At 66.4% G+C, this 54,178-nt stretch carries 59 protein-coding genes and 1 other RNA gene (1 of these 60 cut by a window edge); 33 read left to right on the forward strand and 27 right to left on the reverse strand.

Annotated elements, in window-relative coordinates; translation table 11 throughout:
* Nucleotides 1-633: 633 nt before the first annotated feature.
* Nucleotides 634-1,110 (reverse strand): Lrp/AsnC family transcriptional regulator, encoded by a 477-nt coding sequence (locus HV783_RS15600; RefSeq protein ID WP_054503555.1) that lies wholly within the window; start codon nt 1,108-1,110, stop codon nt 634-636.
* A 156-nt stretch (nt 1,111-1,266) separates the two neighbouring features.
* On the opposite strand from HV783_RS15600, the gene hppD reads away from it, so the two are divergent.
* Nucleotides 1,267-2,379, forward strand: coding sequence for a 4-hydroxyphenylpyruvate dioxygenase (gene hppD, locus HV783_RS15605; RefSeq protein WP_175189442.1), 1,113 nt, complete (start codon nt 1,267-1,269; stop codon nt 2,377-2,379).
* A gap of 84 nt (nt 2,380-2,463) precedes the next feature.
* Here hppD and msrA read toward each other — a convergent pair whose 3' ends face one another.
* From msrA to ilvD, 3 genes are read right to left on the reverse strand one after another with little or no spacing between them, the layout of a single operon-like run.
* Nucleotides 2,464-3,018: a peptide-methionine (S)-S-oxide reductase MsrA gene (msrA, locus tag HV783_RS15610; protein ID WP_054432677.1), complete on the reverse strand. Its 555-nt coding sequence runs from the start codon at nt 3,016-3,018 to the stop codon at nt 2,464-2,466.
* Between the two features lie 38 nt (nt 3,019-3,056).
* Complete coding sequence (locus HV783_RS15615; RefSeq protein WP_054503554.1) at nt 3,057-3,392, reverse strand: c-type cytochrome; 336 nt, start codon at nt 3,390-3,392, stop codon at nt 3,057-3,059.
* Nucleotides 3,376-5,061: a dihydroxy-acid dehydratase gene (ilvD, locus tag HV783_RS15620; protein ID WP_054503537.1), complete on the reverse strand. Its 1,686-nt coding sequence runs from the start codon at nt 5,059-5,061 to the stop codon at nt 3,376-3,378. Before ilvD ends, HV783_RS15615 begins: the two co-directional genes overlap by 17 nt.
* 174 nt (nt 5,062-5,235) lie before the next feature.
* Here ilvD and lgt point away from each other — a divergent pair, with 174 nt between their 5' ends.
* A complete protein-coding gene (gene lgt / locus HV783_RS15625) occupies nt 5,236-6,024 on the forward strand; it encodes a prolipoprotein diacylglyceryl transferase (protein WP_049071361.1) in 789 nt (262 codons plus the stop codon).
* On the opposite strand, the gene HV783_RS15630 is transcribed toward lgt, so the two are convergent.
* The 4 genes from HV783_RS15630 to HV783_RS15645 all read right to left on the reverse strand — a co-directional run bounded on the left by HV783_RS15630 (nt 5,999) and on the right by HV783_RS15645 (nt 7,832).
* Entirely contained in the window at nt 5,999-6,769 is a 771-nt protein-coding gene (locus HV783_RS15630; RefSeq protein ID WP_175189443.1) for an SIMPL domain-containing protein, read from the reverse strand. The genes lgt and HV783_RS15630 overlap by 26 nt on opposite strands.
* Nucleotides 6,770-6,844: 75 nt before the next feature.
* Nucleotides 6,845-7,029, reverse strand: a non-coding RNA gene (gene ssrS, locus HV783_RS15635) — 6S RNA.
* Nucleotides 7,030-7,074: 45 nt separating this feature from the next.
* Nucleotides 7,075-7,386: a cell division protein ZapA gene (locus tag HV783_RS15640; protein WP_006388757.1), complete on the reverse strand. Its 312-nt coding sequence runs from the start codon at nt 7,384-7,386 to the stop codon at nt 7,075-7,077.
* Nucleotides 7,386-7,832 carry a hypothetical protein gene (locus HV783_RS15645; protein ID WP_081273659.1) on the reverse strand — a complete coding sequence of 149 codons (447 nt, stop codon included), beginning with the start codon at nt 7,830-7,832 and terminating at the stop codon, nt 7,386-7,388. Before HV783_RS15645 ends, HV783_RS15640 begins: the two co-directional genes overlap by 1 nt.
* Before the next feature lie 78 nt (nt 7,833-7,910).
* Here HV783_RS15645 and HV783_RS15650 point away from each other — a divergent pair, with 78 nt between their 5' ends.
* From HV783_RS15650 to HV783_RS15670, 5 genes are all read left to right on the forward strand, one after another.
* Nucleotides 7,911-8,297 (forward strand): hypothetical protein, encoded by a 387-nt coding sequence (locus HV783_RS15650; RefSeq protein WP_156330784.1) that lies wholly within the window; start codon nt 7,911-7,913, stop codon nt 8,295-8,297.
* Between the two features lie 17 nt (nt 8,298-8,314).
* Nucleotides 8,315-8,779, forward strand: a complete 465-nt coding sequence (locus HV783_RS15655; RefSeq protein WP_049071356.1) for a tripartite tricarboxylate transporter TctB family protein — start codon at nt 8,315-8,317, stop codon at nt 8,777-8,779.
* Nucleotides 8,780-8,792: 13 nt separating this feature from the next.
* Entirely contained in the window at nt 8,793-10,298 is a 1,506-nt protein-coding gene (locus tag HV783_RS15660; RefSeq protein WP_054503535.1) for a tripartite tricarboxylate transporter permease, read from the forward strand.
* Between the two features lie 203 nt (nt 10,299-10,501).
* On the forward strand, nt 10,502-12,106 hold the full coding sequence (locus tag HV783_RS15665) for a gamma-glutamyltransferase family protein (RefSeq protein ID WP_175143897.1): 1,605 nt from the start codon (nt 10,502-10,504) through the stop codon (nt 12,104-12,106).
* A gap of 52 nt (nt 12,107-12,158) precedes the next feature.
* Nucleotides 12,159-13,064, forward strand: a complete 906-nt coding sequence (locus tag HV783_RS15670) for an NAD(P)-dependent oxidoreductase (RefSeq protein WP_175189444.1) — start codon at nt 12,159-12,161, stop codon at nt 13,062-13,064.
* A gap of 54 nt (nt 13,065-13,118) precedes the next feature.
* On the opposite strand, the gene HV783_RS15675 is transcribed toward HV783_RS15670, so the two are convergent.
* Nucleotides 13,119-13,751, reverse strand: a complete 633-nt coding sequence (locus HV783_RS15675; RefSeq protein WP_175189445.1) for an FMN-dependent NADH-azoreductase — start codon at nt 13,749-13,751, stop codon at nt 13,119-13,121.
* A gap of 124 nt (nt 13,752-13,875) precedes the next feature.
* Between HV783_RS15675 and HV783_RS15680 the strand changes: the two genes are divergently transcribed.
* Nucleotides 13,876-14,817 (forward strand): LysR family transcriptional regulator, encoded by a 942-nt coding sequence (locus HV783_RS15680; protein ID WP_054503531.1) that lies wholly within the window; start codon nt 13,876-13,878, stop codon nt 14,815-14,817.
* On the opposite strand, the gene HV783_RS15685 is transcribed toward HV783_RS15680, so the two are convergent.
* The 6 genes from HV783_RS15685 to HV783_RS15710 form a co-directional block, all read right to left on the reverse strand.
* Nucleotides 14,811-15,740: a 2-hydroxyacid dehydrogenase gene (locus HV783_RS15685; RefSeq protein ID WP_054416337.1), complete on the reverse strand. Its 930-nt coding sequence runs from the start codon at nt 15,738-15,740 to the stop codon at nt 14,811-14,813. The two genes, HV783_RS15680 and HV783_RS15685, sit on opposite strands and share 7 nt — an antisense overlap.
* 113 nt (nt 15,741-15,853) lie before the next feature.
* Complete coding sequence (locus HV783_RS15690) at nt 15,854-17,377, reverse strand: tripartite tricarboxylate transporter permease (protein ID WP_054503529.1); 1,524 nt, start codon at nt 17,375-17,377, stop codon at nt 15,854-15,856.
* A 6-nt stretch (nt 17,378-17,383) separates the two neighbouring features.
* On the reverse strand, nt 17,384-17,863 hold the full coding sequence (locus HV783_RS15695) for a tripartite tricarboxylate transporter TctB family protein (protein WP_054503528.1): 480 nt from the start codon (nt 17,861-17,863) through the stop codon (nt 17,384-17,386).
* A gap of 213 nt (nt 17,864-18,076) precedes the next feature.
* Entirely contained in the window at nt 18,077-19,609 is a 1,533-nt protein-coding gene (locus HV783_RS15700) for a sensor histidine kinase (RefSeq protein WP_231133066.1), read from the reverse strand.
* A gap of 7 nt (nt 19,610-19,616) precedes the next feature.
* Nucleotides 19,617-20,303: a response regulator gene (locus tag HV783_RS15705; protein ID WP_020925157.1), complete on the reverse strand. Its 687-nt coding sequence runs from the start codon at nt 20,301-20,303 to the stop codon at nt 19,617-19,619.
* On the reverse strand, nt 20,284-20,856 hold the full coding sequence (locus HV783_RS15710; RefSeq protein WP_006392918.1) for an RNA pyrophosphohydrolase: 573 nt from the start codon (nt 20,854-20,856) through the stop codon (nt 20,284-20,286). Before HV783_RS15710 ends, HV783_RS15705 begins: the two co-directional genes overlap by 20 nt.
* A gap of 65 nt (nt 20,857-20,921) precedes the next feature.
* Between HV783_RS15710 and HV783_RS15715 the strand changes: the two genes are divergently transcribed.
* The 10 genes from HV783_RS15715 (at nt 20,922) to HV783_RS15760 (ending at nt 29,927) form a co-directional block, all read left to right on the forward strand.
* The gene (locus tag HV783_RS15715; RefSeq protein ID WP_054503527.1) at nt 20,922-22,652 is read left to right on the forward strand and encodes a proline--tRNA ligase; all 1,731 of its coding nucleotides are present in this window, start codon (nt 20,922-20,924) and stop codon (nt 22,650-22,652) included.
* Nucleotides 22,653-22,709: 57 nt separating this feature from the next.
* Nucleotides 22,710-23,132: a tol-pal system-associated acyl-CoA thioesterase gene (gene ybgC, locus HV783_RS15720; RefSeq protein WP_054503526.1), complete on the forward strand. Its 423-nt coding sequence runs from the start codon at nt 22,710-22,712 to the stop codon at nt 23,130-23,132.
* A 2-nt stretch (nt 23,133-23,134) separates the two neighbouring features.
* Nucleotides 23,135-23,815, forward strand: a complete 681-nt coding sequence (gene tolQ / locus HV783_RS15725) for a protein TolQ (protein ID WP_054503525.1) — start codon at nt 23,135-23,137, stop codon at nt 23,813-23,815.
* On the forward strand, nt 23,815-24,273 hold the full coding sequence (locus tag HV783_RS15730; RefSeq protein WP_054503524.1) for an ExbD/TolR family protein: 459 nt from the start codon (nt 23,815-23,817) through the stop codon (nt 24,271-24,273). Before tolQ ends, HV783_RS15730 begins: the two co-directional genes overlap by 1 nt.
* 39 nt (nt 24,274-24,312) lie before the next feature.
* The gene (gene tolA / locus HV783_RS15735) at nt 24,313-25,434 is read left to right on the forward strand and encodes a cell envelope integrity protein TolA (protein WP_054503523.1); all 1,122 of its coding nucleotides are present in this window, start codon (nt 24,313-24,315) and stop codon (nt 25,432-25,434) included.
* A gap of 16 nt (nt 25,435-25,450) precedes the next feature.
* Entirely contained in the window at nt 25,451-26,773 is a 1,323-nt protein-coding gene (gene tolB / locus HV783_RS15740; RefSeq protein WP_064526145.1) for a Tol-Pal system beta propeller repeat protein TolB, read from the forward strand.
* A gap of 31 nt (nt 26,774-26,804) precedes the next feature.
* Nucleotides 26,805-27,305, forward strand: coding sequence for a peptidoglycan-associated lipoprotein Pal (gene pal, locus HV783_RS15745; RefSeq protein WP_006388738.1), 501 nt, complete (start codon nt 26,805-26,807; stop codon nt 27,303-27,305).
* A gap of 86 nt (nt 27,306-27,391) precedes the next feature.
* Nucleotides 27,392-28,084: a tol-pal system protein YbgF gene (ybgF, locus tag HV783_RS15750; protein WP_049071329.1), complete on the forward strand. Its 693-nt coding sequence runs from the start codon at nt 27,392-27,394 to the stop codon at nt 28,082-28,084.
* A complete protein-coding gene (locus HV783_RS15755; RefSeq protein ID WP_116791544.1) occupies nt 28,084-29,127 on the forward strand; it encodes a FecCD family ABC transporter permease in 1,044 nt (347 codons plus the stop codon). Before ybgF ends, HV783_RS15755 begins: the two co-directional genes overlap by 1 nt.
* Nucleotides 29,124-29,927 carry an ABC transporter ATP-binding protein gene (locus HV783_RS15760; protein WP_054503520.1) on the forward strand — a complete coding sequence of 268 codons (804 nt, stop codon included), beginning with the start codon at nt 29,124-29,126 and terminating at the stop codon, nt 29,925-29,927. The genes HV783_RS15755 and HV783_RS15760 overlap by 4 nt, the downstream gene beginning before the upstream one ends.
* Before the next feature lie 54 nt (nt 29,928-29,981).
* Here the strand turns inward: HV783_RS15760 and HV783_RS15765 are convergent, their stop codons facing one another.
* Entirely contained in the window at nt 29,982-30,479 is a 498-nt protein-coding gene (locus tag HV783_RS15765; RefSeq protein WP_049071322.1) for a YbaK/EbsC family protein, read from the reverse strand.
* Nucleotides 30,480-30,620: 141 nt separating this feature from the next.
* Here HV783_RS15765 and HV783_RS15770 point away from each other — a divergent pair, with 141 nt between their 5' ends.
* Complete coding sequence (locus HV783_RS15770) at nt 30,621-31,430, forward strand: alpha/beta fold hydrolase (RefSeq protein ID WP_175189446.1); 810 nt, start codon at nt 30,621-30,623, stop codon at nt 31,428-31,430.
* 11 nt (nt 31,431-31,441) lie between these two features.
* Here the strand turns inward: HV783_RS15770 and HV783_RS15775 are convergent, their stop codons facing one another.
* Nucleotides 31,442-31,912 (reverse strand): Lrp/AsnC family transcriptional regulator, encoded by a 471-nt coding sequence (locus tag HV783_RS15775; RefSeq protein WP_175189447.1) that lies wholly within the window; start codon nt 31,910-31,912, stop codon nt 31,442-31,444.
* A 246-nt stretch (nt 31,913-32,158) separates the two neighbouring features.
* Between HV783_RS15775 and HV783_RS15780 the strand changes: the two genes are divergently transcribed.
* Nucleotides 32,159-33,115, forward strand: a complete 957-nt coding sequence (locus tag HV783_RS15780; RefSeq protein ID WP_240317256.1) for a DMT family transporter — start codon at nt 32,159-32,161, stop codon at nt 33,113-33,115.
* Between the two features lie 73 nt (nt 33,116-33,188).
* Here HV783_RS15780 and fusA read toward each other — a convergent pair whose 3' ends face one another.
* The 4 genes from fusA to HV783_RS15800 form a co-directional block, all read right to left on the reverse strand.
* A complete protein-coding gene (gene fusA, locus HV783_RS15785; RefSeq protein ID WP_116791542.1) occupies nt 33,189-35,300 on the reverse strand; it encodes an elongation factor G in 2,112 nt (703 codons plus the stop codon).
* Nucleotides 35,301-35,580: 280 nt separating this feature from the next.
* Nucleotides 35,581-36,045, reverse strand: coding sequence for a universal stress protein (locus HV783_RS15790; protein ID WP_006388728.1), 465 nt, complete (start codon nt 36,043-36,045; stop codon nt 35,581-35,583).
* A gap of 87 nt (nt 36,046-36,132) precedes the next feature.
* Complete coding sequence (locus HV783_RS15795) at nt 36,133-36,477, reverse strand: protein tyrosine phosphatase family protein (RefSeq protein WP_025137488.1); 345 nt, start codon at nt 36,475-36,477, stop codon at nt 36,133-36,135.
* 46 nt (nt 36,478-36,523) lie between these two features.
* The gene (locus HV783_RS15800) at nt 36,524-37,921 is read right to left on the reverse strand and encodes an aminotransferase-like domain-containing protein (protein WP_144657102.1); all 1,398 of its coding nucleotides are present in this window, start codon (nt 37,919-37,921) and stop codon (nt 36,524-36,526) included.
* A gap of 230 nt (nt 37,922-38,151) precedes the next feature.
* On the opposite strand from HV783_RS15800, the gene HV783_RS15805 reads away from it, so the two are divergent.
* Nucleotides 38,152-38,796 (forward strand): LysE family translocator, encoded by a 645-nt coding sequence (locus HV783_RS15805; RefSeq protein WP_054503515.1) that lies wholly within the window; start codon nt 38,152-38,154, stop codon nt 38,794-38,796.
* Between the two features lie 10 nt (nt 38,797-38,806).
* Here the strand turns inward: HV783_RS15805 and HV783_RS15810 are convergent, their stop codons facing one another.
* Entirely contained in the window at nt 38,807-39,499 is a 693-nt protein-coding gene (locus HV783_RS15810) for an LrgB family protein (RefSeq protein ID WP_175143903.1), read from the reverse strand.
* Nucleotides 39,489-39,893, reverse strand: a complete 405-nt coding sequence (locus tag HV783_RS15815; protein WP_175143904.1) for a CidA/LrgA family protein — start codon at nt 39,891-39,893, stop codon at nt 39,489-39,491. The genes HV783_RS15810 and HV783_RS15815 overlap by 11 nt, the downstream gene beginning before the upstream one ends.
* 95 nt (nt 39,894-39,988) lie before the next feature.
* Here HV783_RS15815 and HV783_RS15820 point away from each other — a divergent pair, with 95 nt between their 5' ends.
* The 9 genes from HV783_RS15820 to HV783_RS15860 all read left to right on the forward strand — a co-directional run bounded on the left by HV783_RS15820 (nt 39,989) and on the right by HV783_RS15860 (nt 48,487).
* A complete protein-coding gene (locus HV783_RS15820) occupies nt 39,989-40,876 on the forward strand; it encodes a LysR family transcriptional regulator (protein WP_064526155.1) in 888 nt (295 codons plus the stop codon).
* A 71-nt stretch (nt 40,877-40,947) separates the two neighbouring features.
* A complete protein-coding gene (locus tag HV783_RS15825) occupies nt 40,948-41,835 on the forward strand; it encodes an alpha/beta hydrolase (protein WP_064526156.1) in 888 nt (295 codons plus the stop codon).
* A gap of 272 nt (nt 41,836-42,107) precedes the next feature.
* Complete coding sequence (locus tag HV783_RS15830; RefSeq protein ID WP_064526157.1) at nt 42,108-43,019, forward strand: dihydrodipicolinate synthase family protein; 912 nt, start codon at nt 42,108-42,110, stop codon at nt 43,017-43,019.
* A 76-nt stretch (nt 43,020-43,095) separates the two neighbouring features.
* A complete protein-coding gene (locus tag HV783_RS15835; RefSeq protein WP_175189448.1) occupies nt 43,096-43,851 on the forward strand; it encodes an ABC transporter ATP-binding protein in 756 nt (251 codons plus the stop codon).
* Nucleotides 43,844-44,563 carry an ABC transporter ATP-binding protein gene (locus HV783_RS15840; RefSeq protein ID WP_054503508.1) on the forward strand — a complete coding sequence of 240 codons (720 nt, stop codon included), beginning with the start codon at nt 43,844-43,846 and terminating at the stop codon, nt 44,561-44,563. Before HV783_RS15835 ends, HV783_RS15840 begins: the two co-directional genes overlap by 8 nt.
* Before the next feature lie 86 nt (nt 44,564-44,649).
* Complete coding sequence (locus HV783_RS15845) at nt 44,650-45,855, forward strand: ABC transporter substrate-binding protein (protein ID WP_175168067.1); 1,206 nt, start codon at nt 44,650-44,652, stop codon at nt 45,853-45,855.
* Nucleotides 45,856-45,967: 112 nt separating this feature from the next.
* A complete protein-coding gene (locus HV783_RS15850; protein WP_006388713.1) occupies nt 45,968-46,870 on the forward strand; it encodes a branched-chain amino acid ABC transporter permease in 903 nt (300 codons plus the stop codon).
* Nucleotide 46,871: 1 nt separating this feature from the next.
* Nucleotides 46,872-47,837 (forward strand): branched-chain amino acid ABC transporter permease, encoded by a 966-nt coding sequence (locus tag HV783_RS15855; protein ID WP_049071298.1) that lies wholly within the window; start codon nt 46,872-46,874, stop codon nt 47,835-47,837.
* Entirely contained in the window at nt 47,837-48,487 is a 651-nt protein-coding gene (locus HV783_RS15860) for a GntR family transcriptional regulator (protein WP_054432716.1), read from the forward strand. Before HV783_RS15855 ends, HV783_RS15860 begins: the two co-directional genes overlap by 1 nt.
* Here the strand turns inward: HV783_RS15860 and HV783_RS15865 are convergent.
* The gene (locus HV783_RS15865; RefSeq protein WP_054489606.1) at nt 48,462-48,953 is read right to left on the reverse strand and encodes a multidrug/biocide efflux PACE transporter; all 492 of its coding nucleotides are present in this window, start codon (nt 48,951-48,953) and stop codon (nt 48,462-48,464) included. The genes HV783_RS15860 and HV783_RS15865 overlap by 26 nt on opposite strands.
* A 105-nt stretch (nt 48,954-49,058) precedes the next feature.
* Between HV783_RS15865 and HV783_RS15870 the strand changes: the two genes are divergently transcribed.
* Nucleotides 49,059-49,922, forward strand: a complete 864-nt coding sequence (locus tag HV783_RS15870) for a LysR family transcriptional regulator (protein WP_054503506.1) — start codon at nt 49,059-49,061, stop codon at nt 49,920-49,922.
* 36 nt (nt 49,923-49,958) lie between these two features.
* Here HV783_RS15870 and HV783_RS15875 read toward each other — a convergent pair whose 3' ends face one another.
* The gene (locus tag HV783_RS15875; RefSeq protein ID WP_054503551.1) at nt 49,959-50,777 is read right to left on the reverse strand and encodes a ChbG/HpnK family deacetylase; all 819 of its coding nucleotides are present in this window, start codon (nt 50,775-50,777) and stop codon (nt 49,959-49,961) included.
* Nucleotides 50,778-50,813: 36 nt separating this feature from the next.
* On the opposite strand from HV783_RS15875, the gene HV783_RS15880 reads away from it, so the two are divergent.
* Nucleotides 50,814-51,209, forward strand: coding sequence for a GtrA family protein (locus HV783_RS15880; RefSeq protein ID WP_081273537.1), 396 nt, complete (start codon nt 50,814-50,816; stop codon nt 51,207-51,209).
* Here the strand turns inward: HV783_RS15880 and HV783_RS15885 are convergent.
* Complete coding sequence (locus HV783_RS15885) at nt 51,166-52,755, reverse strand: glycosyltransferase family 39 protein (protein ID WP_054503505.1); 1,590 nt, start codon at nt 52,753-52,755, stop codon at nt 51,166-51,168. The genes HV783_RS15880 and HV783_RS15885 overlap by 44 nt on opposite strands.
* A complete protein-coding gene (locus HV783_RS15890; RefSeq protein ID WP_064526266.1) occupies nt 52,755-53,747 on the reverse strand; it encodes a glycosyltransferase family 2 protein in 993 nt (330 codons plus the stop codon). The genes HV783_RS15885 and HV783_RS15890 overlap by 1 nt, the downstream gene beginning before the upstream one ends.
* 315 nt (nt 53,748-54,062) lie before the next feature.
* Here HV783_RS15890 and HV783_RS15895 point away from each other — a divergent pair, with 315 nt between their 5' ends.
* Nucleotides 54,063-54,178: the 5' end (the start) of a GNAT family N-acetyltransferase gene (locus tag HV783_RS15895; RefSeq protein ID WP_175189449.1), read on the forward strand. 382 nt of this gene lie beyond the right edge of the window; 116 of the gene's 498 nt are visible here — the first part of the coding sequence; the start codon lies at nt 54,063-54,065; the stop codon falls past the right edge of the window.

The raw sequence follows: 54,178 nt of genomic DNA on the forward strand, positions 1-54,178 counted from the left end.
GCAACTGGCTTCTGCCTGATTTGCACCGACTTACGCAAAATTCGCTGACCGCCGGTTCGAGAGAATCATCGCTGACTCACCGCCTTGCTGCCCTGCGGCAGATTCGTCGCCATAGCGTCAAATCCGTTGCACTTGCCTGGCTTCGCGGCTCACAAAACTGCGTGAACTGCGAAGGAGCGAGACTATAGCACAGAAATTTGGGCTGTCACGCCGGCATGACAGCCATTTTGCAGAAAGATGATGATTTCCGGGGACGCACCCCGCATTTGCCATGGGAAAGCCATCCGTTCTGCGCCATCTGCTCTACATGGAATGCGTATCACCAGGCCCGAGCCCTGCGCGAAGCACCCCGCGGCTGACGGCACCCCTGTAGCGCGCCGAGATGGATATACATCTCCACTCTATATAGAGGCGTCTCGGTTCTCCATAGGGCCATATCCGTTTTCGCCCCTACGCCCAGGTGCAGTGGACCTGGCCGAGGGTTTCGCCTGATCGCGGCCTATATAAGGAGGCGCCGTGGGCGGGGAACATCCGCCCACGGCCACGCGCTCTGGTCTCTCTATATATAGACATCCTATATGGAGGGGCCGATATAGAAGGCCTGATAGACACGAACGGACGCATCCCGCTCCGCTACAGCCGCAACTCTGTCGTTTCCTTGATCTGCTGCAGCGCGAAGAACGAGCGCATGTCGACCACCGCCGGATGGCGCATCAGGGTGTCCATGGCGAACTTGGAGAAGTGCGCGAGGTCCGCGACCTGGATGCGCAGCAGGTAGTCCATGTCGCCGGACATGGCGTAGCACTCGACCACTTCCGGCCAGAGCTGAACGTCGCGGGCGAAATCGCTCATGGGTGCGTGGCTGGAGCCGCTGTGCTTGTTCAGGCGGATGTTGACGTAGGCCAGCAGGCCCAGTCCGACCTTCTCGGCGTCGATCAGCGCCACGTACTTCTTGATGAAGCCCTTCTCTTCCAGCCGCCGCACCCGCCGCAGGCAGGGACTTGGGGACAGCGAGACGCGATCGGCCAGCTCTTGGTTGCTCAGGCGGCCATCCCGTTGCAATTCGGCCAGGATCCTTATATCTGTCCTATCAAGCTCCATGTCAGACATTTTCAGCCCCATATTTTTTATCCTGGGCAATATTATTGCTCAACCTTGCCCCTTTCGCGACATGTTTGCAATTGTCTGCCTGCCTTTCCTCCCTACAATCTTCATCCTAGACTTGAACGACAAGTCGCCTCTACAACGACTCAAGGGAGCAGACTCATGAGCAGCGCTTTCCAACCCTGGGACAACCCGATGGGCACCGCCGGGCTCGAATTCATCGAATATGCCGCGCCGGACCCCGCCGCGCTGCGCAAGGTGTTCGAACTGCTGGGCTTCAAGGCAATCGCCAAGCACCGCCACAAGGACGTGACGCTGTACCGCCAGGGCGGCGTGAACTTCCTGATCAACGCCGAACCCGATTCCTTCGCGCAGCGCTTCGCCCGCCTGCACGGCCCGTCGATCTGTGCGATCGGTTTCCGCGTGCAGGACGCGGCCGCCGCGTACAAGCGCGCGCTGGAACTGGGCGCGTGGGGTTTCGACTCGCACAGCGGCCCGATGGAACTGAACATTCCCGCCATCAAGGGCATCGGCGATTCGCTGATCTACCTGGTGGACCGCTGGAATGGCAAGGAAGGCCATGGCGGCATCGGCGACATCAGCATCTATGACGTCGACTTCGTGCCGGTGGATCCGCAGAACGCGCAGGCCGACCTGAACCACCGCGGCGCCGGGCTGACGCTGGTGGACCACCTGACGCACAACGTGCACAAGGGCCGCATGGCCGAGTGGTCGGAGTTCTACGAGCGCCTGTTCAATTTCCGCGAGGTGCGCTACTTCGACATCGAGGGCAAGGTGACGGGAGTGAAGTCCAAGGCCATGACCTCGCCGTGCGGCAACATCCGCATTCCCATCAACGAGGAAGGCACCGAGGAGAAGGGCCAGATCCAGGAATACCTGGACCTGTACCGCGGCGAAGGCATCCAGCACATCGCCATGGCCACCGAGGACATCTACGGCACGATCGAGGCGCTGCGCGCCAACGGCGTGGTGTTCCTGGATACGCCGGAAACCTACTACGAGCTGCTGGATCGCCGCCTGCCCAACCATGGCGAGGACGTGGCGCGCCTGCAGAAGAACCGCATCCTGCTGGATGGCGCCCCCGACGGCGGCCTGCTGCTGCAGATCTTCACCGAGAACCAGATCGGCCCGATCTTCTTCGAGATCATCCAGCGCAAGGGCAACGACGGTTTCGGCGAAGGCAATTTCAAGGCGCTGTTCGAGTCCATCGAGCTGGACCAGATGCGCCGCGGCGTGGTGAAAGCCGTCGACTGACCGCTTCCCCCGCCAGCGCCGGTACCCACGTACCTGGCGCCGGCCTTGAAACCTCGCCTTGCGCGAGGTTTTTTTTCGCCTGCCTTATTTCTTCAGGCGATCCTGGAACTGCTTGCGGAACTTGGCGACCTTGGGCGCGATCACGAACTGGCAATAGCCCTGCTCGGGATGCAGCGCGAAATAATCGCGGTGATAGTCCTCGGCCTGCCAGAAGCGCGCGGGCGCCAGCAGCTTGGTCACGATGGGCGCGTCGTAGACCTTCTGCGCCTCGACCTCCGCGATGACGGCCTCGGCCTGCTCGCGCTGGGTGTCGTTCTGCCAGAAGATGGCCGATTCGTACTGCGGGCCGATGTCGTTGCCCTGGCGCCCCGGAGTGGTCGGGTCGTGGGTGGCGAAGAAGACGCGCAGCAGGTCGCTGTACGACAGCTCGGCGGGATCGAATTCGACGCGCGCCACTTCGATGTGGCCGGTGTCCTTGCCGCAGACCTGCTCGTAGCTGGGGTTGTCGACGTGTCCGCCGCTGTAGCCGGGCAGTACGCTCTTGACGCCGCGCAGGTCGGTGAAGACCGCCTCGACGCACCAGAAACAGCCGCCGCCCAGAACGGCGACTTCATTGCCCGGGGAGGGTTGTTCAGCCATGACGATTCCTTTCCTGAAACTTTCCAGAGACGATACGACTACTTCTTGGCCGGCGCCAGCGTCAGGATCCATTCGGCCAGCAGGCGGGCGTCTTCCTGGCTGACGTGGGTTTGCGCCGGCATCGGCACGGCGCCCCAGGCGCCGCGGCCGCCTCCGCGGATCTTGCCCGCCAGGTAATCCACCATGGCATCTCCCTGCCCGGCGTAGCGCTCGGCCACGCTGGCCAGCGGCGGTCCGACGCGCTTGACGTCGACCTGGTGACAGGCCATGCAGGCCTTGCTCTTGGCCAGATCCAGGCCGGTGGTTTGCCCCTGGGCCGCGCCGGCGGCCAGCAGGCCGGCGGCGACCGCCAACAGACTACGTATCAAATGCATCGGTTACCGCCCCACGGCTCGCGGTGCTGGCGAGCTTGCCGAACTTGGCAAGCACACCGCGTGTATAACGCGGCTTGGGCTGGACCCAGGCCTGGCGACGAGCCGCCATTTCTTCGTCGCTGATATTGAGCTGCAACAGCAGCTTGTGGGCATCGATGGTAACCGAATCGCCCTCGCGGATCAGCGCGATCGGGCCGCCGACGAAGGCCTCGGGTGCCACGTGGCCCACCACCATGCCCCACGTGCCTCCCGAAAAGCGGCCGTCGGTGATGAGGCCGACGGTCTCTCCCAGGCCCTGTCCCACCAGCGCGGAAGTCGGCGCCAGCATTTCACGCATGCCGGGTCCGCCCTTCGGCCCTTCGTAGCGGATCACCACCACGTCGCCGTCACGGATCTGGCGCGCCATGATGGCGGCCATGGCGTCATCCTCGGAATCGAAGACCCGCGCCGGTCCGGTGATGACCGGGTTCTTCAGGCCGGTGATCTTGGCCACGCAGCCTTCCGGCGACAGGTTGCCCTTGAGGATGGCCAGGTGGCCCTGGGGATAGAGGGCGCGGTCCAGCGGCATGATCACGTCCTGATCGGCGCGCGGCGTATCGGGCACGTCGGCCAGCGATTGCGCCACGGTCTGGCCGGTGATGGTGATGCAGTCGCCGTGCAGCAGGCCGGCGTTGAGCAGCAGCTTCATGACCTGCGGAATGCCGCCGGCGCGATGCAGGTCGGTCGCCACGTATTTGCCGGACGGCTTGAGGTCGCACAGCACTGGCACGCGCTGGCGGATGCGTTCGAAGTCGTCGATGGTCCAGGGCACCTCGGCGGCGTGGGCGATGGCCAGGAAATGCAGCACGGCATTGGTCGAGCCGCCCGTTGCCATGATGACGGAAACGGCGTTCTCGATGGACTCGCGCGTGATGATGTCGCGCGGACGCAGGCCGCGGCGGACGGCCTCGACCAATACCCGGGCGGACTCGGCCGCCGAGACGACTTTCTCTTCGTCCTCGTTGGCCATGGTGCTGGAATACGGCAGGCTCATGCCCATGGCTTCGAAGGCAGAGCTCATGGTGTTGGCGGTGTACATGCCGCCACAGGAACCCGAGCCGGGGATGGCGCATTTCTCGATCTGCTTGAAGTCGGCCTCGTCCATGCGCCCCATGGTGTATTCGCCGACCGCTTCGAACACCGAGACGATGGTCAGGTCCTTGCCCTGATAGCGGCCCGGCTTGATGGTGCCGCCATAGACGTAGATGCCCGGCACGTTCATGCGCGCCAGGGCGATCATGCCGCCCGGCATGTTCTTGTCGCAGCCGCCGATGACCACCACGCCGTCCATCCACTGGCCCTGCGCGGCGGTCTCGATACAGTCGGCGATGACTTCGCGCGACACCAGGGAGTACTTCATGCCCTCGGTGCCCATGGACATGCCATCGGAAATGGTGGGCGTGCCGAACACCTGCGGATTGGCTTTGGCGCCGCGGATGGCCTCGATGGCGGCATCGGCCAGGCGCTGCAGGCCGCTGTTGCACGGCGTGATGGTCGAATGGCCATTGGCCACGCCAATCATGGGATTGTCGAAGTCGGCTTCCTGGTAGCCCAGCGCGTAATACATGGCGCGGTTGGGCGCGCGGGCGACGCCGTGCGTGATGTGGCGGGAACGTTCGTTGTGCGACATGGTCTGTTGTCTCCTGTCGGCCGTCAGGGCGCGGACATGGCGATCGCGCCCGGGTGGGTAGCCAGCTCGCTCGCGGGCGAGTCTCGGGATACACCGGCATGCCTGGGCTTGCATGCCGATCTACCGCGGGGCTCGCCGGTTATTATCATTCAACTTCATTGTGTCGGGCGGAACATGCTGCAATATCCAAAATTCGACCCCGTTGCCCTGCAGATCGGGCCCCTGTCCATCCATTGGTACGGGCTGATGTACCTGGTGGGCTTCGCGCTGGTATACGTCCTGGGCCGGCGCCGCATCACGCGCGGCCATACCACCTCGCTGAACGTGCGCGACCTGGAGGACCTGATCTTCTACAGCGTGCTGGGCGTGGTGCTGGGCGGGCGGCTGGGCTATGTGCTGTTCTACAAGCCGAGCTATTACCTGGCGCATCCGCTGGAAGTGGCCTACCTGTGGGAAGGCGGCATGTCTTTCCACGGCGGGTTGATCGGCGTGATCCTGGTGATGCTGCTGTTCGCCCGCAAGAAGGGCCTGCCCTTCTTCGCCGTCAGCGATTTCATCGCGCCGCTGATCCCGCTGGGGCTGGGCTTTGGCCGACTGGGCAATTTCATCAATGGCGAGTTGTGGGGCCGCCCCACCGACGTGCCGTGGGCGATGGTGTTCCCGAGCAGCGGCGACGGCATCGCGCGCCATCCGTCCCAACTGTATGAACTGGGGCTGGAAGGCATCGTGCTGTTCGCGCTGATGTGGTGGTTTTCGAGCAAACCGCGCCCCCTGGGCCAGGTGAGCGCGGTATTCCTGATGGGCTACGGAACGTTCCGTTTCCTGGTGGAATTCACCCGCGAGCCGGACAACTTCCTGGGCCTGCTCGCGGGTGGGTTGAGCATGGGACAGTGGCTGTCCCTGCCAATGGTCGCCCTGGGCGCCATCATGTTCGTGCTTACTGCAAAACGATCGTCCCGTTGACCGAAATGCTGACCGTGACGTCCCCCGCTTCCAGGGGGACGTCCGCGCTATAGCCGGCGCCGCCGGAGGCGTCCTTGGCCATGGCGCCCATCATGCGCGGCATCGGCGTGACACCGCCGGCGCCGCCGAGTTCGAGCTTGCTCAGGCGGTAGCCCGAGAAGCCGAAGGCGTTGGCCGCGGCCAGCGCGCGATCCTTGAAGGCCTGCGCGGCCTCCTTGAGCAGCTTGCGCTCCTCGGCCTCGCGCACTTCGCGCGACAGCGAGAAGCTGATGTTGGAAATGGCGGTCTTGTCGGACAGCTTCGAGGCCAGCGCGGCGGCGGCCGCAAAATCCTTCGATTCGAGAATGATCTCGCCCTGGCCGCGCCAGGTCGTGCTGGTCTTGCCCTTGCTGCTGCTGGTGGAATTGGGCCAGACGTTGAAGCTGCCGGTGCGCACGTCGACGCCCTTGGTGTCGCGCGCGCGCTTGGCCACGTCGTCAAGCATCTCGGTCAGCTTCTTGCCGGCGGTGGGCTGATCCGCCGCTTCGGTCTCGGCCGACAGCGAGATGCGCACCGTGTCCTGCTTGACCTCGGACGAGGCGGTGGCCTGCAACGTCAGTTCCGGCGACCGGTTGGCGGCGGATTCCGCCGTGGCGGGAGCCGTCGCCGGTGCCTGCGCAAAAACAGGCTGCGCCAGCGAGAGAGCGGCCACGGCCGCGCACGCCGCGCCAAGTTTGGTCAGCGAAAAAACGGGGGATTTCGACATGGACTGGTCCTATGAGGGAGGACGATGGGGGAGGTGCCCGGCGCGGACCTGCGCTCATGGCAGGTCCGCTGGGATAGATGCCCCGCCTGTGCCGTCAAGGCCGGCATCTCGAACCCTGAGGTTCAAGGTGGTCGCGTTCCGAAGAGCGTCGGGTTCGTCTACGAGAGACAATCGCTCCAGCTCTGCACTCCCGCAACCAATATGCCATAAGACATAGGTTCAGAGAATGTATGGCCAGGTCACGGACACGGCAGGGACAAACTGAAAAACTTGAAAAAAAACTGAGTGAAAACCGCTTATGAACGTCAGAGCAGCTTTTCTTGCCCTGACAGCGCGTCGTCCAGGACTGCGTTCATGTCCTCGATTCTACGCTTGAAGTCGCCGACCGCCAAACCACCCAGCGGACCATCCGGCGCTTTCATGGCGAGCAGCTCGCCAGCGACCTGCAGCGCAGCCATGACGGCGATGCGTTCGTTGCTGGAGACCTTGCCGGTGCCCTGGATGCGCAGCATGAGCTGGTCGACGTGGCGCACGGCGGCCAACAGCGTGGGCTTTTCCTCGGCCGAACACGCCAGCGAATAATCACGCCCGAGGATTGTTACGTCTACGCGTTCCATCAGTGTTGCTCTCCGGACGGCGCACCCGGCAGACGGGCCAGGACGGCGTCGATGCGCTCGCGGGCCGCGGCGGCGGCCACACGCAGGCGCTGTAGTTCGGTGTCGCGGCTCTGCAGGGTGCCCTGCATTTCGGTTTCCCGGGCCGCGAAGCGCGCCTCGAGCGACTGGCGCTCGGCGGTTTCGCGAGCGAGCTGTTCGCGCAGGGCCACTTCGGCCTTCTGCGCCTGCTCCAGCATCGCGGTGACGGCGCCGTCGTTGTCTTGCAGCTTGCCCTGCAGCACGGCGATGTCGGCCTCACGCTCGGCGGCGCGCTGCTTGAGCACACGCTGCTCGGCTTCGGTTTCATTCAGGCGCATACGCAATGCGTCACGCTCGGCATGCAGTTGCCGGGTGCGTTGCACCAGTTGCCCAATACGGGCGGCGAGTTGGTCTAGGTCTTGCAGCATGGGCGCTATCGTAAACCATCCAGTGGGGAATCGGGCCGCTTCACGCAAGGTGAGAAACACGGCAATATTCAGTAGGAAATGCAGGCGGCATTGCCGGCGGCGGGCAACATACCCGATCAGGCACAACTAGAAAAGTCCCTCGCGCCCGGCAAGCGGCAGATCAAGCGACCCCGCTTTCGCATTTCTTTCTATCAACTTTCACTTAGCTTTCAAACAACCCTCAATCTGCCCGCCCCGTTACATCTGGGGATCGGGAGTTCCCCAATTTTAGGGAAAACCCCAGGCTTTCACCTAGCTTACAGGGTTTGCATCGTTGCGGGCGTCCATTACCATTCGCCCTTTCAAGAAGCCGCGCCGAAGCTTTCAGAAGAACACCGGGCACCGAGTCGTGCCTTTTTTGTGCCTGTCACATGGCTTTCTGCCAGTGCGGCGGACCACAAACCTCTTTTTATCTACATGCTGTAAACAGGAGCCAACCAATCATGCAGCTACGCAATCGACAGGACTTCTGGTCGGGGGTGATGTTCATCGCCCTTGGACTGGGATTCGCCTGGCAAGCCAGCAGCTACCAAATGGGTACTGCCGCCCGGATGGGCCCCGGGTATTTTCCTTTCTGGCTGGGCATTGTTCTCGCATTGCTGGGTGCCATCGTGCTGCTTGGCTCGATGTCGAAGAAGGCCCAGGAAACCCACGTCGACAAGTTCGACTGGCGCATCGTGTTCCTCGTGGTCGGATCCGTGGTCGTCTATGGCCTGGTCCTGAAACTGCTGGGCATCTATATCTCGGTGTTCCTGCTGGTGGTACTCAGCAGCCTGGCCAGCCACGAGTTCAGCCTCAAGGTCGCCGTCGCCAACGGCATCTTCCTGGTGGTGTTCTCGTATCTGGCGTTCGTCAAGGGGCTGGGGCTGATTTTCCCGCTGTGGCCGTCGTTTCTGGGCATGAACTGAGGAGCAACCGGTCATGGAATTGTTTGACAACCTGATGTTGGGTTTCTCGGTGGCGTTCACGCCCGAGAACCTGTTGTACGCGCTGCTGGGCTGCGTCCTGGGTACGCTGATCGGCGTGCTGCCGGGCATCGGCCCGGTCCCGACCATTGCGATGCTGCTGCCGATCACGTACGTGCTGCCGCCGGTGGCCGGCCTGATCATGCTGGCGGGTATCTATTACGGCGCCCAGTACGGTGGTTCGACCACGGCCATCCTGGTGGCATTGCCAGGGGAAACGTCCGCGGTGGTGACCGTGCTGGACGGTCACCAGATGGCCCGCAACGGCCGTGCTGGCGCCGCGCTGGCCATCGCCGCCCTGGGTTCGTTCTTCGCCGGTTGCGTGGCCACGCTGCTGCTGGCCGCCTTCGCGCCCCCGCTGGCTGAAGTCGCCTTCAAGTTCGGCCCCGCCGAGTACTTCTCGCTGATGTGCCTGGGCCTGGTCGGCGCCGTGGTGCTGGCCTCGGGCTCGCTGCCCAAGGCGATCGCGATGATCATCCTGGGTCTGCTGCTGGGCATGGTCGGCACCGACGTCAACTCGGGCGTGGCCCGCTTCGACTTCGGCGTGCCGGAACTGCAGGACGGCATCGACTTCGCCATCGTGGCCATGGGCGTGTTCGGCTTCGCCGAAATCATGACCAACCTCGAGCAGAAGGAAAACCGCGTCGACATCACCGACAAGATCGGCACCCTGTACCCGAACAAGCAGGAATTCAAGGAATCCGCGCCCGCCGTGCTGCGTGGCACGGCCCTGGGTTCGGCCCTGGGCATCCTGCCGGGCGGCGGCGCGGTGCTGTCGTCGTTCGCGTCGTACACGCTGGAAAAGAAGATCTCGAAGAATCCGGAACGCTTCGGCAAGGGCCATCCGGCCGGCCTGGCGGGCCCGGAATCGGCCAACAACGCGGCCGCGCAGACCTCGTTCATCCCGCTGCTGACCCTGGGTATCCCGGGCAACGCCGTGATGGCGCTGATGGTCGGCGCGATGACGATCCACAACATCCAGCCCGGCCCACAAGTGATGACGAGCCACCCCGAGCTGTTCTGGGGCCTGATCGCCTCGATGTGGATCGGCAACCTGATGCTGGTGGTGCTGAACCTGCCGCTGATCGGCCTGTGGGTCAAGCTGCTCAAGGTGCCCTACCGCATCCTGTTCCCCGCGATCCTGGTGTTCTGCACCATCGGTGTGTACTCGCTCAACTACAACTCGTTCGACATCTTCACGACGGCCATGTTCGGTATCGTGGGCTATGTCTGGTCGAAGCTGAAGTGCGAAGGCGCGCCGCTGCTGCTGGGCCTGGTGCTCGGCCCCATGATGGAAGAGAACTTCCGACGCGCCCTGCTGCTGTCGCGCGGCGACTTCAGCACCTTCGTGACGCGTCCGCTGTCGGCCTCGCTGCTGGCCGTGGCGGTGTTCCTGGTGATCCTGGTGGCCCTGCCGGCGATCCGCAAGAAGCGCGAAGAGACCTTCGTCGAAGAAGATTGAGGACGGCGCCGCCGCATTGCGCGGCGGTTTCGCTCCCCACCCGAACCCCCGGCTTGCCGGGGGTTTTTATTTGGGTTCGCGGTTGCGCCGGCGCCAACCGTACGCGTTATAAGAAACTAATTGCTACAACGCAATACAGAGTGTGGATGCAAACGCCGGCATCTACGTTAAGCTACGGGTTTACCCCCACGCGATGATTCGAGATGAATTTCGACTGGAACAACCCCTATCCCACAACGCGTACGCCGGTCTTCGCCCGCAACATCGTGGCCACTTCGCAGCCGCTGGCGGCGCAGGCCGGGCTGCGCGTATTGGCCGGCGGCGGCAACGCGGTGGATGCGGCCATCGCCGCGGCCGCGACGCTGACGCTGACCGAACCCGTCAGCAATGGCCTGGGATCGGATTGCTTCGCCATCGTCTGGGACGGCTCCAAGCTGCATGGCCTGAACGCCTCGGGCCCGGCGCCGACAGCCTGGAGCCCCGACTATTTCCGCCGCCGGCACCAGGGCATGATCCCGACCCGCGGTTGGGACAGCGTCACGGTGCCGGGCTGCGTGGCCGGCTGGGCCGCGCTGCATGAAAAACTGGGCCGCGTGTCGTTCGCCGACGTGCTGGCGCCCGCCATCGACTATGCCGAGCGCGGCTTCGCCGTCAGCCCCATGGTGCACCAGAAGTGGGCCGCACAAGCCGACGTGCTGCAGCCGCAACCCGGTTTCGCCGAACACTTCCTGCCGCGGGGCCGGGCGCCGCACATCGGCGAGCACTTCACGCTGAAAGGCGCCGCGGCGACGCTCAAGCGCATCGCCGCCAGCGGCGGCCGTGATTTCTACGAAGGCGAAACGGCCCACAAGCTGGTGGCCCATGCGCAGGCCCACGAGGCCGCCATGACGCTGGCCGACCTGCGCGACTACGCGCCGGAATGGGTGACGCCCGTCAGCCAGGCGTATCGCGGCCATACGCTGCACCAGATTCCGCCCAACGGCCAGGGCATCGCCGCCCTCATCGCGCTCGGGATCCTGCAGAACTTCGACCTGGCGGCGCGGCCGATCGATCATCCCGACACCCAGCATCTGTTGCTCGAGGCCATGAAGCTGGCGTTCGCCGATGTCTATGCGCACGTCGCGGACGCGCGCCACATGCGCGTGACGCCCGAACAGATGCTGCGCGCCGACTACCTGGCCGAACGCGCGCGGCTGATCGATCCGAATGTCGCCCAGGCATTCGCCTGCGGTCATGCGCCGCAGGGCGGCACGGTCTACCTGACCGCCGCCGACCGCAGCGGCATGATGGTCAGCTTCATCCAATCGAACTACATGGGGTTCGGTTCGGGCGTGGTGGTGCCGGGCACCGGCGTCAGCCTGCAGAACCGTGGCCATTGCTTCAGCACCGAAGCCGACCACCCCAACGCGGTGGCGGGTGGCAAGCGCCCCTTCCACACCATCATCCCGGGCTTCCTGATGCGCGACGGCGCGCCGGTCATGAGCTTCGGCGTGATGGGCGGCAACATGCAGCCGCAAGGCCAGGTACAGACGCTGGTGCGCATGCTCGACTACGGCCAGCAGCCGCAGGCCGCTTGCGACGCGCCGCGCTGGAAATGGAACCAGGGGCTGGCGGTGGATGTGGAGTCCTCGATGTCCGCCGCCGTGGCGCAAGGCCTGCGCGCCCGCGGCCACGTGCTCGAGGGCATCGATGACCCGTACATGGATTTCGGTTCCGGCCAGTTCATCTGGCGCCTGGGCGACCCGGCAGTGGATGGCTACGTCAGCGCCAGCGACAGCCGTCGCGACGGACTCGCCGCCGGCTTTTGATTGCGTTAAGGTTACTGCCTCAGGTTTTCCTTTCCAACGCGGAGTTCCCTGCATGGCATCGATCGGTACCAAGAGCTACGACGCAGTCGTGGCCCAGAAAGTCGCATTCCTCGGATTGGGCGTGATGGGCCTGCCCATGGCCGGCCATCTGGCCCGCGCCGGGCACGACGTCACCGTCTACAACCGCACGCCGTCCAAGGCGCAGGCCTGGGCCAGCGAATTTGGCGGCCACAGCGCGATGACGCCGCGCGAAGCCGTGGCGGGCGCACAGATCGTGTTTGCCTGCGTCGGCAATGACGACGACCTGCGCAGCGTCACCCTCGGGCCGGATGGCGCATTCGCCGGCATGGCGCCGGGCGCGGTGTTCGTGGACCACACCACCGCCTCGGCGGACGTGGCGCGCGAGCTGTACGCGCAAGCCAAGGACCTGGGCCTGAATTTCATCGATGCGCCAGTGTCCGGCGGCCAGGCCGGCGCCGTCAACGACGTGCTGACGGTCATGTGCGGCGGCGAACAGGCGGTGTTCGATGCCATCAAGCCCGTGGCGCAGGCGTTCGGCCGCGCGGTGACGCGCGTGGGCCCCCCGGGAGCCGGACAACTGGCCAAGATGGTCAACCAGATCTGTATCGCCGGCATCGTGCAAGGTCTGTCGGAAGCCGTGGCGTTCGGCCAGGCCGCCGACCTGGACATGAAACTGGTGCTGGATGTCATCAGCAAGGGCGCCGCGCAAAGCTGGCAGATGGAGAACCGTGGCGGCACCATGGTCGACGACAAGTTCGACTTCGGCTTCGCGGTCGACTGGATGCGCAAGGATCTCGGCCTGGTGCTGGCCGAGGCGCGCCACAACGGCGCCCGGCTGCCACTGACGGCGCTGGTGGACCAGTTCTACGGCGATGTGCAGAAAATGGGCGGCGGCCGCTGGGATACGTCCAGCCTGATCAAGCGCCTGCGCGATTGACCTCCCGCTCGACGTGAAAAAAAGCGGCCCCGCGGGGCCGCTTTTTTCATTGCATCAAGCCGCCTGCAGCGCGCCTCGCGCCGGGGCCAGGTCGAGGGCGTCGATGCGCTGGCGCGCCAGCGCCACGCCTTCGAGCGCCGCGACTTCGCCCATCGCCATGCCTTCGGCGGCGATGAACGTGACCTCGTTCATGCCCAGGAAGCCCAGCATCTGCCGCAGGTACGGCGTCATGGTGTCGTTGGGCGTGCCTTCGGCCTTGCCGCCACGCGCCGTCAGCACGAACACCTGCTTACCCTTCACCAAGCCCTCGGGAACGCCTTCCGGCGTATAACGGAACGTGACGCCGGCACGGGCGACATGGTCCAGGTAGGTCTTGAACTGCGCCGGCAGGTTGAAGTTGTAGACCGGCACGGCGAACACGATGCGGTCCGCCCGCATCAGCTCGGCCACCAGCGCGTCGCTGCGTTCGACGATGCGCTGCTGCTCGACGCTGCGGACGTCGGCCGGCGTGAACAGGGCGCCGGCGGTCGCGCCGTCGAAATAGGGCAGCGGCTCGGCGCCGATATCGCGCACGGTGACGACGGCGGCCGGATCGGCCTGCTTGGCGCGGGCAACCATATGGTCGGCCAATTGCTTGCTGTGCGAGCGCTCGCCCAGAATCGAGGACAGGATGACAAGGGTTTTCATAACGTGATCTCCAGTGCGGACCGCGAAAAGCGCGCGTCCTGAATGCATGACGTCACTGTAGATCGCTTAATTATTCACATAAACCCATGTATGATGAACTATTCGTTCCAGGTATAGAACAATCATGCAAGACCTAAACGACCTCTACTACTTTTCCCAAGTCGTCGAGCAGGGCGGTTTCAGCGCCGCGGCGCGGGCGCTGGATATCCCCAAATCGCGCCTGTCGCGCCGCATTTCGCACCTGGAAGAAAGCCTGGGGGTAAGGCTTTTGCAGCGCACCACCCGACGCCTGCGCCTGACCGCAGCCGGCGAGCGCTACCTGCATTACTGCCGGGAAATGGCCGCCTCGGCCCGCGCGGCCGACGATGCCATGCGCCAGTTGCAGTCCCAGCCCGCAGGGCCGGTGGTGGTCAGTTGCCCGGTGTCGATCGCGCAAGACGTGCTGGCGCCGCTGCTGCCGGAATTCCTCGATGCCTGGCCGGCAATCTCGGTACAACTGCTGGTGACCAACCGCCGGGTCGACCTGATCCGCGAAGGCGTGGACCTGGCCTTGCGCGTGAGGACCAAGCTCGATACCGATGCCGAACTGGTGGTACGCCACCTGGGCACCGCGCGCGGCACGCTGGTGGCCAGCCCCGGCTACCTGCAGCGCCACGGTGCGCCCGACACCCCGCAGGACCTGGCCTCGCACACGACGTTGAGCTTCAGCGATCCGCAGAATGAGGTGCGTTGGCCGCTGCGGAACGACAAGGGCGAAGAGGTGCATATCGAACTCAAGCCGCAGTTGTCGTGCAACGACTTCATCGTGCTGGTGGAGGCCGCCGTGCGCGGCCGCGGCATCGCGCTGCTGCCGTCGATCGCGACCCAGGAGGAACTGCGCCGCGGCCAACTGGTGCCGGTCCTGCCGCAGTGGCAGTCGCCGGAAGGCATCGTCCACTGCATCTATCCGTCGCGGCGCGGCATGATGCCGGCGGTGCGCACCTTGCTGGATTTTCTGTCGCAGCGCCTGCCCCCCACCTACCAGCGGCTGGAGAAGCAAGGCGCCACGGCGCCTGCCGCTCAGTAGCCGCGCTCGCGCTCGACCACGCCGGTGATGGGCTCGCCGCGCATCAGCCGGGCGACCTTGCCAGCAATCTGCTCGATGCTTTCGTCGCGCAGCGTGCGGGCGGCGATGTGCGGCGTGACATGCACGCGCGGATCGCGCCAGAACGGATGGTCCTTGGGCAGCGGCTCGGTATGGAACACGTCGAGCGTCGCGCCGGCGATCTCGCCCTCTTCCAGCATCCGCACCAGGTCTTCCTCGACCAGGTGTTCACCACGGCCGACGTTGACCAGATGCGCCTCGGGCAGCAGTTGGCCGAGCGTGTCGCGGTTGAGGATGCCACGGGTGTCGGGCGTGAGCGGCAGCACGTTCACCAGGAAGCGAGTGCGCGCCAGGAAGGCCGGCAACGCGTCCTGCCCGGAGAAGGACTCCACGCCGGGGATCTCGCGCGGCGTGCGCGACCAGCCCGCCACCGGATAACCGAACTCGGCCAGCGTCTGCGCCACGCGCGCGCCCACCTGGCCCAGGCCCAGCACGCCCACCGGCCAATCGGCCTGGCGCGTGCCTTCGCGGGTATCCCAGTGCTGGCGCGCCTGTGATTCGTCGAAGGCCTGGAAGTCGCGCGACACGCGCAGCAGCGCGTACAGGGCGTACTCGGCCATCTGCACCGACATGCCCGCGTCCTCGAGGCGGACGATGCGCACGTGCGGCGGGATTTCCTTCATCTTGAGCAAGGCATCCACGCCCGCGCCCAGATTGAACAACGTCTCGATGCGGGTCTCGTGCCGGAACAGTTCCACAGGAGGTTTCCACACCAGGGCGACCTCGGCGCCGGAGGGCGGGCCATCGGGATTCCAGACGGAAATGCGACAGCCGGGCATGGCGGCTTGCAGGCGCGGGACCCAGACGTCGGGGTCGTGCAGGGGGCAGGCGAAAAGGATATGCATGGCGTAGATCCGGACAGGCTCGGGAAATCGCAAGCATGGGGGAAGACGGCGCACAAATCAAACGGCCCGGCGTGAACGCCGGGCCGTGTCTGAAACGCGGAACGCGGAGCCGGTCAGGCGGCCTGGGTGACCTGCGGCTTGTTCTTGTTCTTGCCGCGGCGCAGGAAGGCCCACACCTGCAGCAGGATGAGCAGCGCGCTGGCGCCGATGAACCAGGCGCTGATCGGACGTTCGATGAACACCGCCAGGTCACCGCGCGACAACAGCAAGGCGCGGCGGAAGTTCTCTTCGACCATGGGCCCCAGCACGAAGCCGAGCAGGATCGGCGCGACCGAGAATTCCAGCGTCATCAGGACGGCGCCGATCACGCCAAAAGCCAGCACTTCCCAGATCTGGAAGAGACTGTTCTGGGTGCTGAACACGCCCACCGCGATGAAGAACAGCGCCGACGGGAACAGGTAGCGGTAAGGCACCTGCAGCAGCTTGACCCAGACGCCGATCAGCGGCACGTTGAGCACCATGAGCAGCACGTTGCCAACCCAGAAGCTGGCGATCAGGCCCCAGAAGATGTCCGGATGCTCGGTGATCAGTTGCGGGCCGGGCTGGATGCCCTGGATCAGCAGCGCGCCCAGGATCAGCGCCATCACCGCGTCGCCGGGGATGCCCAGGCTCATCGTGGGGATGAAGTCGACCTGCGTCTTCGAGTGCGACGAGGCTTCGGGCGAGGCCACGCCGGCGATCATGCCGGTGCCGAACTTCTCGGGCGTCTTGGAGATCTTGCGTTCCAGCGCGTAGGCCACGAAGGTGGTGATGGTCGGGCCGGTGCCGGGCATGGCGCCGAACAGCGTGCCCACGGCGGTGCCGCGCACCATCGGCCAGAAGGCCGTCTTCAGTTCCTGCTTGCTGGGACGCATGTCGCGCAGGCGCAGCTTGGCGCCGCTGCCGATGATGGTCATGCGGTTGACGCTCATCAGGAAGTCGGCCACGCCGAACAGGCCCATCGAGATCGCCACCAGTTCCAGGCCGTCGGACAGGTCGAGCAGGCCGAACGAGAAGCGGATGGTGCCGGTGTTCACGTCGGTGCCGACCACGCCGCACATCAGGCCGAACAGCGTCATGGCCACGCCCTTGAGCGGCGAACCGCGCGACATGGTGGCGCCGGCCAGCAGGCCCAGCAGCATGATCGAGAAAATCTCGGTCGGGCCGAACTTGAAGGCGACTTCGACCAGCAGCGGCGAGGCGAAGATCATGACGATGATGCCGACCGAGGCCGCGAAGAACGAGCAGATCATCGTGATGCCGAGCGCCGTTCCTCCCTTGCCCTGTTTGGTCAATGGATACCCGTCAAGGCACGTCACCGCGTGCGGCGGGTGCGAAGGCAGGTTGAGCAGGATCGCGCCGATGGCGCCGCCGTACTGCGAACCGTAGAAGATGCCGGCCAGCATCAGGATGGCAGGCACCGGCTGCATCACGTAAGTCAGCGGCAGCAGGATCGAGATGGCCGACAGCGCGCCCATGCCGGGCAGCACGCCGATGAGGTTACCCACCAGCACGCCGAAGAACGACCACATCAGGTTGTGGAGCTGGAAGGCGACGCCGAAGCCGTACCAGAGGTCGGTCAAAGCTTGAGAAATCATGACGCATCAACCCCAGCGAAACAGCGGCAGCTGCAGTTGCAGCGCCCACCAGAAAACCACCACCGCGATCACGGACATGCCGAGCGACAGTACGAACGCCTGCTTGACCGTGTTCTTGCGGTCGCCCAGGGCGGAGATGAAGACGATAGCGAAGGTCGCTGGCAGCAGGCCGCCATAGTGGCCCAGCAGCAGGAACGCCAGCGTGCCCAGCAGGATGCAGGCGCTGCCGCGGAAATCCGGCAGGCCATGCGCGTGGCCGTCGCCCGGCGCCGGAGGCGTGGCCTCGCCGGAGCGTGCCGAGATGGCGATCAGGATCCCCGTCAATGCGAGCAGGCCGCCCAATGCCGCGGGAAAGAACCCGGGGCCCATGTGGCTGAGCGTTCCAATGTGATAGTCCGTACCACCGTAGATCGCCCCCAATCCGACTAGGACCATCAGGGCGCCGCCGTAATAGTCCTTTCTATTAATTGTTTTTTGCACTTCCATCCTCCTGAAGCAGGGCCGTGCGGGCCCCTGGGATGCCGCCCGGAACGAGCGCCACCCGGCCTTTTCAACAACAGGCCGGTTCGCAGGTTAAGGATGGAACCTGCTAATTCGCTTTCTATGCGCTGTCGAGTCCCTGAATTCGGGGGTTATCCCTGATGGGAATCCACGAGCGGCGCTATGAAGGCCAGGGAGAAAGATTGAAAGCTTTGGCGATTACTGGTCGCCGGTGAAGGGCACTTCGGCAGGCCGGGGATATTGCGACACGGTGGTGGCCAGGGGCAGCCACACGACGGAGGCCAGGCCGACGCCGCCCTGCGCGTTGGGTTCGCCGTCGCGCAGATCGATGTCGCCATCGTTGCGGCGGGCGTAGGCGCGCGCGATCGCCAATCCGAGGCCGGAACCGGAGGATGTGACCGGTTTGTCCGTGCCGACCCGCTCGAAGCGGGCGAAAGCCCGCGCGCGCAGGTCCGGATCGAGCCCCGGGCCGTTGTCGGACACGGCCACTTCGGCGCGATCGCCGTGGCGGCCGACCGAGACCGTGATGCGCGCCCCCACGGGCGCGTAGTGGATGGCGTTGTGCACCAGGTTGGAAAGGGCCTCGTGCAGCTCGGCCTCGTTGCCGGAGACCGGGACCTCGACCTCGTGGCCCTGCTCGTTGGTGGCCTGCACCCACCCCAGGTCCTGCTGTTTCTCGTGCGCCAGCGGCAGGTACTGCAGCACCACCTCGCGCGAGACAGCGTTCAGGTCGAGCAGTTGGCGGGGCACCTGGTCGGCCTGGTTGGCATGCGCCAGCGACAGCAACTGCTCGGTCAGGCGGCGGGTGCGCCCCAACTGGTCGACGATGGCGCGCAACCCTTCCTGGGCCCGGGCCGGGTCGCGCTCTCGCAGGGCGTACTGGGCCTGGGTCAGCATGATGGCCAGCGGCGTGCGCAGTTGGTGCGAGGCGTCGGCCAAGAAGTGCGACTGCTCGTCCAGCACGCGGCGGTAGCGGGCGATGTGGTGGTTGACGGCGTCGACCAGCGGCGCCACTTCGCTCGGCACGCGCGAGGCGTCGAGCGGGGTCAGGTCTTCGGGCCGGCGGTTGCGGATGTCGGCGCGCAGCCGCCGCAACGGCTTCAGGGCCCAGGACACGCCCCACCAGACCAACAGCACGACCAGCGCCAGCATGCGGGCGTCGCGCAGGATTTCCTGGCGGCGGGCGCTGTCTTCGGCCTCGATGCGCTTGCCCGTGCTTTCGGCCACCAGCACCAGCACCTGGCGGTGGACGCCCTGGTAGTACAGATCGCGCACCAGCGACACCACCCGTACCGGATCGTTGCGGTAGACCCCGTCGTAGAACACCGGCAGGCCGTTGGAGCGCGGCCAGGTGGGCGGCCGCGGCAGTTCCGGCATGCCCAACAGGGTCTTGCCCTGTTCGGCCGGCACCGGCGACTCATCCGGCAGGGGCGGGTCGATCTGCTCGATGCGGAAATACTTGCGCAGGCCGGCCCGCGATTCCAGCATGACCTGGGCGTACAGCGGCGTGGCCACTTGCAGCGAACCGTCGGGCGCGAACTCCAGGCTGCTCTCGAGCACGCGGGCGGGTTCGAGCAGGGCGCTATCGTAGGCCTCGTTGGTGATCTCGGACAGGGTACGGTAGTCGTTCAGGCTGTCGATGACCAGCAGCGCCACCACGCCGGGCAGCAGCAGGATGATCAGCAGCGCGCGGATGCCGACTCGCGGCAGCCCTGGAATCCGGAGGCTCACGAGCGAGTCAGGAGTCGGCGGCTTCGCTGGCCACGCTTTCCAGCATGTAGCCCAGTCCGCGGACGGTCACGATGCGCACGTCGCTGCCGGCCAGCTTCTTGCGCAGGCGGTGCAGCACCACCTCGATGGCGTCGGGGTTGGCTTCGCTGTCGTGGGTGAAGACCTTGCCGAACAACTGCGATTTGTCCACGGGATAGCCGCTGCGCGTCAGCAGCGCCGCCAGGGCGGCGTGCTCGCGCGGGGTCAGGAACAGCAGGGAGCCGTCGAGCGTGAAGGCGCGGCTTTCGCTGTCGTAGGACAGCGAGCCACATTGCAGGCGCGGATGCTGGCGGCCGCGGCTGCGACGCACCAGCGCGGTCAGGCGGGCTTCAAGTTCTTCGAGGGCGAACGGCTTGGTCAGGAAGTCGTCGGCGCCCAGGTTGAGGCCGCGCACGCGGTCCTGCAGCGCGCCCTGGGCGGTCAGCAGCAGCACCGGGGTGCGGTCGTCGCGGTTGCGCATCTCGCGCAGCACCACCAGGCCGTGCTTGTCGGGCAGGCGCAGGTCCATGACGATGGCGTCGTACTCGGTGCCCGCCATGAACGCTTCGGCCGTGCGGGCGTCGGCCGCGTGGTCCGGCACGAATCCGCTCTGCGCGAGCGCGCGCATCAGCCAGGACGCCATGTCCCGTTCATCTTCAACCAATAATATGCGCATGACCGTCCGTTCCTTCGGGCAAGTTCTCTGCCGCCCGCTGCCCATGCACGCGCTGACGCAGGTAGCGGGTTTCGTGGTGACGCCGAAAGAGGATTGCCGACAACTCGTTCAACGCCTGGGTATAGACGTCCCGCTTGAACTCGATCACGGCATCCAGCGGCACCCAGTACTGGCTCCAGCGCCAGGCGTCGAATTCCGGATGCTGCGTCGCGCGCAGGCATACGTCGCTGTCACGTCCCACCAGGCGCAACAAGAACCAAATCTGCTTTTGTCCTTTATAGTGGCCGCGCCACTCACGCCGGACGAAGTGATCGGGCACGTTATAACGTAACCAATCGCGTGTACGCCCCAAAATACGGACATGCTCGGGCTTCAGGCCCACCTCTTCATGGAGCTCGCGATACATGGCCTGCACCGGGCTTTCGCCGTACTTGATGCCGCCCTGCGGGAACTGCCAGGCATGTTCCCTGATACGCTTGCCCCAAAAGACCTCGTTTCTGCTATTGACGAGAATGATGCCGACATTGGGGCGGTAGCCTTCGCGGTCAAGCATGGGCCACCCCCACCGAATTCAATACAATTACAGTCGATTATACGTATCTGCTGCCACCTTTAAACATGCGCGCATCCAACTACCACATCAACACCCTCAAAGAAGCCCCTTCCGAAGCGGAAGTCGCCAGCCACCAGCTCATGACCCGGGCCGGGATGATCCGCAAGCTGGCGGGCGGCATCTACACATACATGCCCCTCGGCCTGAAGGTCATCCGCAAGGTCGAGGCCATCATCCGCGAGGAAATGAACGCCGCCGGCGCGATCGAGCTGCTGATGCCGGTGGTCCAGCCCGCCGAACTCTGGATGGAATCCGGCCGCTGGGAACAGTACGGCGCGGAACTGCTGCGCATCAAGGACCGGCACCAGCGCGATTTCGTGCTGCAGCCCACCTCGGAAGAGGTGATCACCGACATCGCCCGCAACGAGATCCACAGCTACCGCCAACTGCCGGTGAACTTCTATCACATCCAGACCAAGTTCCGGGACGAGCGCCGTCCCCGCTTCGGCCTGATGCGCGGCCGTGAATTCACCATGAAGGACGCCTACTCCTTCGACCGCGACGAAGCCGGCGCCCAGAAGAGCTACGACACCATGTATGCCGCGTACATGCGCATTTTCGGCCGCCTGGGCCTGGAATTCCGCGCGGTGGCGGCCGACACCGGCTCCATCGGCGGCACCCGCAGCCATGAATTCCAGGTAATCGCCGACACCGGCGAGGACCTGCTGGTCTACAACGCCGACTCCGACTACGCCGCCAACATCGAGCTGGCCGAAGCGCCCAGCCTGTACCCCACGCGCGGCGCGGCCACCCAGGCGATGGCCGACGTGGCCACCCCGGGCGCCGCCAAGTGCGAGGACGTGGCCCGCCTGCTGGGCCTGCCGCTGGAGCAGACGGTCAAGTCGATCGTCCTGGCCACCGACGGCGACAAGGGCAAGGTCGACATCTGGCTGCTGCTGCTGCGCGGTGACCACGAGCTGAACGAAATCAAGGCCGGCAAGCTGCCGGGCCTGGCCGGCTTCCGTTTCGCGACCGAGACCGAGATCGTCGAACACTTCGGCTGCAAGCCGGGCTACCTGGGCCCGGTGCGCACTGCGCGCCCGGTGCACGTCATCGCCGACCGCACCGTGGCGAACATGGCCGACTTCGTCTGCGGCGCCAACCGCGAAGACTTCCACATCCAGGGCGTGAACTGGGGCCGCGACCTGCCCGAGCCCGAACTGGTGGCCGACCTGCGCAACGTGGTCGCCGGCGACCCCTCGCCGGACGGCAAGGGCACGCTGTCGATCCAGCGCGGCATCGAGGTGGGACACGTTTTTTATCTGGGTAAAAAATACTCCGAAGCCCTCAAGGCGACCTTCCTGGACGAGACCGGCAAGCCAGCCGTCCTGGAGATGGGCTGCTACGGTATCGGCGTGACCCGCATCGTCGGCGCCGCCATCGAACAGAACCACGACGCACGCGGCATCATCTGGCCGCGCGCCCTGGCACCGTTCGAAGTGGTGATCTGCCCGGTCGGCTGGGGCAAAAGCGAAACCGTGCGTAACACCTCCCTGAAACTGTACGAATCGCTGCTGGCGCGCGGCGTGGACGTCATCCTGGACGACCGCGATGCCCGCCCCGGCGTGATGTTTGCCGAGTGGGAATTGATCGGCGCGCCGCTCCGTGTAACAGTTGGAGAACGCGGCCTGAACGACGGTGTGGTGGAATTGCAGGCCCGTCGGGAAACCGAAGCGGCCAAGATTCCGGTAGAGTCCGCGCTTGAAGCCGTGCTGACGAAACTCGACACGCTGTAAACCTTATAGCAACTACGGACTTTTCGCGTCCCGACCCGCATCATCGAAGCCCGCATCGTGACCGTTCCGAAGTCCGCCGAATCCCGCCTGCAGGTCCGCGTCTACTATGAAGACACGGACGCGGGCGGGGTGGTTTTCTACGCCAACTACCTAAAATTCCTGGAGCGCGCCCGCACCGAGTGGCTGCGCGACCTGGGGGTCAACCAGTCCGGCCTGGCCGCCAGCGAGCAACGGCTGTTCGTCGTCCGCTCGCTGGACATGTCGTACCGCAAGCCGGCCAGACTGGACGATTTGCTTACCATACGCAGCCGGGTCACACGACTGGGCCGCGCTTCGATACACTTCGCGCAGCGCGCAGAACGGGACGGGGAACTGCTTGCCGAAGGCAATATCCAAGTCTGCTGCGTCGATGCCGTCAACATGCGGCCGGTGGAACTGCCGGCCGACGTCCGCGCCAAACTGGAATCAATTCAGGAATAACCATGCAAGCCACCAACGACATGTCGTTGCTTTCGTTGATTTCGCACGCCAGCGTGCCGGTGCAACTGATCATGCTGATGCTCCTGGGCATCTCGATCATGTCCTGGACCTATATTTTCGCCAAGCGGCTGGCCATCAAGCGTGCCCATGCCCAGACCCGCCGCTTCGAGGATGACTTCTGGTCCGGTGGCGACCTGTCGATGCTGCAGCAGGCCGTGGCCTCGCGCCGCGACGAACAAGGCGCCCTGGCCCGCATCTTCGACGCCGGCATGACCGAATTCCTCAAGGCCCGCCGCGGCAACGCCAGCACCGACGCCACCGCCCTGCTCGACGGCCCCCGCCGCGCCATGCGCGCCGCCTACCAGCGCGAAATGGACGCCCTGGAGTCGCACCTGAACTTCCTGGCCTCGGCCGGTTCGGTCTCGCCCTACATCGGCCTGCTGGGCACGGTCTGGGGCATCATGCACGCCTTCATCGGCCTGTCGAACATGCAGCAGGCCACGCTGGCGTCGGTGGCTCCCGGCATCGCCGAAGCGCTGATCGCCACCGCCATCGGCCTGTTCGCCGCCATCCCCGCGGTGGTCGCCTACAACCGTTTCACCAACGACATCGACCGCATCTCGATCCGCTTCGACAGCTTCGTCGATGAATTCCTGAACATTCTGCAACGGCAGGTGCGCTAATGCCCTCGGTAAGCTCGCGCGGCAGATCCGGCCGCCGCATGAAGGCCGACATCAATGTGGTGCCGTACATCGACGTGATGCTGGTGCTGCTGGTCATCTTCATGGTGACCGCGCCGCTGATCACGCCGGGCCTGATCCAGTTGCCCTCGGTGGGCGCGGCATCCGATGTCCCGGTCAAGCCGCTGGAAGTCCAGATTTCGGAAGACGGCAAGATCGCGCTGCGCATGCGCGAGCCTGGCGCCACGCTGCAGGACATCGCCCGCCCCGAACTGGTGGCGCAGGTGCGCTCGCGCATCACCGCGGAAACGCCGGTGGTGATCGCGGCCGACGGCAAGGTGCCGTACGAGACGGTCGTGAAGGTCATGGACGAACTGCGTACCAATGGCATCACCCGCCTGGGCCTGCTGGTGGACCAATCCGCCGGCGGCAACCAGCCCGCTACCGCGAAGAAACGCTAACGCGACGTCCTCCGCCGGCGCCGCCGGCTTGCAACGCTCATGACGCCACCCATCATTCGACACCACAGCGGCCCCCCGGCCACGCCGCCCAACAACGACAACCGGATCGCCCTGGTCCTGGCGTTGCTGGTGCACGCGCTGCTGCTGGCCGTGTTGATCTTCAACCTGAACTGGCGCACCGAAAACCCGGGGCCGGTGGAAGTGCAGTTGTGGGCCGACGGCAATTCGCCCGTCTCGCCCCCGCCGCAGCCACAGCCCGAACCGCCCAAGCCCCAGCCCAAGCCGCAACCCCAGCCGGAACCGGAAAAGACGCCGGAGCCGCCGCCTCCCCCTCCGCCGCCCAAGCCGGAACCGCAAGCCCAGCCCAAGCCTGACGAGGTGGATCCGGAAATCGCGCTGCAGGAAGCCAAGAAAAAGAAGGAGCAGGAAGAGCGGGCACGGCAGGCCGCCGAGGCCGCCAAGGAAAAGGCGCGCCTGGAGGAAGAGCGCAAGCAGGCCGAGCTGAAGGAAAAGAAGCGCCTGGAACAGGAACGCCAGGCCGCCGAGAAGGCCGCTGCGGACAAGGCCGCCGCCGAAAAGGCCGCTGCCGAAAAGGCCGCTGCCGAGAAGGCTGCCGCCGAAAAGAAGGCCAAGGACGACGCCGCCAAGAAGGCGGCCGAGAAAGCCGCCGCCGAAAAGGCCGCAGCGGAGAAGGCCGCTGCCGAGAAAGCCGCGGCTGACAAGGCCGCCGCCGAAAAGGCCGCCGCCGAGAAGAAGGCCAAGGAAGAAGCCGCCAAGAAGGCCGCCGCCGACAAGGCCCTGAAGGACGCGTTCCGCAACGACGCCCTGGGCGCGGCCGGCATTCCCGGCGGCACCGCCGACCGCAACCAGGCCGGTGGCGGGCGCGATAGCGGCTACGGCGCCAAGGTGCGCGCCTGCGTGCAGCCCGGCGTGGCCTACCCGCCGCCGCCGCGCAGCGGATCGGACAATCCGACGGCCCAATACCGGGTACAGTTAGGTTCTGACGGGAAGGTTAACGGGGTCACGCTGACCAGTTCCTCCGGCAACCCGGGCTTCGACCGCGCTGTCGAGACCGGCATCCGCCGTTGCAACCCCTTCCCCAAGCCTTCGACCGGCCGCTACGAGCCCATCATTGACGTTGTGTACAGAATGTATGATTGACAGGAGATTGCTGATTATGACTCCCGCCCATAGCCGACGAGCTTCCCCCCTCGTTCTCTGGCGATCGTATGGATTCGGCCTGTTGCTGCTGGCGCTTGCCTGCCTGATGGCCATCAGGCCCGCCCAGGCGCAGTTGCGTGTCGATATCTCCGGCACCGGCGCCACCCAATATCCCGTCGCCATCGCCGATTTCGCGGTGGATGATGCCCACGGCCGCGCCCTGGCCGAAGTGATCCGCGCCGACCTGACCCGCACCGGCCAGTTCCGCCTCATCAACGCGGCCGGTTCGGGCCTGAACGTCGATTCGCCCATCGCCCATGACGACTGGCGCGCCAAGGGCGCCGACTTCATCGCCTATGGCAGCATCGTGCGCGGCAACGACGGCCGCTACGACGTCCGCTACCGCCTGGCCGACACGGTCAAGAAGGGCCAGTTGGATGGCGTCGCGTTCTCCGGCACCGAGCAGGAACTGCGCCGCGTCGCCCACCAGATCGCCGACCGCATCTATGAAAAGATCACCGGCGTGCGCGGCGTGTTCTCGACCCGCATCGCCTACGTGCTCAAGCAAGGCGCCACCTATGAACTGCAGGTGGCGGACGCCGATGGCCAGAATCCGCAGGTCGCCCTGCGTTCGCGCGAGCCGATCATCTCGCCGTCCTGGTCGCCCGATGGCTCCAAGCTGGCGTACGTGAGCTTCGAATCCGGCAAGCCGGTGGTGTACGTGCACACCCTGGCCACCAGCGCCCGCGTGCCGGTCGCCAACTTCAAGGGCAACAACAGCGCCCCCGGCTGGTCGCCCGACGGCACCCAGCTTGCCGTGGCCCTGACGCGTGACGGTCTGTCGCAAATTTACATCGTTAGCGCGGCCGGCGGCTCGAATATGAAGCGAGTTACGCGTTCTCCCGGGATTGACACCGAGCCGAGCTTTACGCCGGACGGCCGTTCCATTATCTTTACCAGTGACCGCAGCGGCGGGCCGCAAATCTATCAAACCGGCCTGGACGGTGGCGATGCTCGCCGCCTCACGTTTAATGGTGGTTACAACATCTCACCCCGAATTTCCCCAGATGGATCGACGCTGCTGTACGTTGCCAGACGCGACGGCGCGTTCCGGATCGCATCGTTGAACCTGTCCTCCGGCTCGGAGAACTTGTTGACCGATGGTCGTGACGATCAGTCGCCAAGCTTCGCGCCGAACGGCATGCAAGTCCTCTACGCCGCGATTCAAAACGGCCGTAGCGTGCTTGCGGGCGTTTCGAGCGATGGCCGCGTACGGCAGACGCTTTCGGTACTGAATGGGGAAATACGTGAACCGACTTGGGGCCCATTTACCCGATAACACGTGTGACTCTCTTTGCAAAGGAACTATCATGAAGTCGCGCATTGCCAAAAGCCTAACCATCGCCGCTCTGGCCGCCACCCTGGCAGCTTGCAGCTCCGTCCCTCTCGACGATAAAGCGGGTCAGGGCGGAGGCGCTGGCCAAGGATCCTCGGCCTCCGGCCAGATCCTTGATCCCTTCAACCCCCAAAGCATCCTGGCGCAACAGCGCTCGGTGTACTTTGACTTCGACAGCTACACGGTGTCCGACCAGTACCGCGGCTTGGTGGAAACCCACGCCCGCTACCTGGCTTCGCACCAGCAGCAGAAAATCAAGATCGAAGGCAACACCGACGAACGCGGCGGCGCCGAATACAACCTGGCCCTGGGCCAGCGCCGTGCCGACGCAGTGCGTCGCATGATGACCCTGCTGGGCGTCAGCGACAACCAGATCGAAACCATCAGCTTCGGTAAAGAAAAGCCGAAGGCGACTGGCTCGTCGGAAGCCGACTTTGCGGAAAACCGCCGCGCCGATATCGTTTATCAGCGTTAAGCTTTTCGTATAGTTAAGTGCCCCACCACGCGTCGGGACGGTCAACCGGCCGTCCCGACGTTTGTTTTTATCCCCCGGGAATTTTCATGCGCGATAACGTTCTGTCCCTGCGTCCCCTGATGGCGGCCACTGGCCTGGTGCTGGCAGCCCTGACGGCGCCCGCCCACGCTTTCTCCGATGATGAGGCCCGCAAGGCCATCCTGGATTTGCGCCAGCAGGTGCAGCAACAGAACGAGCAGAGCCAACGGGCCAAACTGCAATTGGCCGACCAGATCCAGGCGCTGCAGCAGGAAATCGCCCAATTGCGCGACCAGCTCGAACTGGTGTCGCGCCAGCAGCCCAGCGCCAATAAGCCGGGCGGCGCGCCAGGCGGCGCCAACCCGCCGGGCGCCACGGCCGGCGACCCGCAGGAGCAGGCCGCCTACGACGGCGCCATCGACCTGTTCCGCAAGGGCCAGTACAAGGAGGCGTCCGAATCGCTGGCCGCCTTCACCGCGCTCTACCCCGCCAGCCAGCTCGCGCCCAGCGCCCAGTTCTACCTGGGCAGCAGCCGCTACGCGCTGAAGGATTTCAAGGGCGCCATCGAGCAATTGAACGCCATGGTGCAGAAGGCCCCCGACAACGCCCGCGCCCCCGACGCCCTGCTGGTGATCGCCGGCAGCCAGATCGAGATGAACAACCGCGCCGGCGCCAAGACCACGCTGCAGCGCATCGTCCGCGACTACCCGACCACGCCGGCCGCCAACACGGCCAAGAGCCGCCTGCAACTGCTGCAGTAATGGCGCAAGCCGCTTCAGCGGTCGCCGCCTACCGGCACATCCTGCGCCGCCGCGCGGGGCTCATCGCCCTGCTGCTGGCGGCGATTTGCATTGGGCTGCTGCTCGACTTCACACTCGGCCCCTCGGGCCTGGGCTGGGGCGAACTGTGGCGCACACTGAGCGCGCCGGCGTCGGCCGATCCGACGCTGCGCGTGATCGTGTGGGATATCCGGCTACCTTACGCCCTCATGGCCGCGCTGGTCGGCATGGCGCTGGGCCTGGCGGGCGCGGAAATGCAGACCATCCTGAACAATCCCCTGGCGAGCCCATTCACGTTGGGCGTGTCGTCGGCGGCCGCCTTCGGCGCGTCGCTGGCCATCGTGCTGCACCTGGGCGTGCCCGGCATCCCCGACGGCTGGCTGATCGCCGGCAATGCCTTCCTGTTCGCCATGCTGGCGGCCCTGCTGCTGGACGGCGTGGCACGCCGGGGCGGCATCAACACCTCGGGCGTGGTGTTGTTCGGCATCGCCATGGTGTTCACCTTCAACGCGCTGGTGTCGCTGGTGCAGTTCACCGCCAGCGCCGAGGCGCTGCAGAGCCTGGTGTTCTGGACCATGGGCAGCCTGGCGCGCTCGAGCTGGACCACGGTCGCCGCGCTGGGATTGGCGTTCGCGCTGGCGCTGCCGCTGGCCATGCGCCAGTCCTGGAAACTGACCGCGCTGCGGCTGGGCGAGGAACGCGCCGCCAGTTTCGGCGTGGACGTGCGCCGCGTGCGCGTGACGGCGCTGGCGCGCGTCAGCCTGCTGTCGGCGCTGGCGGTGGCGTTCGTCGGCACCATCGGGTTCATCGGCCTGATCGCGCCCCATATCGCCCGCCGGCTGGTGGGCGAGGATCACCGCTTTTTCCTGCCGGGCAGCGCGCTGGTGGGCGGCGTCATCCTGTCGCTGGCCTCGGTGGCGTCCAAGAACCTCGCGCCCGGCGTCATCGTGCCGGTCGGGATCGTAACCTCGCTGATCGGCATTCCATTCTTCGTCGCGGTGGTGCTGCGCCGGAGGCTGCCATGACGGGCGCCACGCGTGCGCCGGCGCTGGCGATCGACGGCATCAGCGCCGGCTATGGCGGCACGGACGTGCTGCACGACCTGTCCTTGCCGCGCCTGGGTGCTGGCGAGGTCACGGCCCTGCTGGGCCCCAATGGCAGCGGCAAATCGACGCTGCTCAAGGCGCTGGCGGGACTGGTGAAGGTGCGCGCCGGACGGGCGCGACTAAACGACCTGGAGCTGGCGCGGATGGATTTCGCCACCCGCGCGCGCCATCTGGTCTATCTGCCGCAAAGCCTGCCGGCCGCCGTGCACCTGCGCGTGTTCGAATCGGTGCTGGTGGCGGCCCGCGCCAGTGAGGCCGAGGGTCCGCCGACGGACCTGCACGGGATCGACCGGCTGCTGGAAAGGCTGGGCATCGGCCATCTGGCGCTGTCCTACCTGGACGCGCTGTCCGGCGGCCAGAAGCAACTGGTGGGGCTGGCGCAGGCGCTGGTGCGGCGGCCGCGCGTGCTGCTGCTGGACGAACCGCTGTCGGCGCTGGACCTGAATTACCAGTTCCATGTGATGCGGCTGCTGAAACAGGAAACCGCCGACCACGGGCTGATCACGGTGATCGTTCTGCATGACCTGAACGTGGCGCTGCAGCACGCCGACCGGGCGGTGATGATCCATGGCGGCAGGCTGGTTGCCGCGGGCGCGCCGGCCGACGTCATCACGCCGGCCGCGCTGGCCGCCGTGTATGGCGTGCGGGGCCGGGTCGAGGCCTGCTCGCGGGGACGGCTGCAGGTGCTGATCGACGATCTGGAGGCCGATCCGCACTGACCCCGCGGCGGCTTTCGTCTGCCCGCGCCAGGGCGCGGGGCTTTCCAGGCTGCGCTAGGCGCGCTGCGCCACGTCCGCGACCGGCGCGCCGGTCATGGCGGCCAATTGCCGCGGCGTCAGGTTGAAGACCGCGTGCGGGTGCCCCGCCGCCGCCCACAGGCTGTCGTACTGGAACAGGTCCTGGTCGAGCAGCATCACGGGCTTGACCGCGTGACCGATCGGGCAGACGCCGCCGATGGCGTAACCGGTCATCTCGCGCACGAACTTGGCGTCCGCCTTGGCCAGCGCGCCGACCTGCTCCGCGACCTTGGACTCATCGACGCGGTTGATACCGCTGGCGATGACCAGCACCGGCGCGTCGTCGGCGGCCCGGCGGAAGATGATCGACTTGGCGATCTGTGCCACCTCGCACCCCAGCCCCGCCGCCGCCTCGGCCGAGGTCTTGCCCGTCTGCGGTAGCACCACCACCGGCTTGTCATGGCCCATCTCGGCCAGCAGGCGGGCGACGCGTTGGGCGGACTCGGGAAGATCGGCGGGGGTGGCGAGGGACATCTGGCGAACTCCGTTCAAGACAAAAAGATCGGGAATCGAGTTTATCAGCCCGGCGAATGCCCCCGCCGCGGGCGCGGGCGTGCCGCTGCCGAGGGAGTGAAACGGCTAGAATGCGCGGCTGGCCTTCCCGACCCCGACCCGATGCGTTCCGAACCCGTCCTGCCCCTGCAAAGCGCCGATATCGGCGGCTATGCCATGTCCTACACCGAATACGGCGAAGGGGCGCCCCTGGTGCTGGTGCACGGCTCGTTGTCGGACTGTCGCTACTGGAAATCGCAGATGGCGCCGCTGGGCCGTTCGTTCCGGGTGCTGGCGGTGAGCCTGCGCCGCTATTGGCCCGAAAGCTGGGATGGCGAAGGCGACGGTTTCTCGGTGGCGCAGCACGGCGCCGACGTGCTGGCGTTCATCGACAAGGTGGCGGGCGGTCCCGCCCATCTGGTGGGCCATTCGCGCGGCGGCCGCGTGGCCCTGGAAGCCGCGCTGGCCCGCCCCGACGCACTGCGCAGCCTGACGCTGGCCGACCCCGGCCTGCCGCTGCCTGGCGGCGACGACGCCCGGGGCGGTTTTCGCCAGCGGGCGCTCGAACTGATCCGCGACGGCGCCGTGGAAGAAGGCCTGGCGCTGTTCGTGGACACGGTGACCGGGCCGGACACCTGGCAACGCATGGTGCCCTGGTTCAAGGAAATGGTGCGCGACAACGCCGGCACGCTGTTCGGCCAGGCCCGCGAGACGCCGGCCTCGCTGAGTCCGCAGGAGATTGCCTCGCTGACGCTGCCGACGCTGCTCATCGGCGGCGCGTTGAGCCCCGATCCCTACCCCGCCGTGCTCGACGCGCTGGAGAGCTGGCTGCCGCAATCGCGGCGGGTGGACATTGCCGGCTCGTCGCATGGCATGAACCTGGGCAACCCGCGCGCCTTCAACGGCGCCATCGAATCGTTCCTGCGCGGCTGAGCGGCGCGCCGTCAGGGCTCGACCGACGGCGTGTGCTTGAGGCGCTTGAGCACGAAGGTCGAGCGGCTGTGCCGCACGCCGGGCAGCTTGTAGAGCCGCTTGCGCAGGAACTCTTCATAACCCTCGGTGCCGGCCACCGCGACCTTGATCAGGTAGTCGTATTCGCCCGTCACCAGGAACGCTTCCACCACTTGCGGCAGGCGGGTGATCGCCTCGCCGAAGCGCGCCAGCGTGTGATCGTCGTGGTGCTCGAGCGTGACCTCGATCATGACCGTGTCGGGCAGGCCCAGCGCCTTCTGGTTCAACAGGGCCGCATAGCCCTCGATCACGCCCGCGTCCTCCAGCGCCTTGACCCGGTTCCAGCAGGGCGTGGGCGACAGGCCGACCTGCTCGGCCAGCTTCAGGTTGGTGAGGCGGCCGTCGGTGCGCAGCGCGCGCAGGATCTTGCGGTCGGTTTCGTCGATTTTGGGTGGCGTGGACACGGGGCGGAAAATCCGTAGAAGAGACTATCCCTGCAAAAGCTGATTCTAGAGGATATATATTCCTTCAATACCGCCAAATTGGCGGGAATCAGGAAACCTATTTTCCCGACCCGGCCGTAGACTTTCCGTCAAGACGGGCATTACCCCGCCCGTCGGATCCAGCGCCCGCGCCGTGGCACAACCCGGCGCCGACGCCGGTGTAGTCCACCGCAGTGTGCCGCGCGCCGATCCGCGCGGCGGGAAATCATGTCTCACGCAGCAGCAGTCCCCGCAAGAACCGGCCTGGGCCTGTCCGGCACCGCCATGCTCCTGGCCGCGCCGGCGCTCTTCGCCTCCAACATGGTGGCCGCCCGCTGGGCCCACGACGCCGCCCTTCCCCCCGTGTTCCTGGCTTTCGGCCGCTGGCTGATCGCCTTCCTGATCCTGTTGCCGCTGGCCGCGCCGGCCTTGCTGCGGCATCGCCAGGCGCTGTGGCGCGGCCTGCCCACGCTGCTGCCGCTGGCGGTGCTGGGCATGGGCGTGGCGGTGGCGCCGCAGTACATCGGCGCCCAAAGCACCAGCGCCACCAATATCGCGCTGATCTTCTCGTGCAGCCCGATCCTGGTGGCGCTGCTGGAAGCGGTCATCTGGCGCAAGCCTCTCTCGCCCCTGCGCGCCGCCGGGCTGGCGCTGGCGCTGGGCGGCGTGCTGGTGGTGCTGACGCGCGGCGACGCCTGGGCGCTGGCGCGGCTGGCGTTCGGCCAGGGCGACCTGTGGGTGCTGCTGGCCGCCACCGGCTGGGCGCTCTATACGGTGCTGCAGAAGCGCCTGGCGCAGCCGGCGGTGCCGGATGGCGCGCGGCTGGCGGCGATGATGCTGGGCGGCGCGATCGCGCTGGCGCCGTTCGCCGGCATCGAGGCCGCCACCGGCGCCATCCCGCCCTGGAGCGATCCACGGCTGGCGGCGGTCCTGCTGTTCCTGGCGGTCGTGCCGAGCCTGGGCGCGTATTACGTCTACGGCCGGCTGATCAGCCGCGCCGGCCCCGCCACCGCGGGCCTGTCGATGTTTTTGGTGCCGGTGTATGCCGCGCTGCTGGCCTGGCCACTGCTGGGCGAGGCGCCGCAACTGTTCCATGCTTATGGCTTCGTGATGATCCTGCTGGGCGTGAAGCTGGCGTCCTCGCGCATGCGGACGGCGACGGCCGGCGCCGCCGCGCCGGCCTGACGTGCCAGCCTGAAGCGCGAGAAAGAAAAAAGGGCCACCGCGCGGGTGGCCCTTGTTACGAGCGATTCCGGATTCAGCGGCCCGTGCCCTGGGCCGCGATCACTTCCTGCGCCACCTGGCGCGGCGCTTCGGCGTAGTGCTTGAACTCCATCGTGTAGGTGGCGCGGCCCTGCGTCAGCGAGCGCAGCGAGGTGGAGTAGCCGAACATCTCGGCCAGCGGCACCTCGGCCCGCACCACCTTGCCGCCGCCCCCGGCGATGTCTTCCATGCCCTGGACCATGCCACGACGGGACGACAGGTCGCCCATGACGTTGCCGGTGAAGTCCTCGGGCGTTTCCACCTCGACCTGCATCATCGGCTCCAGCAGCACCGGGTCGGCGCGCCGCATACCTTCCTTGAAGGCCATCGAACCGGCCATCTTGAAGGCGTTCTCGTTCGAGTCCACGTCGTGGTACGAACCGAAGAACAGCGTCACCTTCACATCGACCACCGGATAGCCCGCCAGCACGCCGGCGTTGAGCGCCTCGCGGATGCCCTTGTCCACCGCCGGGATGAACTCGCGCGGCACCACGCCGCCCTTGATGGCATCGACGAACTCGTAGCCCTTGCCAGGCTCCTGCGGCTCGAGCTTGAGCACCACGTGGCCGTACTGGCCGCGTCCGCCCGACTGCTTGACGAACTTGCCTTCGACTTCGTCACAGGTCTTGCGGATGGTCTCGCGATAGGCCACCTGCGGCTTGCCCACCGTGGCCTCGACGCCGAACTCGCGCTTCATGCGGTCGACCAGGATCTCCAGGTGCAGCTCGCCCATGCCGGAAATGATGGTCTGGCCGGACTCCTCGTCGGTGCGCACGCGGAACGAGGGATCTTCCTGCGCCAGCCGGCCCAGGGCGATGCCCATCTTTTCCTGGTCGGCCTTGGTCTTAGGCTCGACCGCCTGCGAGATGACCGGCTCGGGGAACACCATGCGTTCGAGCACGATGACGTGCGCCGGATCGGTCAGCGTATCGCCCGTGGTGACGTCCTTGACGCCTACCGCGGCGGCGATGTCGCCGGCATAGACCTCGGTGATCTCGCGCCGCTCGTTGGCGTGCATCTGCAGGATGCGGCCCAGGCGTTCCTTCTTTTCCTTGACCGGGTTGTAGACCGAGTCGCCGGACTTGACCACGCCGGAGTAGACGCGGAAGAACACCAACTGGCCGACGAACGGGTCGGTCATGATCTTGAAGGCCAGCGCCGAGAACGGTTCCTTGTCGGTGGGATGGCGTTCGATTTCGTGGTCGCGCTCGTCGTGGCCCTTGATGGCGGGCACGTCGACCGGCGACGGCAGGTAGTCGATGACGGCATCCAGCATGGCCTGCACGCCCTTGTTCTTGAAGGCGCTGCCGCACAGCATCGGCACGATCTCGTTGGCGACCGTGCGCTGGCGCAGGCCCTGCTTGATCTCGGCCTCGGTCAGCGCCTCGCCGCCCAGGTATTTCTCCAGCAGCGTTTCATTGGCCTCGGCGGCCTTCTCGACCATCTTGTCGTGCCATTCCTGCGCCTGCGCCTGCAGCGCCGGTGGAATGTCACGGTACTCGAAACGCACGCCCTGGCTGGCGTCGTCCCAGATGATGGCTTTCATCTTGACAAGGTCGATGACGCCCTCGAAGCCGTCCTCGGCGCCCACCGGCAGTTGCACCGGCACGGCGTCGCCCTTGAGACGTTCGCTGATCTGGCGCTGCACGCGCAGGAAGTCCGCGCCGACGCGGTCCATCTTGTTGACGAAGGCCAGCCGCGGCACGCGGTACTTGTTGGCCTGGCGCCAGACGGTCTCGGATTGCGGCTGCACGCCGCCGACCGCGTCATAGACCATGACCGCGCCATCCAGCACGCGCATGGAGCGCTCGACCTCGATGGTGAAGTCGACGTGGCCCGGCGTGTCGATGATGTTGATGCGGTGTTCGGGATAATTGCCGCCCATGCCCTTCCAGAAGGCGGTGGTGGCGGCGGACGTGATGGTGATGCCGCGTTCCTGTTCCTGCTCCATCCAGTCCATCACGGCGGCGCCGTTGTGCACTTCGCCGATCTTGTGGGTGATACCGGTATAGAAGAGGATGCGCTCGGTGGTCGTCGTCTTGCCCGCGTCGATGTGGGCGCTGATGCCGATGTTCCGGTATAGCTCGATAGGCGTCTTGCGAGTCATGGCCTCGTTCCTTGCAGTAATCACCAGGAGTAGGCGGCAGGTCCGACCGGATACTGCCGCGGCGGGCGCCATGCCGCGTTGAGAGGTGTGCTCGGGTGTTGCGAAACCGCGCCCGCACTTATCCGTAAATATTACGCGCCGCGGGCCGGTTTACAAGCTTTAGCCATATGGGTCATAGGGAATGGCGCGGACAAGAAAAAGCCCCTCGCCAGGAGGGGCCGGGCCCGGCATCGGCGCCGGGAGGCCTGACAGCGGCCTGACACGGGCAACGAGGCCGGATTTACTTCTTTTCTTCCTTGACGCGGTACACCAGCACGGCGGTGCTGGCCAGCGACAGCACCTTGGCGGTGACGCTGCCCAGCAGCAGGCGCGACAGGCCGCTGCGGCCGTGGCTGCCGATGAAGATCAGGTCGCAACCGGCGTCGGCGGCGGCCTGGACGATGCCGTCGGCCACGTTGAAGTTGGACACGGCGCGCGCCTCGGACTTCACGCCGGCGGTGTCGGCGCGGTCGGTGATCTGCTTGAGGTACTTGTCGGCCTGCTCGGCCGAGGCCTTTTCGTAGTCTTCGTCGGTGATGGCGTAGGCCGCGGCCATGCCGTCGAAACCGATGGTGGCGGCGAACGGCTGCGTCACGTAGAGGGCGACGACGTCAGCGCCCACCGAGCGCGCGAAGGAAATGCCGGCGTTGGCGGCTTGGGCCGACAGCGGCGAGCCGTCGGTGGGAATCAGGATCTTCTTGAACATCTTGCCTGCTCCTGTTTGAGAGGAAGCTCCATGCTACCGGAAACCCGCCAGGTTCACATCAAGCGAACCCGGGGTCCTTGATGCGCGTCAACCCAGTTGCTGGGCGGCGGCGAACAGATTGGTGCAGCGGGTGCCGGTGCGGCAGTACGCCAGCACCGGGCCCGGCAGGGTGCGCAGCAATTCGGCGAAGCGGACCACATCGGCGGCGGTCATGGCGCTGCCGACGACCGGCTGGTATTCGATTTTCAGGCCGGCGGCGGCGGCGGCCTTGGACACGTCGGCGGCGGTCGGCTGGTCGGGGCCGCCCTCGAAGTCGGGACGGTTGATGATGACGCTCTTGTAGCCGGCGGCGGCCACGTCGGCCATGTCGTCGGGGCCCAGTTGCGGGGCGACGGCGAAATTCTCGGTGAGGGGTTTGATGGGTGCGGACATGGCGATTCCTTGATGGGGGTGACTGCGTATTATTGTAGGAGCCGTTTCAGGCGAAAAGCTTTTCCAGCATATTCCACACGCCCCGGTCATCGACCATCGGCACCGAGAACCGCAACATGGTCGACGGCCCCTGGGATGGCGAGAACAGCGTGCCGGGCGCCAGCAGCATGCCCTGGTCGGCGGCGGCGCGAGCCAGCACCTCGCTGTCGCGCCCGCAATCGGCCCACACGAACATGCCTGCCTGCGGCTCGTGCCGGATCGTCAGGCCGAGCTTCTGCAGGCCCTTCAGGCAGCGCTGGCGGGCCTCGTCCACCCGCAGCCGCACGCGCTCGATATGGCGCCGGTACTGTCCTTCCATCAGCACCCGGTGCACCACCCGTTCGCCCAGCTCGGGCGAAGTCAGCCCGGCCAGCATCTTCAGGTCGGCCAGCTTCTGCAGGATGTCGGGATTGGCGGCCAGATAGCCCACGCGCAGGCTGGCCGCCAGCATCTTGGAATAGCCGCTGACCAGGATCACGCGATTGAGCCGGTCCAGCACCGCCAGCTTCATGGCGCCGCCCGGATGCAGCTCGCCGTAGGTGTCGTCTTCCACCACCATGAAATCGTGACGCTCGGCGATGCGCAGGATGTCGTAGGCGGCGCCCGCCGACAAAGTGTGGCCGGTGGGGTTGTGGACCGCGCTGTTGATGATGAACAGCTTCGGCTTGTGCTGCGCCGCCAGTTGCTCCAGCAAGGCGGTGTCGGGACCGTCGGGACCGCGCGGCACGCCGATCAGCCGGGCGCCGAAGGCGGCCAGGCGGCCAAAGATGACGAACCAGGCCGGATCCTCGACCAGCACGGTGTCGCCGGGCTGCACCAACAGGCGGGCGATCAGGTCCAGGGCATGGGTGACGCCATTGGTGGTGAGCAGATTGCGTTCGGGATGAGCGGGCACGCCGTCGCTCTGCAGCGAGGCGGCGATCTGCTGGCGCAGCGGCGAAAACCCCTGCGGATGGCCGTAGGAAACGAGATGGCCGCGCACCGAGCGGCCCACCGCACGCACCGCGCCCGCCACCATTTCGGGATCGAGCCAGTCGGCCGGCAGCAAGCCGGCGCCGCCCGGCATGCCTGGCCCGCCGCCCTCGCGGAACATGCTACGCAGCAGCCAGGCGATATCGACCCGCGCCGGCGGCGTGAAATTCTGCGTGGAAGCGGGCACGGCGACCGGGGCCAGCGGCCCGCTGCGCGCGCGCACGAAAAAGCCGGCGCCGCGCCGCGATTGGACCAGACCGCGCGCCACCAGCCGGTCGTAGGCTTCCACCACCGTGAAACGGCTGACGCCGGACTGCTCGGCCATCTTGCGGATGGACGGCAGGCGCGTCCCCGGCCGCAAGCCTTGCTCGTCGATGCGCCGGGCCAGGCCGTCGGCCAATTGCGCCACCAGCGTGGCGTCGGCCTGGCGCACCGGCTGCCAGGGCATGGAAGGCGAAGTAACTGTCATGGGGATTTCACCAGGCCAGCGGTTGAAGTGACATGTATAAGTGTACCGGTACTGTACCGATAACTATGCGTAGAGTGACAGCAATGGCATCAGCCCGCAAGCCCCGCGGACCGCTCCGCCGCATCGCCATGGCAAGGCTGCGGCCAGGGCTGCCACGGGGACCGGCCGCAGCCCTGTTTCATTGGAGTCAAGAAATGACGTTGTTCCCCGCCAGCCTGGCCGACGTGCCGCTCGCTTCCCTGTCCTTGCTGGGTCCCCTGGCAATGTTCGCCCTGGTCAGTTCGATCACGCCGGGGCCGAACAACGTCATGCTGGCCGCGTCCGGCCTGAACTTCGGCTTTCGCCGCAGCATGCCGCACCTGCTGGGCGTGAACCTCGGCTTCACGCTGATGATTTTCCTGGTGGGCGTGGGGCTGGGATCAGTGTTCCAACAGGTGCCGCAGCTTTACACGGTGCTCAAATACGTGGGCGCAGCCTACCTGCTGTACCTGGCCTGGAAGATCGCCAACTCGGGCGGCATGGAGGATGGCGCCGTCAGCGGCAAGCCGATGACCTTCCTGCAGGCCGCCGCCTTCCAGTGGGTCAACCCCAAGGCCTGGGTGATGGCCGTCGGCGTGATCGCCACCTATACGCCGCAGGCCGGCTTCTTCGCCAACCTGGTCATCGCCACGGTGGTGTGCGGCATCGTCAACCTGCCGAGCATCGGCATCTGGGTCACCTTCGGCACCGCACTGCGGCGCGTGCTGCACAAGCCGTGGGCGATCCGCGCCTTCAACGTCAGCATGGCGCTGCTGCTGGTGGCCTCGCTGTATCCGGTGGCGCTGGAAGCCTTCCACTGACGCGGCCGGATCAGGCCCGCAGCGCCACCACCACGGCGGGCGTGACCAGCACGTTGAACAGCCCTGCCATCACCATCACCAGGCCGGCCACCGCGCCCTCTTCCGCCGCCAGTTCGCGCGCCTTGGCCGTGCCGGCGCCGTGGGCGCCCATGCCGAACAGGGCGCCCCGAGCCAGGGCTGAACGCAGGGGCAGCCAGCGGCGCATGAGCTGGCCGATAGCCGCGCCGAAGACGCCGGTGACGATGACGAACACCGCGGTCAGGTCGGGTGCGCCGCCGACGTGCGACGACACCGCCACCGCGAACGGCGTGGCCACCGAGCGCGGCAACAGGCTCAGCCGCAGATCCGGCGGCAGGTCCAGCAGGCTGCCCAGCAACCAGGCGCTGAGTCCGGCGATGGCGCTGCCGACCACCACCCCCGCCGCCAGCACCGGCCAGTAGCGGCGGATAAGCGCGCGCTGCTCGTACAGCGGCAGCGCGAAGGCAACGATCACCGGCCCCAGCATCAGCATCAGCCAGTGCGAGCCCGACATGTAGTCGCGATAGCCGGTATGCAGGAGCAACGCCAGCATCAGCAACAGGGCCGGCGCCACCACCAGCGTCGACGTCCACCAGTACGCATAGCGGCGATAGAACAGGCGTGCGCAGGCATAGGCCAACACGGTGGCCAGCGGCCAGAACAGCAGGTTGAATTCAGCCCGCATGGCGGTTCATCCATCGGTAGCCGAGGTCGATCGTCAGCGCTGTGCCCGCCATGACCAGCGCTGTGCCCAGCAGGATCACGGCCAACAGCTTGGCGCCCAGCACGCCCAGGAATTCGCGGTGGTCCAGCAACGACATCACCGCGGGCACGAAGAACAGCAGCATCTCGCCCAGCAACCAGCTCGCGCCCCGGTGCACGTTGCGAACGCGCAGCAGGCCCGAAGCCAGCAACGCCAGCACCAGCGCCATGCCGATGACGCCGCCCGGCACCGGCAGGCCGGCGGCATTGGCCAGCATCTGGCCCAACAGGGAAAACAGGGTGATGAGGACGATCTGCAGCAAGCGGCTGCGGCGCAGCAGGCTGCGCAGGAGAACGGGATAGCGTGGGCGAGACATGGGTGAAATTCCTTGGGATGGAAACGTTTTACGCCTGGCCAGGGCATAGATAAAATGAATTTGATGAATTCAACCCATTCCAATCAGGCATAGTTATGGATCTGCGCCCCTTGCGCGCCTTGGTGGAGGTGGTCCGCCAGGGCGGTTTTTCCCAGGCGGCCAAGGTCGTGTTCGCCACCCAGCCCACGGTCAGCAAGGCCGTGCGGCAACTGGAGGATGAAATCGGCATGCCCTTGCTCGACCGCCAGGCGCAGCCGCCGCGGCTGACCGAGGCAGGCGAGATCGTCTACCGGCGCGCGGTCAAGATGTTGGCCGAACGCGACGATCTCTACGCCGAGCTGGACGAGCTGCGCGGCCTGAAACGCGGCGTGTTGCGGCTGGGCCTGCCGCCACTGGGCAGCAACGCGCTGTTCGCGCCGATGTTCGCGCGCTTTCGCAGCCGCTATCCGCAGATCGAGATCAGCCTGCTGGAACATGGCGGCCATCGGCTCGAGGAAATGGTGATGGCCGGCGAAATCGAGCTGGCCGCGTCGCTGCGCCCGGAATCCGGCGAACTCGATTGGCAGCCGGTGGCGCGCGAGCCGTTGATCGCGCTGTTGCCCGCCGACCATGCTGGTGCGCGCGCCGCCGCTATCGACCTGGAACAACTGCGCGACTCGCCCTTCATCCTGTTCGAGACCGGCTTCGCGCTGAACCGCGTCATCCTCGATGCCTGCCAGCGGGCCGGCTTCACCCCGGCGATTGCCGCCCGCAGCGGCCAGACCGACTTCATCGCGGCGCTGGTCATGGCCGGCCTGGGGGTCGCCTTCCTGCCGCGCCTGAAGGCCAACGAGGAGCGGCATGCGGGCGTGGCGCGGGTGCCGTTGCGCGATCCCGGCACGGACTGGGAAATGGGCCTGGTGTGGCGACGCGGCGGCTATCTTTCGCACGCCGCCCAGGCCTGGCTGGCACTGGCGCGCGAGATGCATCCGGATACCGCTTGACGCGAGCCGTCAACAACCGCCGTTGTATGCTGGCGGCGGAACCGTGCCCGTCGGCGCGGGTCATATCCTCCATGCCCGCCCTGCCCCGCCTCACCCTGCGCCGCCTGATCGGCGCCGCCGTGCTCGCCGCCGCCAGCGTGGTCGGCTGCTCGCAGCTCGACTCCTGGCAGCGCCAGACCATCTTCTCGCCGCAATCCGAGCCGCAGACATGGTGGCGCGAGCCGGCCAAGGGCACGCAGGTCTACGACCTGGCGCTGGCCAACGGCGACAAGGTTCGGGCCTGGTACTGGCAAAGCCCGCAGGCCGACGCGCCCACCGTGCTGTATCTGCATGGCGCGCGCTGGAACCTGAACGGCAGCGCCTTCCGCATCGACGGCTGGACCCGCAAGGGCTATTCGATCCTGGCCATCGACTACCGCGGTTTCGGCGCGTCGACGCCGCGCCTGCCGTCCGAGGCCAGCGCGCTGGAAGATGCCATGGCCGGCTTGAAGGAATTGGCCCGCCTGCAACCGGACCCGGCGCGCCGCTTCGTCTATGGCCACAGCCTGGGCGGCGCCATTGCGATCAACCTGGCGGCGCGCCCGGAGCAACCGGACTTCGCCGGGCTGATCGTCGAATCCAGTTTCACCAGCATCAGCGCGATGCTGTCCACCATGAAGTGGGGCCGCGTGCCCGGCGCCAGCCTGCTGGTCACGCAACCGTTCGACTCGGTGCAGACGCTGGCGCAGCTCCACACGCCGATGCTGTTCATGCATGGCACCGCCGATCGCGTAGTGCCGCACACCATGAGCGACGAGCTTTACGCCGCCGCCCGGGGAGTGGCGCCCGAACTGAAGCGGCTGGTCAAGATCGAGGGCGCGACGCATTCGGGCGCGTTCCGCAGCGGCGAGCAATACGACGACGCCGTGAAGACCTTCATGCGCGACGCCAGCCGCGCCTATCAACGCAAGGCCGGCTGACCCGCGCGCCGCGCCACCACGGGCCGAGCCATCCGTCGCGCCCGCGGGATCGGGCGTGCACGCCGGATCCCGCGGGCGGGCGCGGCATTCCGCTGGCTCCCCTTCCCGCCCATTCCCCTGCGCCTTCGGGCGCCCACACCGTCCTCCCCGGGGAAACCCGCTCTCGGGAAACTCCCATATCAAAATATCTTCTAAATATATTTAACGGATATTAGACTTTCTCCCACCCGCCGCCCTTCCTTCGCGGCGCCGGCCATCCGAGGAGAATCCAGTTGAGTAACGTGCGTTGGCAGGGCGTCTTTCCTGCCGTAACCAGTAAGTTCCATGCCGACGAAACCCTCGACTTCGAAGCGATGCGCAAGCACTTCGGCTTCCTGATCGACAACGGCGTGCATGGCCTCGTCACCTGCGGTTCGCTCGGCGAAGCCAGCACCCTGACGCTGGAGGAAAAGCTGGCGGTGACGCGTTGCGCCGTGGAAGTCAGCGGCGGCCGCATCCCCGTGCTGGCCAACGTGTCGGAAACCAGCACCCGCGAGGCGCTGCGCTTCATCAAGGCGGCGGTGGACCTGGGCGTGGACGGCTTCATGCTGATGCCGTCGCTCATCTACGTGGCCGATGCGCGCGAGGCGATGCAGAGCATCCGCACCATGGCCGAGGCCGCCGCCAAGCCCTGCATGATCTACAACAACCCGGTCGCCTACCGCGTCGACCTCAAGCCCGAGCACATGGCCGAGCTGGCCGATTGCCAATGGCTGGTGGCGATCAAGGAAAGCAGCGACGACATCCGCCGCGTGACCGACCTGCGCAACAAGCTGGGCGACCGCTATCAACTGTTCATCGGCGTCGACGACCTGTCGTTCGAAGCCCTGGCGCTGGGCGCCGACGGCCTGCTGGCCGGCCTGGTGACCGCCTTCCCGCGCGAGACCGTGGCGCTGTACGACCTGATGAAGGCCGGCAAGTGGCAGGAAGCGCTGGCGCTGTACCAGTGGTTCACGCCGCTGCTGCACCTGGATGTGTCGACCAAGCTGGTGCAGAACATCAAGCTGGCCGAGACCCTGGCCGGCGTCGGCAACGAGCACGTGCGTCGTCCGCGCCTGCCGCTGGTGGGCGCCGAGCGCGAGCGCTGCGCCGGCATCATCGAAGCGGCGCTGGCCAAGCGGCCGCGGCAATACCAGTCGAAGTAAACGACCCAGCCCGAAGCAGGACCGGCGCGCCCGCAGGGCCGGGGCGCGCCATCCTCCCGCCAGCCTCTCGGACACCATGCACAGCGACATCATCCTTCAGACCCGGGGCCTCACCAAGGAATTCCGCGGCTTCGTGGCGGTCAACGACGTCAACCTGAGCGTCAGGCGCGGCGCGATCCATGCGCTGATCGGTCCCAACGGGGCCGGCAAGACCACGGTCTTCAACCTGCTCACCAAGTTCCACATCCCCACGCGCGGTGAGATCGTCTACGACGGCGTCGACATCACCGGCGAACGGCCGGCGCAGACGGCGCGGCGCGGCATCGTGCGCTCGTTCCAGATCTCGGCGGTGTTCCCGCAATTGTCGGTGCGCGAGAACGTGCGCGTGGCCTTGCAGCGCAAGCTGGGCGTGGACTATTGCTTCTGGCGTTCGGAGCGCTCGCTGGAGCGGCTGCATGCGCGGGTCGAGGAACTGGTCGACCAGGTCGGCCTGCGCGGGCAACTGGACGTGGCCGCCGGCGACCTGCCCTACGGCCGCAAGCGCACGCTGGAGATCGCCACCACGCTGGCGCTGGAGCCGGAACTGCTGTTGCTGGATGAGCCGACGCAAGGCATGGGCCACGAGGACGTGGACCGCGTCAAGCACCTGATCAAGCAGGTCTCGGCCGGCCGCAGCATCCTGATGGTGGAACACAACATGAAGGTGGTGGCCGACATCTGCGACACCATCACCGTCCTGCAACGCGGCGAGATCCTGGCCGAGGGTCCGTACGCCGAGGTGTCCGCGAACCCCGCGGTGCGCGAAGCGTACATGGGAGCGGAAGATGAATGACAAGACCCCGGCGCGGTCCATGCTGGAGATCCGCGATCTGCACGCCTGGTATGGCGAATCGCACATCCTGCACGGCATCGACCTGGACGTGAAGGCGGGCGAGTGCATCACGCTGCTGGGCCGCAATGGCGCGGGCCGCAGCTCGACCCTGAAGTCGGTGCTGGGCCTGGTGGGCCGGCGCAGCGGCTCCATCAAGGTGCAAGGCCAGGAAACCATCGGCCTGCCGCCGCACAAGATCGCGCGCCGGGGCATCGGCTATTGCCCCGAAGAGCGCGGCATCTACGCCTCGCTGACCGCCGAGGAGAACCTCATGCTGCTGCCCTCGGTAGGACCGGACGGCATGTCGGTGGAAGAGATCTACACGATGTTCCCCAACCTGAAGGAACGCGCCCACAGCCCCGGAACGCGGCTGTCGGGCGGCGAGCAGCAGATGCTGGCGATGGCGCGCATCCTGCGCACCGGCGCCCGCCTGCTGCTGCTCGATGAAATCACCGAAGGCCTGGCGCCCGTCATCGTGCAGGCGCTGGGCCGGGTGATCCGGCAATTGCAGGAGCGCGGCTACACCACCGTGCTGGTCGAGCAGAACTTCCGCTTCGCCCGGCACCTGGCGGACCGCCATTACGTCATCGAACATGGCCAGGTGGCCGCCGTGATCGAGCGGGCCGAGGTCGAGCGGTCGCAGGACCGGCTCAACACCCTGCTCGGCATCTGAAGGCCGTCGCGCGCAGTTCCCCGTCATTGCAGTTCCCGTGTTGCTTCCGACCGCAGTCCCCCCATTCCCCTACGGAGCGTAGTCAGATGAAATTGAATCGAATTGCAGCGGCGCTGTGCGCCATCGGCTTGGCGGGCGCCGCCCACGCCGAGACCGGCATCAGCGACGGCATCGTCAAGGTCGGCGTGCTGACCGACCTGTCCGGCGTCTATTCCGACCTGGCCGGCAACGGCTCGGTGATCGCGGCGCGCATGGCGGCCGAGGAGATGGGCAACAAGGTGCTGGGCAAGCCGGTCGAGGTGGTGGCCGCCGACCATCAGAACAAGCCCGACGTCGCCGCCAACCTGGCGCGCGAATGGTTCGACCAGGGCAAGGTCGACATGATCACCGACTTCCCCACCGCGTCGACCGCGCTGGCCGTGATGGAGATCGCGCGCCAGAAGAACCGCGTGACCATGCCGTCCGCGGGCCTGTCGACGGCGATCCTGGGCGAGAAGTGCTCGCCGCTGAACGCGCAATGGACCACCAACACCTACGCGCTGGCGGCCGGCACGGCGCGCGCGCTGGTCAAGGAAGGCAAGAAGAGCTGGTACTTCATCACCGCCGACTACACCTTCGGCCATTCGCTGGAGAAGGACGCCACCGAAGTCATCCAGGAGAACGGCGGCAGCGTCGTCGGCGTGTCGCGCCACCCCTTCCCCGGCAACGATTTCTCGTCGTTCCTGCTGAAGGCGCAGGCCTCCAAGGCCGACGTGATCGCCCTGGCCAACGCCGGCAACGACACCGTCAACGCGGTCAAGCAGGCCAACGAATTCGGCATCACCAAGAAGCAGATCGTGGCGCCGCTGCTCACCTACATTTCGGACGTGCACAGCATGGGCCTGGCCAAGGCACAGGGCATGTACCTGACCGAGGCGTTCTACTGGGACTACGACGACGCCTCGCGCGCCTGGGCCAGGAAGTTCTTCGAGAAGGCCAAGAAGATGCCGACGGCCTCGCAGGCCGGCGTCTACTCGGCCACGCTGTCGTACCTGAAGGCGATCGAGGCGGCCGGCACCGACGAGGCGCCGGCGGTCATGGCCAAGCTGCGCGAGATGACCATCAACGACGCCGTGATCCGCAACGGCAAGCTGCGCGCGGATGGCGCGCTGGTGCACGACATGCTGCTGTTGCAGGTGAAGGCGCCGGCCGAGTCCAAGGCGCCTTGGGACTACTACCACGTGAAGTCGGTGCTCAAGGGCGACGAGGTCTTTCCCAAGCCGCAGGCCGCCTGCGCGCTGAACAAGTCCTGACGCCCGCTGGCGCCGGGCGGCTTGCGCCCGGCGCCGGTTCGATCCGCCCGCGGCGCGCGGCAACGCGCGCCTCCCGCAAACCGACGCGTCCCGTGTCCGATCGCCGCCCACTATGTTCGACATCTCGCTTCCCGCCCTGCTCGCCCAACTGCTGGTGGGGCTGATCAACGGCTGCTTCTACGCCATCCTCAGCATGGGGCTGGCCATCATCTTCGGCCTGCTCAACATCGTCAATTTCACCCACGGCGCCCAGTTCATGATGGCGGCGTTCCTGGCGTGGATCGGCTTCACCCAGCTTCCGCAACTGCTGGGCCCGGGCGCGCAGATCAACTTCTGGGCGGCCCTGGTGCTGGCGCCGCTGATTGTCGGCGCGGTCGGAGTGGTCATCGAGAAGACGCTGCTCAAGCGGCTCTACCACCTGGACCACCTGTACGGCCTGCTGCTGACCTTCGGCATCGCGCTGATGATGGAAGGCGGGTTCCGCTACTTCTACGGCATATCCGGCGTGGGCTACGAGCCGCCCGAGATCCTGCAGGGCGGCTTCGACCTGGGCTTCATGTTCCTGCCGGCGTACCGCGCCTTCGTGGTGGTGGCGTCGCTGCTGCTGTGCCTGCTGACCTGGTACCTGTTCGAGCGCACCCGCCTGGGCGCGCTGCTGCGCGCCGGCACCGAGAACGCCCGGCTGCTGCAGGCCTTCGGCGTCAACGTGCCGGTGATGATCACGCTGACCTACGGCTTCGGCGTGGCGCTGGCCGGCGTGGCGGGCGTGCTGGCCGCGCCCGTCATGCAGATCAACCCGCTGATGGGCTCCAACCTGCTCAATATCGTGTTCGCGGTGGTGGTGATCGGCGGCCTCGGCTCGATCATGGGCGCCATCGTCACCGGCCTGGCGCTGGGCCTGCTGGAGGGCCTGGCCAAGGTGTTCTACCCCGAAGCGTCCACCGTGGTCGTGTTCATCGTGATGGCGGTGGTGCTGCTGACGCGCCCCGCGGGCCTGTTCGGCAAGGAGAAATAAGGTGTCGCGCTTTCCTCTTTCCCTCCGCATCCTGGCGCTGCTGCTGGTGCCGGCGCTGCTGGTTCCGTGGTTCCCGCAAGTGGTCTATCCGGTATTCGTGATGAAGGTGCTGTGCTTCGCGCTGTTCGCGCTGGCCTTCAATCTGCTGACCGGCTTCACCGGCCTGGTGTCGTTCGGCCATGCCGCCTTCTTCGGCTGGGCCGGCTATGCCGCGGGCGAAATGATGATCCTGTACGGCGCGGCCGGCCTGCCGCCCGAGCTGGCGATGCTGTGCGGCGTGGCCATGGCCGCCGCCATCGGCTATGCCATCGGCTGGCTGGCGATCCGCCGCACCGGCATCTATTTCGCCATGATCACGCTGGCGCTGTCGCAGGTGGCCTATTTCATGGCGGTGCAGGTGCGCTGGACGCGCGGCGAGGACGGCATGCAGGGCATTCCGCGCGGCAAGTTCCTGGGCCTGGTCGACCTGAGCGCCGACACCAACATGTATTACTTCACGCTGGGCGTGTTCGTGCTGGGGTTCCTGTTCGTCTACCGGGTCATCCATTCGCCCTTCGGACAGGTGCTCAAGACCATCCGCGACAACGCGCCGCGGGCGATTTCGCTGGGGTACGATACGGATCGGTGCAAGCTGCTGGCGTTCGTGCTGTCGGCCTCGGTGGCCGGCCTGGCGGGTTCGCTCAAGGCGCTGGTGCTGCAGCTGGTGGCGCTCAACGACGTGTCGCTGGCCACCTCCACCGAGGTCCTGCTGATGACGCTGCTGGGCGGGATCGGCACCGTGTGGGGCCCCGTGGTGGGCGCCACGCTGGTCGTCAGCCTGCAGAACTACCTGGCCACCCTGGGCGATGTCGTCACCATCGTCATCGGGTTGATTTTCGTGTTGTGCGTGTCGTTCTTCCGGCGCGGGTTCGTCGGCGAATGGCTGGCCTACACGCAGTGGCGCAAAACGAAGGAAAACAACCGTTGATGGCAGGAGCAGAACCCAAACGGCGCGCCGCCGACGTCGCCTACGACCAGATCGAAAGCATGATCGCCACCCTGCAATTGCAGCCGGGCAGCGCGGTCGTGGAAGCCGATCTGGTCGAAAAGACCGGCCTGGGCCGCACCCCGCTGCGCGAAGCCTTGCTGCGCATGGTGGCGGCCGGCCTGATCCGCCAGGAACCGCGGCGCGGCCTGCGGGTCTCGATGATCCAGCTGGCCGACCACATGGACCTGATCCAGACCCGCCGGGCGCTGGAGCAGCTGATCGCCGCCAGCGCCGCGCGCCGCGCCACGCCGGCGCAGCGCGGCCAGATCGTCGAATGCGCGACGCAGATGGTGCGCGCGGCCGAGGGCGGCAACCTGGACGACTACATGCAGGCCGACCAGTTGCTCGACCACGTCTGTCACAGCGCCTGTCGCAACGTGTCGGCGGTGAATGCGGTGGAACCGCTGATCATCCAGTGCCGCCGCTTCTGGTACGCCTACCAGCACGAGGGCGACATCGCCGAAGGCGCGCGCCGCCACATGGCCATGGCCGCCGGCATCGCCACGGGCGACGAAGCGGCGGCCATCCAGGGCGCGGATTCGCTGATGGACTACCTGGAGATGTTTACGCGCAAGGTGATTGACGCGTAGCGCTCGCGGCCGGGGCGGCGGCGTCCTTGGCGCCGCGCGCCAGCCAGGCCAGGACGCGCGGGCGGGCGCGGTCGTAGCCCAGGTTGTAGAAGAAGGCGTACGGCAGGTAGAACAGCACCAGCGCGATGTCCAGCACGAAGGCCTGCCACAGGCTGATGTTCAGCCACCAGGCGGCCAGCGGGATCACGATCAGGATCAGCCCGAGCTCGAAGCCGAACGCGTGGATCACGCGCACGCGCAGGTTGCGGGTGATGCCCAGGCGGTTCTCCAGGCGGTCGAAGCCGGCGTTGTAGATCATGTTCCAGACCAGCGCGACCCAGGCGATCACGGCGGTCAGCACGCCCATTTCGAACAGCGACTTGCCCATGGCCCAGGCGGCCACCGGCGCGCACAGGCCAATGGCGAGAATCTCGAACAGGAAAGCGTGGATGAAGCGCTCTTTGATGGTTTTCTTGGCTTGCGTCATGACCCACCTCTGAGGTCGTTTGTTTCAGTGACCGGGGGATTTTCGACGATATTTCCGGTACGATAAAGATAGAATCCATCGGAAATTCCGATACAACACCCATCCATGCGCCATTCCCTGGAATCCCTGGCCACCTTCGCCCAGGTGGCCGCCGAGGGCACCTTTTCAGCGGCGGCCCGCAAGCTGGGCAAGAGCCAGTCCACCGTCAGCGAGACCATCGCCAACCTCGAGGTCGACCTGAACGTGACGCTGTTCGACCGCAGCCAGCGCCAGCCGTCCCTGACCGAGGCCGGCCAGGTGCTGCTGGGCCAGGCCTTGCAGGTGCTGGCGGCCAATGACCGCCTGAACCGCAGCGCCAGCCAGCTGTCGGCCGGACTGGAGCCGCGCCTGACCGTGGTGCTGTCGGATACGTTTCAGTCCGAAACCTTTGAGAACATGCTCAGCCAGATCGACCAGCGCTATCCGGCGCTGCGCTTCGAGTGCCTGATCGCGGAATACGAGGACGTGGTGGCGCTGGTGCAGCAGGGCCGCGCCCACCTGGGGCTGATGGCGGCGCAGGAAAGCTATCCGCCCGACATGGCCCACGCGACGCTGCGCGAAGCGTCGGAGATCGTGCTGTGCGTGGGCCGCGGCCATCCGCTGGCGACGCTTTCCGGGGTGACCCGGGACCACCTGAAGACCGAACGCGAGCTGCGCCTGAGCACCTATGAGCTGGACGACAAGGACCCCGCGCCGTCGCAGTCGACATGGTCGGCGCCGGGCTACCTGATGCTGCTGGAAATGGCCACGCTGGGATTTGGCTGGACCGAGTTGCCGCGCTGGATGCTGCAGCGCTTCGGCCGCGGGCAACTGGTGGAACTGGCGGTGCCGGGCTGGCCGCGCCAGATCCGGGTGGACGCGGTGTGGTCGACCCGCCGCCCGCTGGGACCGGCCGGCGCCTGGCTGCTGCAGAGCCTGACGCGGGCCTAATGTCGGCAAGCGTGGACGCCCTGGCGCACGACGCGCCTAGCGCGCGGTGTGCGGCAGGCGCGAAATGCGCACGCCGTTGGCGGCCAGCCAGTCGCCCAGCTTGGGGCAGGCCAGCACATCGTATTCGGCGCGGCGCTGGCGCGCCATGGCGCTGCCGCCCTGGCTGTCCTTGGCCGGATGGCACATCAGCAGATCGCAGTCGCGGGCATTGAACAGCCAGTTCTGCAGCAGGTCGGCATAGCGCCGCTTGCCCCCCTCGAAACCGTAGACACCCAGCAGCCGGCGGTTGGTGCGCAGGCCTTCACGGTTGGCGCGGCGGCCCAGTTCGGCCGCGCCCAGCGCGCCGATGATGCGCGCCTTGAGCGATTCCTTCAGCGGAATGCCGCAAAGCATGCCGGGCGCCGTCTGGCGCAACCACGGCATGCGGGCGCCGTAGCGCTGCTTGAGCATGACCAGCAGGCGTTCGCGGATCACGGGCAACTGGTGCACGTGCTGATGGCCGTCGACGTAGTCGGGAGCGCGGCCGAAGGCTGCCTCAAAGGCGTCGAACTGACGCGCCAGGTGCTGGTCGACCCAGGCCGCATCCAGGCGCCGCAGATAGGCACGCAGGATCAACTTCGACAGCGGCGGCAGGTCGGCATCGAAACCATTGCCCAAGGGCTCGGTGAAGTTCACGTGCAAGCCGAGATCGGCGTCCTGCGCCGCCAGCCGCGCCGCATTGGCGCGGAAGGTCGGTCCCAGCGACAGGCAACTGACCGCGCTCAGCCGGCCCATGCCGGCGAGCGCGATCATGCCTTCATCAATATCGGCATTCATGCCAAAATCGTCACCGCAAATCACTATGCGTTTGGTCAAGTCCTCACCCCGCTTTTTTTCATCGACACGCCCCACATGCGCGCCCTGCTTCAGCAAGTCATTCTGTTCGTCTTCGTCGGATGCGCAGCGGCCGCCACCCACTGGGGCGTCGCGGTCGCCTGCGTCGAAGGCCTGGGCGCGGCCCCGCTCCTGGCCAACCTGATCGGCTGGCTGGTGGCGTTCGTGGTGTCCTTCAGCGGACACTATCGGCTCACGTTCAGACATTCGAAGACACCCTGGACCATAGCAGTACGTCGTTTCTTCTTCATTTCAGCCGCGGGCTTCATCATCAATGAATCCGCTTACGCCTGGTTGCTGCGGGTAACGGCCATCCGCTACGACATCCTGCTGGCGCTCATCCTGATCGGCCTGGCGGTGGCCACCTTCATCACGAGCCGGCTTTGGGCGTTCCGCCACAAGCCCGCTGCTTGAACGCGGCGTCCGAGACCACCTGCCAGATCACGTATTTCACGCTGTTCGCCGCCGGTTCGAGGCCGGCCAGGGCGCGGTAGCTGCCCGCGTCCGACTTGGTGCCCCAGACCCAGTAGCGGGCGCCATCGGGCGCCGCGCACAGGCGGGCGTGGAATTCGTCGGCGCTGATCAGCACCTGCTTGCCCACCTGGGGCTCGAACTTGGCGGCGTCATAGAGTTCCTTGCGCCAGTTGTCGCGCACCGGCACTTCCGGATTGAGCCAGTCGTCCACCACCCAGGTCGGGTTGGGCGCCTTGGCGTACAGCGCCAGGTCGAACGGATAGGTGTGCAACGACACGAAGGTATCGGCAGGCTGAGCCAGCGAACGGATCTGTGCGGCCAGCGGGCCGGCGCTGCCACGGGCGGAGTGCGCCGCGATGCCGATGGCCAGCACACAGATGCCGGCGCCGACGGCCACGCAGATGCGCACCAGGCGCGGCGTCAGGACGTCGCTCTTCTGGCGCGCCGCGGCGACGATCACTTCCGCCAGCAGGAAGGCCAGCGGCGGCAACGCCGGCAACACGTAGCCGACCAGCTTGGAGTTGGGCAGCGAGAAAAAGCCTACCACCACCACGAACCAGATCAGCGCCAGGCGCCGCAGGTCGCGCTGGGGGCCCTCCGCCCAGAACGCCTTGCGCAAGATGCCGCCGCCCCAGAGGGACCACGGCAGGCTCAGGCCGACCACCACGGGCAGGTAGAACCAGAACGGCTGGGCGTTGTTGAAACCGGAGGCGGCGAAGCGCTGGAAATGCTGGTAGACGAAGAAGTAGTCGTAGAACCCGGGATAGCGGATCTGCATTAGCGCGAACCACGGCACCGCGACCACCGCAAACACCAGCAACGCGGGCGGCCAGACCAGCGCCCCCAGGCCACGCCAGCGGCGACTCCAGACCAGCCATACGAACAGGATTGCGCCCGGCAGCACCAGGCCGATCAGGCCTTTGGCCAGGACTGCCAGGCCGGCCAGCGCGGCGGCGGCCAGCGACATCCAGCGATAGGCCTCGCCGCGCTCGACACGCAGCACGGTGTCGGCCGCGGCCAGCACGCACAGGGTGATCATGCCGGCGACCAGCATGTCCAGGTTGGCGAATTGCGAACCGCCGTAGAAGAACGGCACGGTGGCCAGCACCAGCGCGGTCAGCGTCGCGCTGGCGGCGTCGCGGTAACGGCGCACGAAGGCGTACAGCCCGGCAATGGCGGCCCAAGAGGCCAACAGCGACGGCAGGCGCGCGGCCCAGGGGTGCACGCCGAACACCGTGAAGGACAACTCGGTCAGCCAGTAGTACAGCGGCGGCTTGTGGAAATAAGGCATGCCGTCGAGTAGCGGCACCATGTGCGAACCGCTGCGCAGCATGTCCCAGGCGACGCCGGCGTAGCGGCCCTCGTCGGGCAGCGTCAGGGGCCGCACCCAGGCCAGGAAGGCCAGCCAGAAACCGATGGCGAGCAGGAACCTGCCCGCCGGCGGGATCCAATCGGAACGCGCCGGCTGTTGCATCGCGGCGGCCATCAGTGCGCGACCTTGTCGGCGCGGGCGGCCTGCCCCTGGCGGCGGCGCACGACGAACAGCGGGCGCCCCTTGACCTCGTCGAAGATGCGGGCGACGTATTCGCCCACCACGCCCAGCGAGATCAGATTGACGCCGGCGAAGAACAGCACGGCCGTCACGATGGTGGTCCAGCCGGACACCGGGTTGCCGGACACGAGGAAATCGATCACCAGGTACGCCGCGTAGGCCATCGCCAGCACGGCGAACAGCACGCCGACGAGGCTGACCAGGCGCAGCGGCCAGGTGGTGAAGGCGGTCAGGCCGTCCAGCGCCAGCCGCGCCAGGCGCATGCTGCCGAAGCGGCTGTCGCCGTGCATGCGTTCGTCGGGGGTGTAAGGCAGCGCCTCGCCCTTGAAACCGACCCAGGCGTACAGCCCCTTCATGAAACGGGTGCGCTCGGGCAGCGCGTTCAGCGCGTCCACCACGTTGCGGCTCATCAGGCGGAAGTCGCCGGCGTGGGCCGGCACGTCCACGCCGCGGGCGCCGCTCAGCAGCTTGTAGAACCAGCGGGCGCCGGTGCGCTTGACCCAGGACTCGTCGCTGCGGGTTTCGCGCACGGCGTAGACCATCTCGGCGCCGGCGGCCCAGCGGGCCAGCATCTGCTCGATCAGGGCGGGCGGATGCTGCATGTCCGCATCCAGGCAGATCACGACGTCGCCGGTGGCGCTTTCGAGCCCGGCGCTGAGCGCGGCTTCCTTGCCGAAATTGCGCGACAGTTGCACGTAGCGGAAGCCATCGTACTGGGACCATTCGGCCATCAGCGCCTCGGTGCCATCGGTGCTGCCGTCGTCGGCGACGATGATCTCCCAGCCGGAGCACAACGCCGACAGCCGGCTGCGCAGCAGCGGCAGCAGCACGCGCAGGTTCTCGCATTCATTCAGGCACGGAATGACGCAGGTGACGCAGGCGTCGTACGGCACATTGGCGGCCGCCGTCCCCCAGACCGCTTCCATGGGAAACGCTTTGGTCAGGACGTGTTGCCCCTGGGGCTCGGACCGGAATTGGATATGCATGATGCTCTGAAATTGGAATGCGGGACGTTATGCCGGGCAGTATGCGCAAGCCATCGTCGAATTTTCATCAAATGCCCTGGCTATAAGACTGGTCGCATTCCGGCGATTCTAGGCAGCGTGGCCGGCAGAGATATAAAGTCGCGTAAATCTCTGTCCCCGATTTGTTAAGAGACGTGAAGCGACGCCTTCCGGGCGTCGGTAAAATGCGGGAAGTTCTTGTTTTCACAGGGTGTTATGCAATATCGAGTCCGCCCCATGCTGGCCGGCGACGTGGACGCCATCCTCGAAGTCCAGGCCGGCGCCTATCCGGGGTTCCTCCTGGAAAGCGCTGATTTCTTCCTGAACCGGCTGGCGCTGGCCCCGGCGCACTG

Origin of the sequence: Achromobacter dolens, from assembly GCF_902859745.1 — a bacterium.
Lineage (GTDB): Bacteria > Pseudomonadota > Gammaproteobacteria > Burkholderiales > Burkholderiaceae_B > Achromobacter > Achromobacter dolens.

Excerpts from the sequence above, each read along its gene's own strand:
- HV783_RS15600 (WP_054503555.1), bottom strand. The coding sequence starts at position 1,110 with ATGTCTGACATGGAGCTTGATAGGACAGATATAAGGATCCTGGCCGAA.
- hppD (WP_175189442.1), top strand. The coding sequence starts at position 1,267 with ATGAGCAGCGCTTTCCAACCCTGGGACAACCCGATGGGCACCGCCGGG.
- msrA (WP_054432677.1), bottom strand. The coding sequence starts at position 3,018 with ATGGCTGAACAACCCTCCCCGGGCAATGAAGTCGCCGTTCTGGGCGGC.
- HV783_RS15615 (WP_054503554.1), bottom strand. The coding sequence starts at position 3,392 with ATGCATTTGATACGTAGTCTGTTGGCGGTCGCCGCCGGCCTGCTGGCC.
- ilvD (WP_054503537.1), bottom strand. The coding sequence starts at position 5,061 with ATGTCGCACAACGAACGTTCCCGCCACATCACGCACGGCGTCGCCCGC.
- lgt (WP_049071361.1), top strand. The coding sequence starts at position 5,236 with ATGCTGCAATATCCAAAATTCGACCCCGTTGCCCTGCAGATCGGGCCC.
- HV783_RS15630 (WP_175189443.1), bottom strand. The coding sequence starts at position 6,769 with ATGTCGAAATCCCCCGTTTTTTCGCTGACCAAACTTGGCGCGGCGTGC.
- HV783_RS15640 (WP_006388757.1), bottom strand. The coding sequence starts at position 7,386 with ATGGAACGCGTAGACGTAACAATCCTCGGGCGTGATTATTCGCTGGCG.
- HV783_RS15645 (WP_081273659.1), bottom strand. The coding sequence starts at position 7,832 with ATGCTGCAAGACCTAGACCAACTCGCCGCCCGTATTGGGCAACTGGTG.
- HV783_RS15650 (WP_156330784.1), top strand. The coding sequence starts at position 7,911 with ATGCAGGCGGCATTGCCGGCGGCGGGCAACATACCCGATCAGGCACAA.
- HV783_RS15655 (WP_049071356.1), top strand. The coding sequence starts at position 8,315 with ATGCAGCTACGCAATCGACAGGACTTCTGGTCGGGGGTGATGTTCATC.
- HV783_RS15660 (WP_054503535.1), top strand. The coding sequence starts at position 8,793 with ATGGAATTGTTTGACAACCTGATGTTGGGTTTCTCGGTGGCGTTCACG.
- HV783_RS15665 (WP_175143897.1), top strand. The coding sequence starts at position 10,502 with ATGAATTTCGACTGGAACAACCCCTATCCCACAACGCGTACGCCGGTC.
- HV783_RS15670 (WP_175189444.1), top strand. The coding sequence starts at position 12,159 with ATGGCATCGATCGGTACCAAGAGCTACGACGCAGTCGTGGCCCAGAAA.
- HV783_RS15675 (WP_175189445.1), bottom strand. The coding sequence starts at position 13,751 with ATGAAAACCCTTGTCATCCTGTCCTCGATTCTGGGCGAGCGCTCGCAC.
- HV783_RS15680 (WP_054503531.1), top strand. The coding sequence starts at position 13,876 with ATGCAAGACCTAAACGACCTCTACTACTTTTCCCAAGTCGTCGAGCAG.
- HV783_RS15685 (WP_054416337.1), bottom strand. The coding sequence starts at position 15,740 with ATGCATATCCTTTTCGCCTGCCCCCTGCACGACCCCGACGTCTGGGTC.
- HV783_RS15690 (WP_054503529.1), bottom strand. The coding sequence starts at position 17,377 with ATGATTTCTCAAGCTTTGACCGACCTCTGGTACGGCTTCGGCGTCGCC.
- HV783_RS15695 (WP_054503528.1), bottom strand. The coding sequence starts at position 17,863 with ATGGAAGTGCAAAAAACAATTAATAGAAAGGACTATTACGGCGGCGCC.
- HV783_RS15705 (WP_020925157.1), bottom strand. The coding sequence starts at position 20,303 with ATGCGCATATTATTGGTTGAAGATGAACGGGACATGGCGTCCTGGCTG.
- HV783_RS15710 (WP_006392918.1), bottom strand. The coding sequence starts at position 20,856 with ATGCTTGACCGCGAAGGCTACCGCCCCAATGTCGGCATCATTCTCGTC.
- HV783_RS15715 (WP_054503527.1), top strand. The coding sequence starts at position 20,922 with ATGCGCGCATCCAACTACCACATCAACACCCTCAAAGAAGCCCCTTCC.
- tolQ (WP_054503525.1), top strand. The coding sequence starts at position 23,135 with ATGCAAGCCACCAACGACATGTCGTTGCTTTCGTTGATTTCGCACGCC.
- HV783_RS15730 (WP_054503524.1), top strand. The coding sequence starts at position 23,815 with ATGCCCTCGGTAAGCTCGCGCGGCAGATCCGGCCGCCGCATGAAGGCC.
- tolA (WP_054503523.1), top strand. The coding sequence starts at position 24,313 with ATGACGCCACCCATCATTCGACACCACAGCGGCCCCCCGGCCACGCCG.
- tolB (WP_064526145.1), top strand. The coding sequence starts at position 25,451 with ATGACTCCCGCCCATAGCCGACGAGCTTCCCCCCTCGTTCTCTGGCGA.
- pal (WP_006388738.1), top strand. The coding sequence starts at position 26,805 with ATGAAGTCGCGCATTGCCAAAAGCCTAACCATCGCCGCTCTGGCCGCC.
- ybgF (WP_049071329.1), top strand. The coding sequence starts at position 27,392 with ATGCGCGATAACGTTCTGTCCCTGCGTCCCCTGATGGCGGCCACTGGC.
- HV783_RS15755 (WP_116791544.1), top strand. The coding sequence starts at position 28,084 with ATGGCGCAAGCCGCTTCAGCGGTCGCCGCCTACCGGCACATCCTGCGC.
- HV783_RS15760 (WP_054503520.1), top strand. The coding sequence starts at position 29,124 with ATGACGGGCGCCACGCGTGCGCCGGCGCTGGCGATCGACGGCATCAGC.
- HV783_RS15765 (WP_049071322.1), bottom strand. The coding sequence starts at position 30,479 with ATGTCCCTCGCCACCCCCGCCGATCTTCCCGAGTCCGCCCAACGCGTC.
- HV783_RS15770 (WP_175189446.1), top strand. The coding sequence starts at position 30,621 with ATGCGTTCCGAACCCGTCCTGCCCCTGCAAAGCGCCGATATCGGCGGC.
- HV783_RS15780 (WP_240317256.1), top strand. The coding sequence starts at position 32,159 with ATGTCTCACGCAGCAGCAGTCCCCGCAAGAACCGGCCTGGGCCTGTCC.
- fusA (WP_116791542.1), bottom strand. The coding sequence starts at position 35,300 with ATGACTCGCAAGACGCCTATCGAGCTATACCGGAACATCGGCATCAGC.
- HV783_RS15790 (WP_006388728.1), bottom strand. The coding sequence starts at position 36,045 with ATGTTCAAGAAGATCCTGATTCCCACCGACGGCTCGCCGCTGTCGGCC.
- HV783_RS15795 (WP_025137488.1), bottom strand. The coding sequence starts at position 36,477 with ATGTCCGCACCCATCAAACCCCTCACCGAGAATTTCGCCGTCGCCCCG.
- HV783_RS15805 (WP_054503515.1), top strand. The coding sequence starts at position 38,152 with ATGACGTTGTTCCCCGCCAGCCTGGCCGACGTGCCGCTCGCTTCCCTG.
- HV783_RS15810 (WP_175143903.1), bottom strand. The coding sequence starts at position 39,499 with ATGCGGGCTGAATTCAACCTGCTGTTCTGGCCGCTGGCCACCGTGTTG.
- HV783_RS15815 (WP_175143904.1), bottom strand. The coding sequence starts at position 39,893 with ATGTCTCGCCCACGCTATCCCGTTCTCCTGCGCAGCCTGCTGCGCCGC.
- HV783_RS15820 (WP_064526155.1), top strand. The coding sequence starts at position 39,989 with ATGGATCTGCGCCCCTTGCGCGCCTTGGTGGAGGTGGTCCGCCAGGGC.
- HV783_RS15825 (WP_064526156.1), top strand. The coding sequence starts at position 40,948 with ATGCCCGCCCTGCCCCGCCTCACCCTGCGCCGCCTGATCGGCGCCGCC.
- HV783_RS15835 (WP_175189448.1), top strand. The coding sequence starts at position 43,096 with ATGCACAGCGACATCATCCTTCAGACCCGGGGCCTCACCAAGGAATTC.
- HV783_RS15840 (WP_054503508.1), top strand. The coding sequence starts at position 43,844 with ATGAATGACAAGACCCCGGCGCGGTCCATGCTGGAGATCCGCGATCTG.
- HV783_RS15845 (WP_175168067.1), top strand. The coding sequence starts at position 44,650 with ATGAAATTGAATCGAATTGCAGCGGCGCTGTGCGCCATCGGCTTGGCG.
- HV783_RS15850 (WP_006388713.1), top strand. The coding sequence starts at position 45,968 with ATGTTCGACATCTCGCTTCCCGCCCTGCTCGCCCAACTGCTGGTGGGG.
- HV783_RS15860 (WP_054432716.1), top strand. The coding sequence starts at position 47,837 with ATGGCAGGAGCAGAACCCAAACGGCGCGCCGCCGACGTCGCCTACGAC.
- HV783_RS15865 (WP_054489606.1), bottom strand. The coding sequence starts at position 48,953 with ATGACGCAAGCCAAGAAAACCATCAAAGAGCGCTTCATCCACGCTTTC.
- HV783_RS15870 (WP_054503506.1), top strand. The coding sequence starts at position 49,059 with ATGCGCCATTCCCTGGAATCCCTGGCCACCTTCGCCCAGGTGGCCGCC.
- HV783_RS15880 (WP_081273537.1), top strand. The coding sequence starts at position 50,814 with ATGCGCGCCCTGCTTCAGCAAGTCATTCTGTTCGTCTTCGTCGGATGC.
- HV783_RS15885 (WP_054503505.1), bottom strand. The coding sequence starts at position 52,755 with ATGGCCGCCGCGATGCAACAGCCGGCGCGTTCCGATTGGATCCCGCCG.
- HV783_RS15890 (WP_064526266.1), bottom strand. The coding sequence starts at position 53,747 with ATGGAAGCGGTCTGGGGGACGGCGGCCGCCAATGTGCCGTACGACGCC.